Annotated in this window: 53 protein-coding genes, 2 tRNA genes and 3 pseudogenes (2 of these 58 running past the window's edge); 40 read left to right on the top strand and 18 right to left on the bottom strand. The window is 56.3% G+C overall.

The genetic code is table 11. The features are described from left to right. Positions 1–319, top strand: the 3' portion of a protein-coding gene (locus DW58_RS09595; RefSeq protein WP_024548418.1) for a class I SAM-dependent methyltransferase. 398 nt of this gene lie to the left of the window's left edge; only the last 319 of its 717 coding nucleotides appear in the window; its start codon lies beyond the left edge, outside the window; its stop codon occupies positions 317–319. Here the strand turns inward: DW58_RS09595 and rnhA are convergent. After that, the gene (gene rnhA / locus DW58_RS09590; protein ID WP_024548419.1) at positions 316–786 is read right to left on the bottom strand and encodes a ribonuclease HI; all 471 of its coding nucleotides are present in this window, start codon (positions 784–786) and stop codon (positions 316–318) included. The genes DW58_RS09595 and rnhA overlap by 4 nt on opposite strands. A 52-nt stretch (positions 787–838) precedes the next feature. Between rnhA and dnaQ the strand changes: the two genes are divergently transcribed. Next, positions 839–1,570: a DNA polymerase III subunit epsilon gene (dnaQ, locus tag DW58_RS09585; RefSeq protein ID WP_024548420.1), complete on the top strand. Its 732-nt coding sequence runs from the start codon at positions 839–841 to the stop codon at positions 1,568–1,570. A gap of 132 nt (positions 1,571–1,702) precedes the next feature. Further along, positions 1,703–1,779, top strand: a tRNA-Asp gene (locus DW58_RS09580). Positions 1,780–1,864: 85 nt separating this feature from the next. Here the strand turns inward: DW58_RS09580 and DW58_RS09575 are convergent. Both DW58_RS09575 and fadE read right to left on the bottom strand, forming a co-directional pair. Next, positions 1,865–2,635 (bottom strand): amidohydrolase, encoded by a 771-nt coding sequence (locus DW58_RS09575; protein ID WP_024548421.1) that lies wholly within the window; start codon positions 2,633–2,635, stop codon positions 1,865–1,867. 109 nt (positions 2,636–2,744) lie between these two features. Then, a complete protein-coding gene (gene fadE, locus DW58_RS09570; RefSeq protein WP_024548422.1) occupies positions 2,745–5,189 on the bottom strand; it encodes an acyl-CoA dehydrogenase FadE in 2,445 nt (814 codons plus the stop codon). Between the two features lie 228 nt (positions 5,190–5,417). Here fadE and lpcA point away from each other — a divergent pair, with 228 nt between their 5' ends. Both lpcA and DW58_RS09560 read left to right on the top strand, forming a co-directional pair. Further along, positions 5,418–5,999 carry a D-sedoheptulose 7-phosphate isomerase gene (gene lpcA, locus DW58_RS09565; protein ID WP_024548423.1) on the top strand — a complete coding sequence of 194 codons (582 nt, stop codon included), beginning with the start codon at positions 5,418–5,420 and terminating at the stop codon, positions 5,997–5,999. A gap of 137 nt (positions 6,000–6,136) precedes the next feature. Next, positions 6,137–6,904: a class II glutamine amidotransferase gene (locus tag DW58_RS09560; RefSeq protein ID WP_024548424.1), complete on the top strand. Its 768-nt coding sequence runs from the start codon at positions 6,137–6,139 to the stop codon at positions 6,902–6,904. Here DW58_RS09560 and dpaA read toward each other — a convergent pair. Further along, positions 6,875–7,618 (bottom strand): peptidoglycan meso-diaminopimelic acid protein amidase, encoded by a 744-nt coding sequence (gene dpaA, locus DW58_RS09555; protein WP_024548425.1) that lies wholly within the window; start codon positions 7,616–7,618, stop codon positions 6,875–6,877. The genes DW58_RS09560 and dpaA overlap by 30 nt on opposite strands. Before the next feature lie 370 nt (positions 7,619–7,988). Between dpaA and dinB the strand changes: the two genes are divergently transcribed. Continuing rightward, a complete protein-coding gene (dinB, locus tag DW58_RS09550) occupies positions 7,989–9,047 on the top strand; it encodes a DNA polymerase IV (RefSeq protein ID WP_024548426.1) in 1,059 nt (352 codons plus the stop codon). Between the two features lie 78 nt (positions 9,048–9,125). Here dinB and pepD read toward each other — a convergent pair whose 3' ends face one another. Next, positions 9,126–10,583 (bottom strand): cytosol nonspecific dipeptidase, encoded by a 1,458-nt coding sequence (pepD, locus tag DW58_RS09545; protein WP_024548427.1) that lies wholly within the window; start codon positions 10,581–10,583, stop codon positions 9,126–9,128. Positions 10,584–10,840: 257 nt separating this feature from the next. Here pepD and gpt point away from each other — a divergent pair, with 257 nt between their 5' ends. From gpt to crl, 3 genes are all read left to right on the top strand, one after another. After that, positions 10,841–11,299: a xanthine phosphoribosyltransferase gene (gene gpt, locus DW58_RS09540; RefSeq protein WP_024548428.1), complete on the top strand. Its 459-nt coding sequence runs from the start codon at positions 10,841–10,843 to the stop codon at positions 11,297–11,299. A gap of 106 nt (positions 11,300–11,405) precedes the next feature. Further along, the gene (frsA, locus tag DW58_RS09535; RefSeq protein ID WP_024548429.1) at positions 11,406–12,653 is read left to right on the top strand and encodes an esterase FrsA; all 1,248 of its coding nucleotides are present in this window, start codon (positions 11,406–11,408) and stop codon (positions 12,651–12,653) included. Between the two features lie 57 nt (positions 12,654–12,710). Continuing rightward, positions 12,711–13,112, top strand: coding sequence for a sigma factor-binding protein Crl (gene crl, locus DW58_RS09530; RefSeq protein ID WP_024548430.1), 402 nt, complete (start codon positions 12,711–12,713; stop codon positions 13,110–13,112). 80 nt (positions 13,113–13,192) lie between these two features. On the opposite strand, the gene phoE is transcribed toward crl, so the two are convergent. Then, positions 13,193–14,260 (bottom strand): phosphoporin PhoE, encoded by a 1,068-nt coding sequence (gene phoE, locus DW58_RS09525; RefSeq protein ID WP_024548431.1) that lies wholly within the window; start codon positions 14,258–14,260, stop codon positions 13,193–13,195. Positions 14,261–14,551: 291 nt separating this feature from the next. On the opposite strand from phoE, the gene proB reads away from it, so the two are divergent. From proB to DW58_RS09505, 4 genes and pseudogenes are all read left to right on the top strand, one after another. After that, the gene (proB, locus tag DW58_RS09520; protein WP_024548432.1) at positions 14,552–15,655 is read left to right on the top strand and encodes a glutamate 5-kinase; all 1,104 of its coding nucleotides are present in this window, start codon (positions 14,552–14,554) and stop codon (positions 15,653–15,655) included. A 10-nt stretch (positions 15,656–15,665) separates the two neighbouring features. Further along, a complete protein-coding gene (proA, locus tag DW58_RS09515) occupies positions 15,666–16,919 on the top strand; it encodes a glutamate-5-semialdehyde dehydrogenase (RefSeq protein ID WP_024548433.1) in 1,254 nt (417 codons plus the stop codon). Positions 16,920–17,031: 112 nt separating this feature from the next. Next, positions 17,032–17,107: transfer RNA gene (locus DW58_RS09510), tRNA-Thr, on the top strand. Between the two features lie 162 nt (positions 17,108–17,269). Next, positions 17,270–18,507, top strand: a pseudogene (locus tag DW58_RS09505) (tyrosine-type recombinase/integrase). Between the two features lie 10 nt (positions 18,508–18,517). Here DW58_RS09505 and DW58_RS09500 read toward each other — a convergent pair. From DW58_RS09500 to DW58_RS09490, 3 genes are all read right to left on the bottom strand, one after another. Then, positions 18,518–19,012 (bottom strand): hypothetical protein, encoded by a 495-nt coding sequence (locus DW58_RS09500; protein ID WP_235047726.1) that lies wholly within the window; start codon positions 19,010–19,012, stop codon positions 18,518–18,520. Positions 19,013–19,531: 519 nt separating this feature from the next. Then, on the bottom strand, positions 19,532–20,818 hold the full coding sequence (locus DW58_RS09495) for a hypothetical protein (protein WP_024548435.1): 1,287 nt from the start codon (positions 20,816–20,818) through the stop codon (positions 19,532–19,534). Positions 20,819–20,820: 2 nt separating this feature from the next. Then, entirely contained in the window at positions 20,821–21,906 is a 1,086-nt protein-coding gene (locus tag DW58_RS09490; RefSeq protein WP_024548436.1) for a nucleoid-associated protein, read from the bottom strand. Positions 21,907–22,252: 346 nt separating this feature from the next. Here DW58_RS09490 and arsR point away from each other — a divergent pair, with 346 nt between their 5' ends. The 15 genes and pseudogenes from arsR (at position 22,253) to DW58_RS09415 (ending at position 37,716) form a co-directional block, all read left to right on the top strand. Continuing rightward, a complete protein-coding gene (gene arsR, locus DW58_RS09485) occupies positions 22,253–22,600 on the top strand; it encodes an As(III)-sensing metalloregulatory transcriptional repressor ArsR (protein ID WP_004129393.1) in 348 nt (115 codons plus the stop codon). 47 nt (positions 22,601–22,647) lie between these two features. After that, positions 22,648–23,010: pseudogene (arsD, locus tag DW58_RS09480) on the top strand (arsenite efflux transporter metallochaperone ArsD). A 17-nt stretch (positions 23,011–23,027) separates the two neighbouring features. Beyond that, positions 23,028–24,779: an arsenite efflux transporter ATPase subunit ArsA gene (arsA, locus tag DW58_RS09475; RefSeq protein ID WP_024548437.1), complete on the top strand. Its 1,752-nt coding sequence runs from the start codon at positions 23,028–23,030 to the stop codon at positions 24,777–24,779. A gap of 47 nt (positions 24,780–24,826) precedes the next feature. Continuing rightward, positions 24,827–26,116 (top strand): arsenite efflux transporter membrane subunit ArsB, encoded by a 1,290-nt coding sequence (gene arsB, locus DW58_RS09470; RefSeq protein ID WP_023305191.1) that lies wholly within the window; start codon positions 24,827–24,829, stop codon positions 26,114–26,116. A 12-nt stretch (positions 26,117–26,128) separates the two neighbouring features. After that, positions 26,129–26,554, top strand: a complete 426-nt coding sequence (gene arsC, locus DW58_RS09465; protein ID WP_024548438.1) for a glutaredoxin-dependent arsenate reductase — start codon at positions 26,129–26,131, stop codon at positions 26,552–26,554. A gap of 230 nt (positions 26,555–26,784) precedes the next feature. Beyond that, the gene (gene chrA / locus DW58_RS09460) at positions 26,785–27,990 is read left to right on the top strand and encodes a chromate efflux transporter (RefSeq protein ID WP_024548439.1); all 1,206 of its coding nucleotides are present in this window, start codon (positions 26,785–26,787) and stop codon (positions 27,988–27,990) included. A gap of 459 nt (positions 27,991–28,449) precedes the next feature. Then, positions 28,450–29,597 (top strand): annotated as a pseudogene (locus tag DW58_RS09450) (IS3 family transposase). Positions 29,598–29,775: 178 nt separating this feature from the next. Next, positions 29,776–30,291 (top strand): DUF2778 domain-containing protein, encoded by a 516-nt coding sequence (locus tag DW58_RS20045; RefSeq protein ID WP_071789238.1) that lies wholly within the window; start codon positions 29,776–29,778, stop codon positions 30,289–30,291. Next, positions 30,272–30,790 (top strand): hypothetical protein, encoded by a 519-nt coding sequence (locus tag DW58_RS09445; RefSeq protein WP_024548440.1) that lies wholly within the window; start codon positions 30,272–30,274, stop codon positions 30,788–30,790. The genes DW58_RS20045 and DW58_RS09445 overlap by 20 nt, the downstream gene beginning before the upstream one ends. A 1-nt stretch (position 30,791) precedes the next feature. Further along, the gene (locus DW58_RS09440; RefSeq protein WP_024548441.1) at positions 30,792–31,277 is read left to right on the top strand and encodes an Hcp family type VI secretion system effector; all 486 of its coding nucleotides are present in this window, start codon (positions 30,792–30,794) and stop codon (positions 31,275–31,277) included. A gap of 346 nt (positions 31,278–31,623) precedes the next feature. Beyond that, positions 31,624–33,462: a hypothetical protein gene (locus DW58_RS09435; RefSeq protein ID WP_024548442.1), complete on the top strand. Its 1,839-nt coding sequence runs from the start codon at positions 31,624–31,626 to the stop codon at positions 33,460–33,462. Between the two features lie 261 nt (positions 33,463–33,723). After that, positions 33,724–34,845, top strand: coding sequence for a ribosomal protein uL16 3-hydroxylase (locus tag DW58_RS09430; protein WP_024548443.1), 1,122 nt, complete (start codon positions 33,724–33,726; stop codon positions 34,843–34,845). A 197-nt stretch (positions 34,846–35,042) separates the two neighbouring features. After that, positions 35,043–35,468, top strand: coding sequence for a DUF2231 domain-containing protein (locus DW58_RS09425; protein ID WP_024548444.1), 426 nt, complete (start codon positions 35,043–35,045; stop codon positions 35,466–35,468). 11 nt (positions 35,469–35,479) lie between these two features. Next, positions 35,480–36,778, top strand: coding sequence for a PQQ-dependent sugar dehydrogenase (locus DW58_RS09420; RefSeq protein ID WP_024548445.1), 1,299 nt, complete (start codon positions 35,480–35,482; stop codon positions 36,776–36,778). Between the two features lie 356 nt (positions 36,779–37,134). Then, positions 37,135–37,716 (top strand): hypothetical protein, encoded by a 582-nt coding sequence (locus tag DW58_RS09415; protein ID WP_024548446.1) that lies wholly within the window; start codon positions 37,135–37,137, stop codon positions 37,714–37,716. Between the two features lie 45 nt (positions 37,717–37,761). On the opposite strand, the gene DW58_RS09410 is transcribed toward DW58_RS09415, so the two are convergent. Both DW58_RS09410 and norR read right to left on the bottom strand, forming a co-directional pair. After that, the gene (locus tag DW58_RS09410; protein WP_024548447.1) at positions 37,762–38,340 is read right to left on the bottom strand and encodes a DJ-1/PfpI family protein; all 579 of its coding nucleotides are present in this window, start codon (positions 38,338–38,340) and stop codon (positions 37,762–37,764) included. Positions 38,341–38,505: 165 nt separating this feature from the next. Further along, positions 38,506–40,020, bottom strand: a complete 1,515-nt coding sequence (gene norR / locus DW58_RS09405) for a nitric oxide reductase transcriptional regulator NorR (RefSeq protein ID WP_024548448.1) — start codon at positions 40,018–40,020, stop codon at positions 38,506–38,508. Between the two features lie 179 nt (positions 40,021–40,199). Here norR and norV point away from each other — a divergent pair, with 179 nt between their 5' ends. Together norV and norW are read left to right on the top strand one after the other, a co-directional pair. Beyond that, positions 40,200–41,648 (top strand): anaerobic nitric oxide reductase flavorubredoxin, encoded by a 1,449-nt coding sequence (gene norV, locus DW58_RS09400; RefSeq protein WP_024548449.1) that lies wholly within the window; start codon positions 40,200–40,202, stop codon positions 41,646–41,648. After that, the gene (gene norW / locus DW58_RS09395; protein ID WP_024562451.1) at positions 41,645–42,778 is read left to right on the top strand and encodes an NADH:flavorubredoxin reductase NorW; all 1,134 of its coding nucleotides are present in this window, start codon (positions 41,645–41,647) and stop codon (positions 42,776–42,778) included. The genes norV and norW overlap by 4 nt, the downstream gene beginning before the upstream one ends. Positions 42,779–42,814: 36 nt before the next feature. Here the strand turns inward: norW and DW58_RS09390 are convergent, their stop codons facing one another. After that, positions 42,815–43,213 (bottom strand): rhodanese-like domain-containing protein, encoded by a 399-nt coding sequence (locus tag DW58_RS09390; protein WP_024549989.1) that lies wholly within the window; start codon positions 43,211–43,213, stop codon positions 42,815–42,817. A 210-nt stretch (positions 43,214–43,423) separates the two neighbouring features. Here DW58_RS09390 and DW58_RS09385 point away from each other — a divergent pair, with 210 nt between their 5' ends. From DW58_RS09385 to tauD, 6 genes are all read left to right on the top strand, one after another. After that, entirely contained in the window at positions 43,424–44,272 is an 849-nt protein-coding gene (locus DW58_RS09385; RefSeq protein WP_024549990.1) for a LysR family transcriptional regulator, read from the top strand. A 76-nt stretch (positions 44,273–44,348) separates the two neighbouring features. Continuing rightward, on the top strand, positions 44,349–44,471 hold the full coding sequence (locus DW58_RS21515) for a hypothetical protein (RefSeq protein ID WP_268873219.1): 123 nt from the start codon (positions 44,349–44,351) through the stop codon (positions 44,469–44,471). A 163-nt stretch (positions 44,472–44,634) separates the two neighbouring features. Then, positions 44,635–45,606, top strand: coding sequence for a taurine ABC transporter substrate-binding protein (tauA, locus tag DW58_RS09380; protein ID WP_024549991.1), 972 nt, complete (start codon positions 44,635–44,637; stop codon positions 45,604–45,606). Between the two features lie 12 nt (positions 45,607–45,618). Next, positions 45,619–46,386, top strand: coding sequence for a taurine ABC transporter ATP-binding subunit (gene tauB / locus DW58_RS09375; RefSeq protein ID WP_024549992.1), 768 nt, complete (start codon positions 45,619–45,621; stop codon positions 46,384–46,386). Continuing rightward, positions 46,383–47,210, top strand: coding sequence for a taurine ABC transporter permease TauC (gene tauC, locus DW58_RS09370; protein ID WP_024549993.1), 828 nt, complete (start codon positions 46,383–46,385; stop codon positions 47,208–47,210). Before tauB ends, tauC begins: the two co-directional genes overlap by 4 nt. Further along, entirely contained in the window at positions 47,207–48,055 is an 849-nt protein-coding gene (gene tauD, locus DW58_RS09365; protein ID WP_024549994.1) for a taurine dioxygenase, read from the top strand. The genes tauC and tauD overlap by 4 nt, the downstream gene beginning before the upstream one ends. Before the next feature lie 32 nt (positions 48,056–48,087). Here tauD and olsF read toward each other — a convergent pair whose 3' ends face one another. From olsF to ampH, 4 genes are all read right to left on the bottom strand, one after another. After that, a complete protein-coding gene (olsF, locus tag DW58_RS09360) occupies positions 48,088–49,803 on the bottom strand; it encodes a bifunctional ornithine lipid synthase OlsF (RefSeq protein ID WP_024549995.1) in 1,716 nt (571 codons plus the stop codon). Positions 49,804–49,974: 171 nt separating this feature from the next. Beyond that, positions 49,975–50,949 (bottom strand): porphobilinogen synthase, encoded by a 975-nt coding sequence (gene hemB / locus DW58_RS09355; protein WP_024549996.1) that lies wholly within the window; start codon positions 50,947–50,949, stop codon positions 49,975–49,977. A gap of 95 nt (positions 50,950–51,044) precedes the next feature. Next, a complete protein-coding gene (locus tag DW58_RS09350; RefSeq protein WP_024549997.1) occupies positions 51,045–51,539 on the bottom strand; it encodes a CinA family protein in 495 nt (164 codons plus the stop codon). A gap of 99 nt (positions 51,540–51,638) precedes the next feature. Beyond that, positions 51,639–52,796, bottom strand: coding sequence for a D-alanyl-D-alanine-carboxypeptidase/endopeptidase AmpH (ampH, locus tag DW58_RS09345; RefSeq protein ID WP_024549998.1), 1,158 nt, complete (start codon positions 52,794–52,796; stop codon positions 51,639–51,641). A gap of 400 nt (positions 52,797–53,196) precedes the next feature. On the opposite strand from ampH, the gene sbmA reads away from it, so the two are divergent. Both sbmA and DW58_RS09335 read left to right on the top strand, forming a co-directional pair. Then, entirely contained in the window at positions 53,197–54,420 is a 1,224-nt protein-coding gene (gene sbmA, locus DW58_RS09340) for a peptide antibiotic transporter SbmA (protein ID WP_024549999.1), read from the top strand. 38 nt (positions 54,421–54,458) lie between these two features. After that, the gene (locus DW58_RS09335) at positions 54,459–55,562 is read left to right on the top strand and encodes a DUF1615 domain-containing protein (protein WP_024550000.1); all 1,104 of its coding nucleotides are present in this window, start codon (positions 54,459–54,461) and stop codon (positions 55,560–55,562) included. On the opposite strand, the gene DW58_RS09330 is transcribed toward DW58_RS09335, so the two are convergent. Then, positions 55,559–55,867, bottom strand: coding sequence for a DUF2755 family protein (locus tag DW58_RS09330; protein WP_024550001.1), 309 nt, complete (start codon positions 55,865–55,867; stop codon positions 55,559–55,561). The two genes, DW58_RS09335 and DW58_RS09330, sit on opposite strands and share 4 nt — an antisense overlap. 270 nt (positions 55,868–56,137) lie before the next feature. On the opposite strand from DW58_RS09330, the gene DW58_RS09325 reads away from it, so the two are divergent. Further along, the gene (locus DW58_RS09325) at positions 56,138–56,356 is read left to right on the top strand and encodes a DUF2754 family protein (protein ID WP_024550002.1); all 219 of its coding nucleotides are present in this window, start codon (positions 56,138–56,140) and stop codon (positions 56,354–56,356) included. Between the two features lies 1 nt (position 56,357). Here the strand turns inward: DW58_RS09325 and ddlA are convergent, their stop codons facing one another. Next, positions 56,358–57,458, bottom strand: coding sequence for a D-alanine--D-alanine ligase (gene ddlA, locus DW58_RS09320; RefSeq protein ID WP_024550003.1), 1,101 nt, complete (start codon positions 57,456–57,458; stop codon positions 56,358–56,360). Between the two features lie 142 nt (positions 57,459–57,600). Between ddlA and DW58_RS09315 the strand changes: the two genes are divergently transcribed. Beyond that, positions 57,601–57,671, top strand: the start of a protein-coding gene (locus DW58_RS09315) for an extensin-like domain-containing protein (RefSeq protein WP_024550004.1). Its footprint extends 628 nt past the window's final position; only the first 71 of its 699 coding nucleotides appear in the window; the start codon lies at positions 57,601–57,603; its stop codon lies beyond the right edge, outside the window.

The following is a 57,671-nucleotide window of genomic DNA, read 5'->3' as shown; positions in this document are numbered from 1 at the left end:
GGCGGGGTTAATGAAGCTGGTGCCGGTTAAGCGTAAGCGAGTACCTTACAACAGCCGGATGTTCAGCATGATGCGCCAGCTCGACTGGCTGTCGCTGCTGAATTTTGAAGTGATGCACCGCGAGCGTTTTATGGTGCTGCCGTGGAGCAAGCAGGGCGGGAAAATGCTCAGTACCCATCTTCCCGCGCTGGGCTGTATGCAGCTTATCGTGGCGCGTAAGCGTACCATTCCGCTGACGCTCAATCCGATGAAAGCGCGTAAAGCCAAAGCCTCGCTGCGCCAGACCGTGGGCGCCACGCGGCAGTATCGTAAGCCTTAACTTGCCTGCGGCAGGTAGCCGACGTCTTCCTGGGTCGGATTCTCGGCGGCACGGCGCGCCAGTTCATCGCAGCGTTCGTTTTCCGGGTGACCGGCGTGGCCTTTTACCCATTCCCACTCGATTTTATGCTGGCTTAAGGCCGCATCGAGGCGCTGCCACAGGTCGACGTTCTTTACCGGTTTCTTCTCGGCGGTTTTCCAGCCGCGTTTCTTCCAGTTGTGGATCCACTGTGTGATCCCCTGGCGCACGTACTGGCTGTCGGTGCTCAGCACGACGTCGCAGTGCTCGCGCAGACCTTCCAGCGCCACGATAGCCGCCATCAGCTCCATGCGGTTGTTGGTAGTCAGGCGATAGCCGGCGCTGAACTCTTTTTCATGCTCTTTGTAACGCAGAATTGCCCCGTAGCCACCCGGCCCTGGATTGCCAAGGCAGGAGCCATCGGTGAAAATTTCTACCTGTTTACGCATCTCTGGTAGACTTCCTGTGATTAAAACGCCAAGTCTGACATAAACGAACGCTATGAGCACAGCAATTACACGACAGATCGTCCTCGATACCGAGACCACGGGTATGAACCAGCTCGGTGTGCATTACGAGGGACACCGGATTATCGAAATCGGCGCCGTTGAGGTGATTAACCGCCGCCTGACCGGGAACAACTTCCACGTCTACCTGAAGCCCGACCGGCTGGTGGACCCGGAAGCGTTCAACGTTCACGGTATCGCCGACGAGTTCCTGATGGACAAACCGCAGTTTGGCGATGTGGTCGATGACTTTATCGATTACATTCGCGGGGCCGAGCTGGTCATCCATAACGCCTCGTTCGATATCGGCTTTATGGATTATGAATTCAGCAAGCTCAACCGCGGTATCCCCAAAACCGAGACCTTCTGTAAGGTAACGGATAGCCTGGCGCTGGCGCGCAAGATGTTCCCCGGCAAGCGTAACAGCCTCGATGCGCTCTGCTCGCGTTACGAAATCGACAACACCAAGCGTACGTTGCACGGGGCGCTGCTCGACTCCCAAATCCTGGCCGACGTCTATCTGGCGATGACCGGTGGGCAGACCATCATGTCGTTTGCGCTGGAGAGCGAATCGCAGCAGCAGCAGGGCGAAGCGACCATTCAACGCGTTGCGCGTAAAGCGTCGCGTCTGCGGGTGATTTCTGCCACCGATGAAGAGCTGGCGGCCCATGAATCGCGTCTCGACATCGTTGAGAAAAAAGGCGGAAGCTGCCTGTGGCGGGCCTGAGGGCCAGCAAGATGTGCGGAAAGTGAGCGCGCGGGCGATTTTTACAGCAAACGATTAAATTTGTGAGAAAAACCGTTGACGCCGATCGGGGCAAACCGTAATATTCGCCTCGTTCCAGCAATGGAACAATGCGGAGCGGTAGTTCAGTTGGTTAGAATACCTGCCTGTCACGCAGGGGGTCGCGGGTTCGAGCCCCGTCCGTTCCGCCACTATTCAGAAGGCCTGAATCAGCAATGATTCAGGCCTTCGTCGTTTCTGCCGTCCGTTCGCCTCCCGTTTAACGAGGCGAGGGGATTAGTCCAGGCTAAACGGGTCGGCGTCCTGCCAGGCCGGAAACGCGTCACGCCAGGCGTTCAGTGCCTCCAGCGACAGCGCAGCATCGATGCGTCCGGAAACATAGGGCGTTGCTGCCGCCAGCGCTTCACCCTGCGGGCTGATGATCGCGCTGTCACCGCTGTAGCGATGTCCGTTGCCGTCCCGCCCCGTCCGGTTACATCCCGCCACGTAAGCCTGATTCTCAATCGCCCGCGCTGCCAGCAGCGTTTTCCAGTGGTGCGCGCGCGGCGCAGGCCAGTTGGCGACGTAGAGCGCCAGATCGTAGTCGTTCTGATTGCGTGACCACACCGGGAAGCGCAGGTCGTAACACACCTGCGGCAGAATACGGAATCCGCGCCAGGGAATAATCACCCGCCGATCGCCCGCCTGATAATACTGATGTTCATCGGCCATGCGGAACAGATGACGTTTATCGTAGAAGTGCAGCGTGCCGTCCGGCTCCACCAGCAGGAAACGGTTCACCGGCCCACGCTCGGTCTGGAGCGCCGCGCTTCCGGCAATCATGGCGTCGGTCTGCCTGGCCCAGTCGTGCATCCAGGCCACCACTTCGCGCTGGGGCAGTGACCGTTGCGCGGCTTCCATGGCAAAGCCGGTGGTAAACATTTCCGGGAGCAGGATCAGATCCCGTCCGGGCAGCTCCGCCAGCAGCGTATCGAAATGGCGAAGATTAGCCGGACCGTCCATCCAGACGAGGGGCTGTTGCAGCACAGTAAGTTGTAAGCCGGGCACGTGAGACGCTCCGTAGTGAACACATTTTTCCACTCTACCATGAGAAGCGCGTTACGTGACGCCAATAAAAAACCCCGCACCAGGCGGGGTTTATGGGGTAACGCGACGATCAGGCGGCTTCGATGGTGCGCACCTTAGTGGTCTGCTTTACCGGCTGGGTCGCCAGGGCATCAAATTCGAACTCATCCACGTTGATGCTGCGAAGGCGGCTCTCCTCTGCCTTGATAAGCAGGCTGGCTTCATCCTGAGTGATAAAACCTTTCGCCAGCGCGTCGGCGGCCAGCGCATCCAGACGGGTAAACGGCAGGTTTTTGCCCAGCTCTTTACAGATACGCACGTGGATCGGCTCCGCGGCCATTACATCTGCCAGCGCGGCTTCCAGCAGCCCGGCGGCATTATGCTCGCTCGGCGTCAGGTACTGACCCCGCCCAATACGCGAGCGGGTGGCGCACGGCGTCTGAATGATCTTCGCCAACTGGTGGTCGAGCTTGTCCGACGGTGCCGTGAAGCGACGCCCTGCCGGGAAGATAACCAGACGCATCAGGCCCGCCACACCCGCATTCGGGAAGTTGCGCAGCAGATCGTCGATGGCCTGCTCGGCCTGATGCAGCGCATCCTGCACGCCCCAGTGCACCAGCGGCAGATCCGCTTCGTGACGGCCCTCATCCTCGTAGCGTTTCAGCGCCGCGGTGGCGAGATAGAGCTGGCTCAGCACATCGCCAAGGCGCGCCGAAATGCGCTCCCGACGTTTCAGGCTGCCGCCCAGCACGGCCATAGAGATATCCGACAGCAGCGCCAGGTTGGCACTTACCCGGTTGATGTGCTGATAGTAACGGCGCGTGGCGTCCCGGGTCGGCGACGGGCTGGTCAGGCCGTTCGTCAGGCCGAGCCAGAAGCTGCGCATCATGTTGCTGCCCACGTGACCGATATGGCTGAACAGCAGCTGGTCGAAGGCGTTGAGATCGTTGTTCTGCGCCGCCGCCATCTCTTCAAGCACATACGGGTGGCAGCGAATCGCCCCCTGGCCGAAGATCATCATGGTGCGGGTAAGAATGTTGGCCCCTTCCACCGTAATAGCGATCGGTGCGCCCTGGTAGGCGCGCGCCAGGAAGTTTGACTCGCCGAGCATGATGCCTTTCCCGCCGGCAATATCCATGGCGTCAATGATTGACTGCTGGCCGCGGTGGGTACAGTGGTACTTAACGATAGCGGACAGCACCGCCGGTTTTTCCCCGAGCATAATGCCGTAGGTGATCAGCGACGCCGCGGCGTCCATCACGTAGGCGTTGCCGGCGATACGCGCCAGCGGCTCTTCGATCCCTTCCATCTTACCGATGGAGACTTTGAACTGACGGCGAATATGGGCGTAGGCACCGGTGGCCAGCGCAATCGACTTCAGGCTGCCGGTCGAGTTAGACGGCAGGGTGATGCCGCGTCCAACGGACAGGCACTCCACCAGCATCCGCCAGCCCTGACCGGCCATTTTCGGGCCGCCGATGATGTAGTCGATCGGCACAAAGATATCGTTGCCACGGGTCGGGCCGTTCTGGAACGGCACGTTAAGCGGGAAGTGACGATTACCGATCTCAACGCCCGGGGTGTTGGTCGGGATCAGGGCGCAGGTAATGCCCGGCTCGGCGTCGTCGCCCAGCAGATGATCGGGGTCCGACAGCTTAAACGCCAGGCCCAGCACCGTGGCGATCGGCGCGAGGGTGATGTAGCGCTTGTTCCAGGTCAGGCGCATACCCAGCACCTGCTGGCCCTGCCATTCGCCCATGCAGACCACACCGGTATCCGGGATGGCGCCCGCATCGGAGCCCGCTTCCGGGCTGGTCAGTGCGAAGCAGGGGATCTCCTGCCCACGCGCCAGGCGCGGGAGATAGTGGTCCTTCTGCTCTTCGGTACCGTAGTGCTGAAGCAGTTCACCCGGCCCTAACGAGTTGGGCACCCCGACGGTAATAGCCAGAATGCCGGAGACGCCGGCCAGCTTCTGCAGCACGCGCGCCTGAGCGTAAGCGGAAAACTCCAGACCGCCGTACTCTTTTTTGATGATCATGGCAAAGAAGCGATGCTCTTTCAGATAGGCCCACAGCTCCGGCGGCAGATCCGCCATCTCGTGGGTGATCTGGAAATCGTTCGCCATGCGGCAGGCTTCTTCTACCGGGCCGTCAATAAAGGCCTGCTCTTCCGCCGTGAGCGTAGGCTGCGGGTAGTTGTGCAGCTTCTGCCAGTCCGGGTTGCCGCGGAACAGATCGCCTTCCCACCAGGTGGTACCGGCGTCGATGGCCTCTTTTTCCGTACGCGACATCGGCGGCATCACCTTGCGGAAGCTGCGAAACGCCGGGGCGGAGAACAGCGACTTACGAACAGGCGTGAGGTTGAACGGCAGCAGGATAAGCGCCACCGGCACCAGCATCCACAGCGACCAGATGCCAACCGCGCCGAGCACGGCGGTCCAGGCCAGCAGAATCAGGCTGCTGAGATGCAGATTAACGCGATGGTAGAAGAGCGCACCGAGCAGCACGACGGTGGCAACGATACTCAGAATCATCATAACGAAAAGCTCCCTTGCTTGTAGGAGGTCTGACCACTTGTGATGATATGGTTGTAGTGGATGTTATGTTTTTTAGCAATGCGTTCACAAAATAATTACAACCTGGTTCACAATGTTGCCGCACGGAATGGCAAAACATCCATGCCCCGACGGGCGTAGCGCTTCTCGCCCCGGACGCTATCCGGTACACTGCTCGGGTCTATTTTTCTCATGCTGAAGGATATCCTCATGTACCAGGATCTTATTCGTAACGAGCTGAATGAAGCGGCAGAGACGCTGGCTAATTTCCTCAAAGATGAAGCCAATATCCACGCTATCCAGCGCGCTGCGGTGCTACTGGCTGACAGCTTTAAAGCGGGTGGCAAAGTGCTCTCCTGCGGCAACGGCGGTTCACACTGCGATGCCATGCACTTCGCCGAAGAGCTGACCGGTCGCTACCGCGAAAACCGTCCGGGATATCCGGCGATCGCTATCTCTGACGTCAGCCACATCTCCTGCGTGAGCAACGACTTCGGCTACGACTACATCTTCTCCCGCTACGTGGAAGCGGTAGGGCGCGAGGGCGATGTGCTGCTGGGGATCTCCACCTCCGGCAACTCAGCCAACGTGATCAAAGCGATTGAAGCCGCGCGCGCCAAAGGCATGAAGGTCATTACCCTGACCGGGAAAGACGGTGGCAAAATGGCCGGCAGCGCCGACATCGAAATTCGTGTGCCACACTTCGGCTATGCGGATCGCATTCAGGAGATCCACATCAAAGTGATCCACATCCTGATTCAGCTGATCGAAAAAGAGATGGTAAAAGCCTGATAAGGCTGGCGGGTTTATCATTCTGGCCCCGGACAGTGCCTGAAACCCGGCGACCCCTGGTTCGCCCCGGTTTTAGCGCACTGGCCGCTTCCGGACATCAACCAGACCGGGCCTGACGGGCGTGTTATGAGGTGACTATGTGCGAACTGCTCGGGATGAGCGCGAATGTGCCCACCGATATCTGCTTTAGCTTTACCGGCCTCGTCCAGCGCGGTGGCGGCACCGGGCCGCATAAAGACGGCTGGGGCATTACCTTCTACGAAGGAAAGGGCTGCCGGACGTTCAAAGACCCCCAACCCAGTTTTAACTCGCCCATCGCCAGGCTGGTGCAGGAGTATCCCATCAAGTCCTGCTCGGTGATCGCCCATATTCGCCAGGCGAATCGCGGTGAAGTCGCGCTGGAAAACACCCATCCGTTTACCCGAGAGCTGTGGGGCCGCAACTGGACCTACGCGCACAACGGGCAGCTGAACGGCTATCGCACGCTGCATACCGGCCAGTTTCGTCCGGTAGGGGAGACCGACAGCGAGAAAGCCTTCTGCTGGCTACTGCATGAGCTAAGCCAGCGTTATCCGCGCACCCCCGCCAAAATGGACAGCGTGTTCCGCTTTATTGCCACGCTCGCCGCGCAGCTACGCGAAAAAGGGGTGTTTAACATGCTGCTGTCCGACGGCCGGTATGTGATGGCGTTCTGCTCTACCAATCTGTTCTGGATAACCCGCCGCGCGCCGTTTGGCGTGGCGAAGCTGCTGGATCAGGATGTGGAAATTGATTTTGTGCAGGAGACCACACCAGACGATGTGGTCACGGTCATTGCGACGCAGCCCCTGACGGGCAACGAAGCCTGGCAAAAGATTATGCCAGGCGAGTGGGCGTTATTCTGCCTTGGGGAGCGCGTAGTTTGACACCAGCTGCGGATGGACCGGCGTGCTGGCAAGCGGCTTGCTGACTACGTAACGGCCTTCCGGGGAGACGGACACTACCGGCGGCTGACGGGTCTGGACAAAATAGTCGTAGCCCGGCTTGAGCTGCTTCCAGAACTCGTTGTAGTACGAGTACTTGTGACGCGCCATGTTGGCGTCGGTCATGCGGAACGGATAGATGCTGACCTGCACCTGCGGCTGACCAAAAATCAGCGCGGCGGTCACGTACTGGAAAATCTCATCGATGCCGGTATCGGTCATGGCGTAGCAGCCAACAGACACGCAGGCGCCGTGGATCATCAGGTACTTCCCTTCATAGCCGTGCGCGCGGTCATAGGCATTCGGGAAACCGATGTTAATCGCTTTATAGAAACGGCTGTCGGGTTTGAGCTGGCTGCGCTGAACGCTGTAGAAGCCTTCCGGGCTTTTGAAGTCGCCCTGGCGCTGTTTCGGGCCAAGACCGCCGGAGTAATTGCAGATGCGGAAACTGTCCAGCAGCTGATACTGCTCGCCCATCTTCACGTACAGCTCGAGCGTGCGCTCTTCCTTGAAGATTTGAACATACACCGGGGAGCCCATAAGCTGCTGCTTGTTTTCTTTGCTGAGGGACAACGCGGAACTATTGCCACCCGTCAGCGCAGCAAACGAGACGCACGGGATCAGAAGCATCGCAATGAATAATGCGATTTTGCGCATTCTACTTATTTCCTTGATAAAGCGTAAACCACTGCCGGGACGGCAAGAGAGACCCAGAATCAGACTATTCTGTAATGGAGCGCTCACATTAGCAGCAATTAAGATTTTCGCAACAGTCCAAAGGGATGTTTTCACTGCCGCCCAACGTTATACCGGATCCGTGTGACGTTTTCAGCGTGGCGAAGATATTTTTATGCGGCCAAAAAACAATGCGTTATTTCTTATTGGCCGCTATTCCTGCGCTGCGTAGGACCGCAGCGGCTATTCCATTTCTGGACGATATTATCTGAAGCGATAGTGGCCGCGAAGCCGCGCTTCTTATTTTTTAAGGTTTTCCTGTATACTTATCCAGTAAAGATGAGGGCGGGGTATGCGTAAAATCATTCACGTGGATATGGACTGCTTTTTCGCGGCGGTAGAGATGCGCGATAATCCTGCCCTGCGCGATATTCCCCTGGCAATTGGCGGCAGCCGTGAGCGGCGCGGTGTGATCAGTACCGCTAACTATCCGGCGCGGAAATTCGGGGTGCGCAGCGCGATGCCCACCGCCACCGCGCTCAAGCTCTGTCCCCATCTCACTCTGCTGCCGGGCCGCTTCGATGCCTATAAAGAGGCCTCGGCGCATATCCGCGAGATTTTCTCGCGCTACACCGCCCTGATTGAACCGCTCTCGCTGGATGAAGCCTATCTCGATGTGTCGGACAGCCCGCACTGCCACGGCTCCGCAACCCTGATGGCCCAGGAGATCCGCGCCACCATCTACCGCGAAACTGGCCTCACCGCCTCGGCGGGTATCGCGCCGATAAAGTTCCTCGCCAAAATTGCGTCGGATCTCAACAAACCCAACGGGCAGTACGTGATTACGCCCGAGGCGGTGCCTGAGTTTCTGAAGACGCTGCCGCTGAGCAAGATTCCCGGCGTCGGCAAAGTGTCCGCCGGCAAGCTTGAGGAGATGGGGTTGCGCACCTGCGCCGATGTGCAGAACAGCGATCTCGCCCAGCTCCTTAAGCGCTTCGGCAAGTTTGGCCGGGTGCTGTGGGAGCGCAGCCAGGGCATCGACGAGCGTGAGATAAGCAGCGAGCGGCAGCGTAAGTCGGTGGGGGTGGAGCGCACCCTGGCTGAGGATATTCACGACTGGGCGCAGTGCGAGGCGATCATCGAGCAGCAGCTCTATCCCGAACTGGAACGGCGGCTCACCAGCGTGAAGCCCGACCTGCTCATTGCCCGCCAGGGCGTAAAGCTCAAGTTCAACGATTTCCAGCTCACCACCCAGGAGCACGTCTGGCCGAAGCTCAATAAAGAGGATCTTATCGCCACCGCCCGGAAAACCTGGGATGAGCGACGCGGAGGACGCGGCGTGCGGCTGGTGGGCCTGCACGTGACGCTGCTCGATCCGCAAATCGAGAGGCAGCTGCTGCTGGGGCTGTAAGCGGGCGAGGGTGAAAGGCGGACGGCAGACAATAAAAAAGGGCGGGGATTTCCCCGCCCTGACTATTTTTACTGCGACTTACTTCGCCGGGATCGCCTTCAGCAGGGCGGTCAGCAGCGTCCAGTAGTGGCCGACGCTTTCGATGTGCACCTGCTCATCCGGGGAGTGCGGACCGGTAATGGTCGGCCCGATGGATACCATATCCATCTCCGGGTACGGCTTCTTGAACAGACCGCACTCCAGACCCGCGTGGATCACCTGAATGTTCGGCGTTTTGTCGAACAGACGCTGATAGGTTTCACGCACCAGCGCCATTACCGGTGAACTGGCGTCCGGCTGCCAGCCAGGGTAGCTGCCTTTGGCATCGGTGTGGGCACCGGCCAGCGCGCCGAGGGACTCCAGCATGCTCACCACGTACTCTTTGCCGCTGTCGATCAGCGAACGGATAAGGCAGATAATCTGCGCGTTCTGCTCATCCATGGTCACCACGCCCACGTTGAGGGAGGTTTCCACCACGCCTTTCGCCACGTCAGAATTACGGATCACGCCGTTCGGGGTGGCGTTCAGCAGCTGAACAAACGCATCGCGGGAGGCGGTCGTCAGCGCGGCGCGATCGCTCTGCGCGCTTTCCAGCACCAGCGTCAGGTTCTTCTCTTTTTCCGCCAGCTCGTTTTTCAGGATCGCCAGGTACTCGTCCGCCAGCGCTTTCAGGCTCTGGGCTTTATCGGCAGGCACGGCCACGGTGGCAAACGCCTCGCGTGGAATCGCGTTGCGCAGGGTACCGCCGTTGAAATCCACCAGACGCAGATCCAGCGCCGCCGCATGGCCCGCCAGGAAACGTGCCAGCAGCTTGTTGGCGTTGCCGAGACCAAGGTGAATATCGCCGCCGGAGTGGCCGCCTTTCAGGCCCTTGAGCGTCAGCTTAAAGGTCTGGAAACCTGCCGGTACGGCTTCACGCGTCAGGGCGAGGGTAGAGATAAAATCAATCCCGCCGGCGCAGCCCATGTAGATCTCGCCTTCTTCTTCTGAGTCGGTGTTGATCAGAATATCGGCCTGCAGCCAGTTGGCCTGAAGGCCGAACGCCCCGTCCATGCCCGCTTCTTCGGTCATGGTGAGCAGCACCTCCAGCGGACCGTGCTCAACGCGCTCGTCGGCCAGTACCGCCAGCGCGGACGCCATACCGATACCGTTATCGGCGCCAAGCGTGGTGCCGCGCGCCTTCACCCACTCGCCGTCGATCCACGGCTGGATCGGGTCTTTGGTGAAGTCGTGAACGGTGTCGTTATTTTTCTGCGGCACCATATCCAGGTGCGCCTGGAGGGCCACCGGTTTACGGTTTTCCATGCCCGCGGTAGCCGGCTTGCGGATCAGGATGTTGCCAACCTGGTCGCGCTCTGCGTGCAGACCTTTTTCCTTCGCCCAGCCCATGATGTGGTTTGCGAGTTCTTCTTCATGGTAGGACGGGTGCGGAATGGAACAGATTTTGGCAAAAATATCCCACAGCGGCTGTGGCGATAGCTGAGACAGTTCAGACACGTTAAGTCTCCTTGAGGTAGACCGGGCAAATTAGCGACGGGTCACAGGTTTAGCAGATGAACACAGGCTTTATTCAGCCCAGGATGGTGACGTCGAGAATACCATTTTCTGCTGCGAGGGGTAGTGCCGCAGGCGTAAAATCCATAGCCTGAACCGCGCAGCACTGGTTTTTAGCGCGTCAGATCTCTATAATCTCGCGCAACCAATTCCCCCTCGAACAATTTTTACGCCGTTTTTTACAGGCCGGGACACTTCACATGAGCGAAAAATACGTCGTCACCTGGGACATGTTGCAGATCCATGCCCGCAAACTGGCAAGCCGCCTGATGCCCTCCGAGCAGTGGAAAGGCATTATTGCCGTGAGCCGCGGTGGCCTGGTGCCGGCCGCGCTGCTGGCGCGTGAACTGGGTATTCGCCACGTCGATACCGTCTGCATCTCCAGCTACGACCACGATAACCAGCGCGAGCTGAAAGTGCTCAAGCGCGCGGAAGGCGACGGTGAAGGCTTTATCGTTATTGACGATCTGGTTGATACCGGCGGCACCGCGGTAGCGATTCGCGACATGTACCCGAAAGCGCACTTCGTCACCATCTTCGCCAAACCGGCCGGTCGCCCGCTGGTGGACGATTACGTTATCGACATCCCGCAGGACACCTGGATTGAGCAGCCGTGGGACATGGGCGTGGTCTTTGTACCGCCGCTGTCAGGCCGTTAATCGTATAAAGATGTAAATAACGCCCGGCTTTGTCCGGGCGTTTGTTTTATTTAGCGCCGGTAAAGTTACAATAAGGGTTCGTGAGCGTGTAATGGAGTAAAGCACGATGACCCAGGCTAACCTCAGCGAAACCCTGTTCAAACCGCGTTTCAAGCATCCTGAAACCTCAACCCTGGTGCGCCGCGTTCAGCATCATCAGGGGCCAGCCGTTCAGTCGGCGCTGGACGGTAAAAACGCCCCGCACTGGTACCGCATGATCAACCGCCTGATGTGGGTATGGCGTGGCGTGGATGCGCGTGAAATTCTCGAAGTGATGGCGCGGATCGCCGCAAGCCAGACCGAACGTACCGATGACGAGCTCTACGACACCGTCGTGGGCTACCGCAGCGGGAACTGGATCTACGAATGGTCGAAGCAGGCCATGCTCTGGCAGCAGCGCGCCGGTAATGCCCAGGATGAGCAGGAGAAAGGACGCCACTGGCTGATGGCCGCCAACCTTTACAGCATTGCGGCCTATCCGCATCTGAAAGGGGACGATCTGGCCGAACAGGCGCAGGTGCTGGCCAACAAAGCCTATGAAGAAGCGGCTCCGCGGCTGTCGGGCGAACTGCGCGAGCTGGAGTTCCCCATTCCCGGCGGCAGCCCGGTCTCGGGCTTCCTGCATCTGCCTAAAGGCGTCGACGGTCCTTGCCCTACGGTGCTGGTGTGCGGTGGCCTCGATGCCCTGCAAAGCGACTACTATACTCTTTTCGAGCACTATCTGGCCCCGGCGGGCATCGCCATGCTGACGGTGGATATGCCCTCGGTCGGCTTCTCCTCGAAGTGGAAACTGACCCAGGATTCCAGCCTGCTGCACCAGCACGTGCTTCACGCGCTGCCCGGCATTCCCTGGGTTGACCATACCCGCGTGGCGGCATTTGGTTTCCGCTTTGGCGCCAATGTCGCGGTACGGCTGGCGTATCTGGAGTCGCCGCGCCTGAAAGCGGTCGCCTGCCTGGGTCCGGTGGTACACCACCTGTTAAACGAGCCGGCGCGTCAGGATCAGGTCCCGGAGATGTATATGGACGTGCTCGCCAGCCGCCTTGGCATGTATGACGCTGCCGACAGCGCGCTGCGCGTCGAGCTCAACCGCTACTCGCTTAAAACCCAGGGGCTGCTCGGCCGCCGCTGCCCGACGCCGATGCTCTCCGGCTTCTGGAAAAACGATCCCTTCAGTCCACCGGAAGAGTCGCGTTTAATCACCTCGTCATCCGCCGACGGCAAACTGATGGAGATTCCCTTCAGCCCGGTCTATCGCAACTTTGACCGCGCGCTGCAGGAAATTACCGACTGGATCGGCGATAGATTGCGTTAATGGATTGATAAATTTCATTGGTCTGGTAAAACAGTTGCTTCATTAAAGGAGATCGCAATGACGTTACCGAGTGGACACCCAAAAAGCAGGCTGATTAAGAAATTCACTGCGCTTGGCCCGTATATTCGGGAGGAGCAGTGTGAAGGTACGCGCTTCTTTTTCGATTGCCTGGCGGTTTGTGTAAACGTGAAGCCAGCACCCGAAAAGCGTGAGTTCTGGGGATGGTGGATGGAGCTGGAAGCGCAGGAAAAACGCTTTACCTACACGTACCACTTTGGCCTGTTTGACAAAGAAGGCGTCTGGCAGCCAACGGCGATCAAAGATAACGAAGTCAATGACAAGCTGGAGCAGACGCTGCGCGATTTCCATAAGCGCCTGCATGCCCTGCTGACCACGCTTGAGCTGGGTCTGGAACCCGCCGACGATTTTGCCGAGAAGCCGGTAAAACTCTCTGCCTGACCCACTAACCGTCCGGCCACGCACCGTGCGGTTCGAATAAAAAAAGCCCTGCATTGCAGGGCTTTTTTGTTGGGGCGAACTTAGAACTGGTAGGTTACGCCAACTGCGACCACGTCGTCGTCGTTGATGCCCAGTTTGTTGTCGCTGTCGATCTGGTTGATTTTGTAATCCACCATCGCCGACATGTTCTTGTTGAAGTAGTAGGTCATGCCCACGTCGATGTAGTTGACCAGATCTTCGTTGCCGATACCGTCTTCCATGTCTTTGCCTTTGGACAGCACGTAGCCAAGAGACGGACGCAGACCGAAGTCGAACTGATACTGAATCACGGCTTCAAAGTTTTCCGCTTTGTTGGCGAAACCACGTGACGACGACACCGGCGTCATGTTTTGTGATACGCCATACATCGCAGCCATATACAGGTTGTTGGCGTCATATTTCACACCGGTAACCCAGGCTTCCGCGTTGTCGCCACGGCCCAGATCCATTGCGTTCTGATCGTCGGTACGGTCAGATTTCGCATAGGCACCGCTGATGGCGAAATCGCTGCCGCCGAAGTCATAGGAGAGAGAGGTACCGAAGCCGTCGCCATTCTGACGAATCGCCGAGCGGTTTTCGTTTTTGCCCTGGTATTGCAGGGTCAGGTCCAGACCGTCAATCATGCCGAAGAAATCGGTGTTACGGTAGGTTGCCAGACCGGTAGAGCGCTTGGTCATGAAGTTATCGGTACGGGCCAGCGAGTCGCCGCCGAACTCCGGGAACATATCGGTCCAGGCGGCAACGTCGTACAGCGCGCCGAGGTTACGACCGTAATCGAGAGAGCCAAACTGTGACCACTTCAGACCGGCGAAGGCCAGACGGGTTTTCTGCGTCTGCGCATCGGTGGATTCAGCATCTTTGCCGGAGAACTCTGCTTCCCAGCGACCGTAGCCGGTCAGTTCGCTGTTAATCTGGGTTTCGCCCTTGAAACCAAAACGCACATAGGTGTTATCGCCATCGACGCTGTCGTTGTCGCTGATATAACGCTGAGCTTTGACTTTGCCGTATACGTCCAGCTTGTTGCCGTTTTTATTATAAACTTCTGCCGCTGAAACAGAGGCTGAAGCGACAATGCTCATTACCACTAATGCCAGAGTGCTCTTTTTCATTTTCAATCCCAATTGATAGAACGCGCTTAATATTCTCAGGACGTTAGGTCCCGTGAAAAAACATGGAGGGTTTTATCGTTTTGGGATGAAGGTTTTATTACAAAATAAGATAAATTTTAAATAATCGTGTTTATTTACTTCTGTCATATCACTGTCAACAAGTAACGCTAGTTTTGCCGATCCAGCACAACAATTCTGAGCCTTTTCAAAGCGCCTGTTGGCAAGAGCCACGACTCCTGTTACAACGTTCACTGGTATAACTTTTTCTTTTCGTTGAACGGCATAAACATCATGAGTGACAGCCAGACGCTGGTGGTAAAACTCGGCACCAGCGTATTAACCGGGGGATCCCGCAGACTTAATCGCGCCCATATCGTGGAGCTGGTACGCCAGTGCGCGCAGCTCCATGCCGCCGGGCACCGTATCGTTATCGTGACCTCTGGCGCCATCGCCGCCGGGCGCGAACACCTGGGCTACCCTGAACTGCCGGCTACTATCGCCTCCAAGCAGCTGCTGGCCGCGGTAGGGCAGAGCCGTCTGATTCAGCTCTGGGAGCAGCTTTTCTCCATCTACGGCATCCACATTGGGCAGATGCTGCTGACCCGTGCCGACATGGAAGATCGCGAGCGCTTCCTCAACGCCCGGGACACGCTGCGCGCCCTGCTGGATAATCATATCGTGCCGGTGATTAACGAAAATGACGCGGTCGCCACCGCGGAGATTAAGGTCGGCGATAACGATAACCTGTCGGCGCTGGCCGCCATCCTCGCGGGTGCCGACAAACTGCTGCTGCTTACCGATCAGCAGGGGCTGTTCACCGCCGATCCGCGCACTAACCCGCAGGCGGAACTGATTACCGACGTGCGCGGGATCGACGATGCGCTGCGCGCCATCGCCGGCGACAGCGTGTCCGGCCTGGGAACGGGCGGCATGGGCACCAAGCTGCAGGCCGCCGACGTCGCCTGCCGCGCCGGCATCGACACCATCATCGCCGCGGGCAGCAGGCCTGGCGTGATTGGCGCCGTGATGAACGGCACCCCGGTTGGCACCCGCTTCCACGCCCTTCAGACGCCGCTGGAAAACCGCAAGCGCTGGATTTTCGGCGCTCCGCCGGCAGGCGAACTCAGTGTGGATGAGGGCGCCTGCGCCGCCATCCTTGAGAAGGGCAGCTCGCTGCTGCCAAAAGGCATCAAAGACGTCACCGGAAACTTCTCCCGCGGCGAGGTTATCCGCATTCGCAGCCTTGATGGCCGCGACATCGCCCACGGCGTCAGCCGCTACAACAGCGATGCGCTGCGGCGTATCGCCGGTCAGCATTCGCAGGATATCGGAACCGTGCTGGGCTATGAATATGGCCCGGTTGCCGTTCACCGCGACGACATGATTACCCGCTAAGGAGCCGGCCATGCTTGAACAAATGGGCAAAGCGGCGAAAGCCGCCTCGTATCAGCTCGCACTGCTCTCCAGCCGCGAAAAAAACCGCGTACTGGAAAAGATTGCCGACTATCTGGAAGCGCAGTCAGAGACCATTCTCGCGGCCAACGCGCAGGACGTTAGTGAAGCCCGTGATAACGGCCTGAGCGACGCGCTGCTCGACCGCCTGCAGCTCACCCCGGCCCGGCTAAGCGCCATCGCCGCCGACGTGCGCCAGGTGTGCCACCTCACCGACCCGGTAGGGCAGGTGATTGACGGCGGCCTGCTCGACAGCGGCCTGCGTCTGGAGCGCCGCCGCGTACCGCTCGGCGTGATTGGCGTGATCTATGAAGCGCGCCCCAACGTCACCGTCGACGTCGCCTCGCTGTGCCTGAAAACCGGCAACGCCGCGATCCTGCGCGGCGGAAAAGAGACCTGGCGCACCAACGCCGCCACGGTGCGGGTGATCCAGCAGGCGCTGGTGGAGTGCGGCCTGCCCGCCGCCGCCGTGCAGGCGATCGAGAGCCCGGATCGGGCGCTGGTCAACGAACTGCTGCGTATGGATAACTACATCGACATGCTGATCCCGCGCGGCGGAGCGGGGCTGCACAAGCTGTGCCGCGAGCAGTCTACCATCCCGGTGATTACCGGCGGGATTGGCGTCTGCCATATCTTCGTTGACGACAGCGCCGAGTTCGCCCCGGCCATTAATATTATCGTTAACGCCAAAACCCAGCGCCCCAGCACCTGCAACACGGTTGAAACCCTGCTGGTGCATCAGGGTGTGGCGGCGCGTTTTCTGCCAGCGCTGAGTAACGCGATGGCGGAGAAAGGCGTAACGCTGCATGCCGATAGCCAGGCGTTGAGCCTGCTGCAGGATGGCCCGGCGACTGCCGTGGCGGTGAAACCGGAAAAGTACGACGACGAGTTTTTATCGCTCGATCTGAACGTGAAGATCGTCGCCGATCTCGATGCGGCGATCGATCACATCCGCGCTCACGGCACCCAGCATTCGGATGCGATCCTGACGCGCACGCTGCGCAACGCCAACCGCTTTGTCAATGAAGTGGATTCGTCTGCGGTGTACGTTAACGCCTCCACCCGCTTCACCGACGGCGCGCAGTTCGGCCTCGGCGCGGAAGTGGCGGTCAGCACCCAGAAGCTGCACGCCCGCGGCCCGATGGGCCTTGAAGCGCTGACTACCTACAAATGGATTGGTTTTGGCGACGATACAATTCGTGCGTAACTGACCAACGGGTGATGCAAAAATGGCCGCTTAAACACAAAGGGCATTGACGCATCACCCACTTTTTTCTACCCTTTTCACCGTTGTTCATCTCCGTGATACTCATCACAACGCCGATATAGCTCAGTTGGTAGAGCAGCGCATTCGTAATGCGAAGGTCGTAGGTTCGACTCCTATTATCGGCACCACTTCAAACTCTTCCCAAGTCTACCGAAATCAACTTAAAGCCATATGCTGCGGTTTATAGCCCGTATTTTATCTCCTGTTATCAACTGGACTCAGCCGAAATCAAGTTACAGTTGGGGGCATAAGTGGGGGCATTCTGTGTTCGGTCCAGGGAGATGCCCCCAATGAAGCTAAATGCGCGACAGGTAGATGCAGCTAAACCCAGAGAAAAAGCCTACAAGGTGGCAGATGGTGCTGGTTTGTATCTTGAGGTTGTTCCCTCTGGTTCCAGATACTGGCGAATGAAATATCGCTTCAATGGAAAAGAGAAGCGTATCGCTTTTGGGGTCTATCCGGCAGTGTCCCTTGCAAAAGCGAGGGCACTGCGTGATGAAGCCAAGAAAAAGCTGGCCGAGGGCATCGATCCGTCTTTCGCCAAGAAAGAAGAAAGCTGGTTCGCGATGCGCAGCTCAACAACATGTTTCAGGCAGTCGCGCTTGAATGGCACGGAACGAAAGTGAGTCGATGGTCAGAAGTTTATGCTTCGGACATTATTGAAGCCTTCAATAAAGATATTTTCCCCTATATTGGCCAGCAACCGGTGAATGAAATCAAACCTTTGGTTCTGCTGAATGTGCTGCGTCGAATGGAAAGCCGTGGCGCGACAGAGAAGGCCAAGAAGGTTCGCCAGCGCTGCAGCGAAGTTTTTCGTTATGCCATCGTTACCGGCCGCGCGGAATACAATCCTGCGGCAGATCTAACCAGCGCGATGTCAGGGCATGAATCAAAGCATTATCCCTTCCTGACTGTTGAGGAGTTACCAGATTTCTTTAAAGCCCTCGCAGGCTACACAGGAAGCCCGTTAGTTGTTCTTGCAGCACGTCTGCTGATCCTTACGGGAGTTCGCACTGGCGAGCTCCGAGGTGCTTCCTGGAGTGAGTTTGATCTTGAAAAAGCGGTGTGGGAAATACCTGCAGAGCGTATGAAGATGAAAGGGCCTCATCTGGTGCCCCTCTCTACCCAAGCGCTGGAAATCGTAAAGCAGCTCAAAGTGATGTCAGGGCAATATCCGCTGGTGTTCCCAGGGCGTAATGATCCCCGCAAGACGATGAGTGAAGCGAGCATTAATCAAGTATTCAAACGGATTGGGTATACGGGAAAGGTTACTGGACATGGTTTTAGGCACACTATGAGTACAATTTTGCATGAGGAAGGATTCAATACGGCATGGATTGAGACACAGCTTGCGCATGTCGATAAGAATGCGATTCGTGGGACGTACAACCATGCGTTGTATCTGGAAGGGCGGAGGGAGATGATGCAGTGGTATGCAAACTATATGGCTGAGTTGCAAAAAGGGGAGACACTAAAAAGGAATATTCTCGAAACATATAAAATAGCTAAAAGACATCTAGATCTCTAGGAGGCTATTTTCATTCGGAGTATCTTAGATACCTCTTTTGTTGATAGTTAGTTTTGCACCAAAAACAGACATTCTGATTGCAAAGTAATTTAGCAATTTTAATAGAATTAGATTCGTAATTTTTTATAGGGGAATATTGGCTGCCATCCTGAAGAACAGTGACGTCGCCTGTTGGTCTGCACCAATAAAGAAAACCACCGTAGAAGGTGATAAAGACAGTATCTTCCTGAGCAGTATAAAACACTTTTATCTGGTTAAGGTCACTAGTAGCTGTACCCGTTTTACTTCCCCTGATGATTTTCCATATTTCATGAACCTCAGCCCATTTACCATCTATACAGAGTTGATTTGGTGTCTCGTGGTAGCCAAATTTTATGATACCAGTATCAATACATTCGGCTTCCCATTTCCCACCGGGACCTAGTTTTATATATTTCACATCGGAAGGACTGATTTTTTTCACAACTAGCCTTAAATCCCAAAGGTTATATGACTTTTTTATCACTAAAACCCTCCTGAATCAATGAATCAATGAATCAATGAATCAATGAATCAATGAATCAAACGGATACCATTTTGTGTGTCAAGGCATTGAGTTAATCACAGGAAACTATATATCACGTTTATGATAAACACCCATAAATCGGTATTTGTGCCATACTTAATCCACTTCTCGCTCAAAGCAGACTAAGCAAGCAATGACCGCCATATTCAAGTTCCGGTTGAGATGATATTTTACATAGGGGAGTTTCTACTTCAGTTGCATTCTCCTAATAACCTGATTGGAATATCGGACTGGCTATGTTTGTAAGATGCATTTGCGTTGCGAAACTAGTTATGGGGTATGGGCAATTCTGTATTCAATTGTATGAAGGTTTTTGTTAAATATTATTTATAATCATAGCGTTAAGTTAATAATGTCATGCTGTCATATTCATTGCCATTGCCATTGCCATTGCCATTGCCATTGCCATTGCCATTGTTAGCTAGCTAAATTTTATTTTTAAGTGGGCTTTTTTTAAAATTAAGATAGTAATTGCTTCATGAATATTGATATATACTCATCGAATTTAATAACAATGGTTGGTTCAAATTTCGATAAATAAACTAATAATGAGAGGATGAATGGTGTGACTGATAAAATTAAAAAGATAACCATAACTGAGTTAAGTTTATCAGCCTGAGAAAAAAGATCTCTTTTATGGGAGGCTATAAGTTCTGACAGTTCACCAGATTTAGCCGATTTTGTATGGCTAAACAAAGCATCTATGGACGCCCTTATAGAATAAAGGACCTTTCTCTGATCTTGAATGGTAAATAATATTAACAGTGATGTGATTGCGACACCAATTAATGTGAGAATACTTTCAAATTTTTCTGATGATTTTAATATAGCAAGAGCAACACCTATGGAAATGGGAAGGCCGAAAAGTTTCCCTGAAATAGAGGATAGAGTATTTGATATTTTACTTGATACTGACATATAATTTTCGGCAGCTTCTTTTTTTTGTTTCAGAAATGAAAAGTTCGTCAAATAGCATTCAAAATTACCGTAATATGTCTCTTTCAGGAGCTCCCAATGTTTAATTAATTTATTAAAATTGTCTTCCTCCCCATCTACTTCTCGTAGCACTTCGATTACTGAAACTCTAAACATTGATTGTTTTTCTTGAACATGAGCATTATCATTCTCATGATTATTGATATTATTAAAGACTGATAAATCTACGGCAGGGTAAGAAGCATTATCTATCGATATCTTTGGCTCAAATACAATTGGAGGTGTTTTTTTAGAACTTCCGGTATCAATAAATACAATCTTAAGGCGGCCATTGTCATCAATTCGATCAATATAGTTTGCTAATTTGCTGAGTTCATTTATAAAATGAGAAAGTATTAATGTATTTTTAATTGTTAGGTTGTCAGTATTTTCTCCAAAAATATAATCTTCTTGAACAAGATATACATTCTCGACATCTAACCCCATGTTTAATTTGTTATCAAATGATAAAAAGACATCAAGTGAATCTACAAATTGAAAATCCCCACCCGGTAAAGAGACCTTCAGTGTTACATCTGTATCATGATCAATATTGATGGGGAAGATATCACCGAAATAAGTCCCGGCATTTGAATCACTAAATAATATTTCAAAATCTGAGAGCATTGGATTATGTTCATCCCATAGCTCTTTTAGCTGCGTAAGGTTATCGCTAAGTTTTCCCTTGAAAACAAATTGAGAATCAGTCATGGCAGGTCTACCGAGCCCACGATATAAATTGACTAATTTTTCAAATTGTTGAGCGGACATAATTACCCTCTCTCTTTAAGAACAGCTTCTAATTTTTGTATGATATTTTCGTCTAGCTTCGATATTATCAGTTTTTTATCTGCACGATTATACTGGATTACTGATCCTGGAGCTGTACCAAAAAATCGTCTTTCAAAGTTTAACTCCCACCCATTTGACTTGGCTTTTACTTTCGCACGTCTACCGAGCACAGCTCTGTTAATAGAAAACTCTAACGGTAGTCCAATTTCCTCACTATTAAGATAGGTTATAAAGTTATCCATATGTTCATACTTATCTGCAGGAACTGTACTTCTAACTGCATGGTCGATTTCGGTAAGAGATGCTAATTTACCATCTTCTTTTAATGTTAAATAATTGAGTACAGCATCATATGCTTGATTTTTATACGCAGTTAATTCTTTATTCGCTTCGAAGTATTGTTTAACCCCATTAAGTGCGCCATCAGTGGCTTTAGCAGAGGGAACACTATCTGAACATCCTAAGGCTGCTACAAAATAACCCGAAGCATCTTGATTTATTTTAGGACTGACGAAAGCGAGATACGTAGGTTTTTCTTCTTCCGGTAATGTTTCATATTGATAATATCTATCAAAATTTACCCTTGCAGCCTGATGTATCTTGGCCATGTCTATTTGAACGATCCCGACGGGCTTTAAATTTTCATCTAGCCGTAAAGCTTCCTTTTGCTTAACCATTGTAATAAGCATGAAGTTTGAGGTGCCACTTGTGTAATGAGCAAATACTATTGCTCCACCGGATGCGGCAACTCTCGAAGGGTCTTTTGCTTGCCGAGTAAGCTCGTTCATACACACAGTTGAAAATGTATGAAATGAATCAGGCTCTGCCTTACCGCTGTAATAGTCTTGGAAAGCATTAGGTACCCTGTAAGTAGGATCCTCAATGTCAAAAGTACCTCTTGCTGCTTGGTTTTCTTTTTTTCCAATTAAGTCATTCAGAGATTTTACTAATTCCTGCACATATTTGTCATCTGTAGGTAGAACCTGCTTAATAATAGCCTCAACGCGCTGTTTTCCACTTTCTTTTACTAGTTCGTGTATAACACAATGCCTTAACTGAAATGCCATTTTTATACCTATCATCAATATATCACTATAGTGATCAACCTAACCTCATAAAAAAGCTGAAAAAATCTCTTTCAGCTCCGAAGGTTGCCTGTTTCAGATAGTGTAATGTTTACGATTAAGCGTAAAAAGGTTTTTTTCTTGCATATATGAACAAAACGACAGTTTTTAGGGGAGAAGTTTGATTTTTTATACATGGTTTCAAAAGCTTCGTTAAGTAACGTAACTAAATCTGTACAGTTGCATGAAACTAGGCACTTAGATATCATGCATATGATAAAACGTATGTATTAATTTATATAATCCTAATTTGGAGTATGCTCACGGCAGGCATGATGGAGCGAATAAGATGTTTACTTCCCTACAACTCTTCAAAAACCTCTCCGATGAAACCCGTCTAGGCATCGTGCTGCTGCTCAGAGAGATGGGAGAGCTGTGCGTGTGCGATCTCTGTACAGCGCTGGAGCAGTCGCAGCCCAAGATCTCCCGTCATCTGGCAATGCTCCGGGAAAGTGGACTATTGCTGGATCGCAAACAGGGCAAATGGGTCCACTACCGCCTGTCTCCGCATATTCCTTCCTGGGCCGCTCAGGTGATTGAGCAGGCCTGGTTAAGCCAACAGGACGACGTACAGGCCATCGCCCGTAAGCTGGCATCGGCAAACTGCTCTGGTAGCGGTAAAGCTGTTTGCATCTAAAAAATTTGCCTGAACATATATGATTTTACGAATGTGAGGTATTCAGAATGAAGACGTTAACGGTGTTTGACCCGGCAATGTGCTGCAGTACCGGCGTATGTGGCTCAGATGTCGATCAGGTTCTGGTTGATTTTTCTGCTGATGTGCAGTGGCTGAAAGGACGTGGCGTACAGGTTGAACGTTACAACCTGGCGCAGCAGCCCATGAGCTTTGTTCAGAATTAGAAAGCGAAAGCATTCCTCGAAGCATCTGGAACAGAAGGGCTTCCGCTACTGCTGTTGGACGGTGAAACTGTGATGGCAGGGCGATACCCAAAACGTGCTGAGCTGGCTCGCTGGTTCGGTATTCCGCTGGAGAAGGTAGGGTTAGCTCCCACCAGTTGCTGTGGTGGTAATACTTCCTGTTGCTGAGTATGTCAGGAGGACATATGAAATTCTTACAGAATATCCCGCCTTACCTGTTTTTTACCGGTAAGGGAGGTGTAGGAAAAACTTCTATTTCCTGCGCGACGGCAATCCGCCTTGCTGAACAGGGTAAGCGGGTTTTGCTGGTCAGTACCGATCCAGCCTCCAATGTCGGCCAGGTATTCGATCAGGCTATCGGTAACACCATTCGCCCTGTGGCAGCAGTTCATGGACTTTCCGCTCTGGAAATCGACCCGCAGGAAGCCGCCAAACAATACCGCTCCAGAATCGTTGATCCTATCAAAGGTCTTTTGCCTGATGACGTTGTTAACAGTATCAGCGAGCAGCTTTCAGGAGCCTGTACCACTGAGATTGCGGCGTTTGATGAGTTCACCAGCTTATTGACAGACGCTTCCCTGCTGACCCGCTTCGATCACATCATTTTTGATACAGCGCCGACGGGCCACACGATTCGCCTTCTCCAGCTTCCCGGTGCCTGGAGTAGCTTCATTGAAAGTAATCCAGATGGTGCTTCCTGTCTTGGCCCAATGGCCGGGCTGGAAAAGCAGCGTGAGCAGTATGCTCATGCGGTAGAGGCGTTATCCGATCCTGAACGTACCCGCCTGGTTCTGGTTGCGCGACTGCAAAAATCTACGCTGCAGGAAGTCGCCCGCACCCATGAAGAAGTCGCCGCAATTGGCCTGAAAAACCAGTATCTGGTGATTAATGGTGTGCTGCCTAAAGCCGAAACTGAATATGACGCCCTGGCCGCTGCGATATGGCAACGTGAGCAGGAGGCACTGGCAAATCTTCCTGCCGGTTTATCTGAGCTACCGACAGATACCCTATTACTACAGCCAGTCAATATGGTTGGTGTTTCAGCATTGAAGGGACTGCTGGATACCCGTTCTGAGGCATTACCGCTCCCGGTAACGAACGTCCTGTACACGCCTGAAAACTTATCGCTCTCTGGCCTGGTCGATGATATCGCTCGCAGTGAACACGGCCTGATTATGCTGATGGGCAAAGGTGGCGTAGGGAAAACCACGATGGCTGCTGCCATCGGCGTCAGGCTGGCAGACATGGGATTTGACGTGCATCTCACGACTTCTGATCCTGCTGCGCACCTGAGTACAACGCTGAACGGCAGCCTCAAAAATCTGCAGGTCAGCCGCATCAACCCTCACGATGAAACCGAGCGCTATCGCCAGCATGTTCTTGAGACGAAGGGAAGAGATCTGGACGAAGCAGGGAAACGGCTACTGGAAGAGGATTTACGCTCTCCCTGTACTGAAGAAATTGCCGTGTTTCAGGCCTTCTCCCGCGTGATTCGTGAAGCGGGTAAGCGCTTTGTTGTTATGGATACCGCCCCTACCGGACACACGCTGTTGCTGCTGGATGCGACCGGGGCTTACCACCGAGAGATTGCCAAAAAAATGGGGAGTAAAGGTCATTTTACTACCCCCATGATGCAGCTTCAGGACCCGGAACGAACCAAAGTTCTGCTGGTTACGCTTCCTGAAACCACACCGGTGCTGGAAGCGGCAAACCTGCAGGCTGATCTTGAAAGAGCGGGAATTCATCCGTGGGGCTGGATTATCAATAACAGCCTTTCCATTGCGGATACGCGTTCTCCGTTGCTTTGCCAGCGCGCTCATCAGGAACAGCCTCAGATTGAGGCTGTTAAGAATCAGTACGCTAACCGTATAGCGCTTGTTCCGGTGCTGGCGTCAGAGCCCGCTGGTATTGAAAAGCTCAGAGAGTTGATGAGTTAATTTTTTTGCATATACAGGGCGGCAAAGTCGCCCTGTCAGGAGGTTTTATGTTACTGGCAGGCGCTATTTTTGTCCTGACCATTGTTTTGGTTATCTGGCAACCAAAGGGATTAGGGATCGGCTGGAGTGCAATGCTGGGCGCGGGCCTGGCTCTGATATCTGGCGTTGTGCATGTGGGCGATATTCCGGTGGTGTGGAATATCGTCTGGAACGCGACGGCGACCTTTATTGCCGTAATTATTATCAGCCTGCTGCTTGATGAGTCCGGCTTTTTCGAATGGGCAGCGCTGCACGTTTCCCGCTGGGGTAACGGTCGTGGACGTTTGCTCTTTACGTATATCGTTCTGCTCGGTGCGGCGGTGGCGGCACTGTTTGCCAACGATGGTGCGGCACTTATTCTGACGCCGATAGTCATCGCCATGCTGCTGGCATTAGGGTTCAGCAAAGGCACCACGCTGGCATTCGTCATGGCTGCCGGTTTTATTGCCGATACGGCCAGCCTGCCGCTTATCGTGTCGAACCTGGTGAATATAGTCTCGGCGGACTTCTTTGGACTGGGCTTCACTGAGTATGCGTCGGTAATGGTGCCGGTGGATATTGCCGCTATTATCGCCACGCTGGTGATGCTGCATCTGTTCTTCCGCAAAGATATTCCACCGACTTACGACCTGGCTCTCCTGAAAGCACCGGCAAAGGCGATTAAAGATCTGGCAACCTTCAGAACCGGCTGGATAGTTTTAATTCTTCTGCTGGTTGGGTTCTTTGTGCTTGAGCCGCTCGGTATTCCCGTTAGCGCGATTGCGGCTGTTGGAGCTGTGATCCTGTTTGCAGTAGCTAAACGAGGCCATGCCATTAATACCGGTAAAGTGCTGCGTGGGGCACCCTGGCAGATCGTTATTTTCTCGCTGGGGATGTATCTGGTGGTCTACGGTCTGCGCAACGCCGGGCTAACCGAATACCTTTCCGGTGTGCTGAACGTACTGGCGGATAAAGGACTCTGGGCTGCGACGCTGGGTACTGGCTTCCTGACGGCTTTCCTGTCTTCCATCATGAACAACATGCCTACCGTGCTGGTTGGCGCTCTTTCTATTGATGGAAGCACCGCAACAGGCGTTATCAAAGAAGCGATGATCTACGCCAACGTGATTGGCTGCGATCTGGGCCCAAAAATTACACCTATTGGTAGCCTGGCAACGCTGCTTTGGCTGCATGTCCTTTCACAGAAGAATATGACCATCACCTGGGGATACTATTTCCGCACCGGGATTGTCATGACTCTGCCTGTGCTGTTTGTAACGCTGGCAGCACTGGCGCTACGTCTCTCTTTCACGTTGTAATGAGATACTGATATGAGCAACATCACCATTTATCACAACCCGGCCTGCGGCACGTCTCGTAATACGCTGGAGATGATCCGCAACAGCGGTAATGAGCCGACCGTTATTCTTTACCTTGAGACTCCACCCTCACGAGATGAGCTGGTCAAACTCATTGCAGATATGGGCATTTCCGTCCGTGCTTTGTTGCGTAAGAACGTCGAACCGTTTGAGGCACTGGGTCTTGCAGAAGATAAATTTACTGACGACCAGTTAATCGATTTTATGCTGCAACATCCGATTCTGATTAACCGTCCGATTGTAGTGACGCCACTGGGAACTAAACTTTGCCGTCCTTCGGAGTTGGTTCTGGATATCATTCCGGAACGTCAGAAAGGAGCATTTACCAAAGAGGATGGTGAGAAAGTCATTGGCGAAACGGGGAAGCGTGTTAAGTAATCTGCCCACTTTAAAATATCGGACGCCTGTTAACGCTATGCGGGCGTCCACCTTTCGCTCATAGCAGACCTCGCAACGCTTCAGGCGGTCCGCTTTATGCCAACAGCAGACGTTTTAAAAATACGAAGCGTAAATCAACGTATGAAGGTAATGGCTTAGTTTGGTTATCATGTTTCGTAATCTGTAACCGATTATGATAAATGGACTAAACCAAAAATCTGGATACAACGATGACTGATATTACCAGGACTGACAGCAGCCCATGGGATGTATTTCTGATCTTCCTCCGACTGGGCCTGACCTCTTTTGGTGGCCCGATTGCCCATCTGGGTTACTTCCGCGATGAGTTTGTTACGCGACGACAGTGGCTGACAGAGCGCAGCTATGCAGATTTGGTCGCTCTGTGCCAGTTTCTTCCTGGCCCAGCAAGTAGTCAGGTCGGTATTGCGCTAGGCTTGTCCCGGTCCGGTTATACCGGTGCACTTGCAGCATGGGCCGGTTTTACTATGCCTTCAGCCGTTGCGCTAATACTTTTTGCGTTGGGGATTACCAGTTACGGTGATGCGATCCCGACTGGTGTGCTGCACGGACTCAAGGTTGTGGCTGTTGCGGTGGTCGCGCAAGCTGTATGGGGTATGGCTCGCAATCTCTGTCCGGATGTACCTCGTATTACTGTCATGGCGGCGGCGACCTGCTTTGTGCTTCTTGTTCCTTCCGCCTGGGGGCAGGTTGGGGTCATCGTTATCGCGGCTGTCATTGGCTTATTATTGTTCAAACCACAACAAATTATGGAGCATGACCCGCTGCCTGTATCCATACGACGTCACGTCGGGTTGTGCTGGCTCATGCTGTTTTTTGTCCTGTTGACAGGTCTGCCATTGCTGACAGCGATATTCCCAAACCAGACGCTGTTAATTGTGGAAACTTTCTACCGGACTGGAGCACTGGTTTTTGGCGGTGGGCATGTCGTTCTGCCATTGCTGCAAGCTGAAGTGGTGCCTTCCGGCTGGGTTAGCAATGACACATTTCTTTCAGGCTATGGTGCTGCCCAGGCGGTTCCCGGCCCTTTGTTCACATTTGCAGCTTTTCTCGGAGCCTCAATGAGCCAGTTCCCTTATGGCTGGTTGGGGGGGCTGGTCTGCCTGCTGGCAATCTTCGCTCCGTCCTTTCTGCTGATTGTGGGGGCGTTGCCGTTTTGGGAAAGTGTGCGTAGTAATACCCGTACGCAGGCGGCCTTAATGGGTATTAATGCGGCTGTGGTTGGCCTGCTGCTGGCAGCTCTTTATCAGCCGGTATGGACTAGTGCGATTCAAACACCGCAAGACTTTGGCCTTGCTCTCGTGGCTCTGATCGCTCTGATGTTCTGGAAGATACCGCCGTGGCTCATTGTAGTGAGTAGTGGTTTTGCGGGCTGGTTGTTAAGTTGGATGTTATAAAGTTCCGAAACGACAGACAGGTTGACGGAAAAGTACTGAGCTTTAGTGATGGTGGCGCAACTTTTTCATATCGGCTAATAACTGACTTAATATCGCACAAACCAGAAGGTCCACAATTTTAACCCTGAAAACCAAAGTTCCTCAGTATAACGTCTGCACCTCGCTCAAAGCGGACGAGCTAACCGAGCTTTAGGTCCACTGTGAACGAGGATCTGACTCCTCAGGCAATCCACTGCTGCCAGATACGGATGTGACCTGCTCCAGCACCCTGAACCGAAGTAAAAAGGTTATCCACATTAAATTGTGGATGAAGTGGTCAACTAAAACTGACCACCGCTAGAGTTTTTCCATTATCGGTTTTCCGATTCGTTTGGGGGTAACCCACTGTTATATTCATGAATCGCCACGGGTTTAACAGACACCCCGGAGTCATTTAAGATGACTTAAAGAGAGGTGCTCATGAGCGGTAAACGTTATCCCGAAGAGTTTAAAATTGAAGCAGTCAAACAGGTTATTGATCGCGGTCATTCTGTTTCCAGCGTTGCAACACGTCTCGATATCACCACCCACAGCCTTTACGCCTGGATAAAGAAGTACGGTCCGGACTCATCCACTAATAAAGAACAGTCAGATGCTCAGGCCGAGATCCGCCGACTCCAGAAGGAGTTGAAGCGGGTTACTGACGAACGGGACATATTAAAAAAAGCGGCGGCGTACTTCGCAAAGCTGTCCGACTGAGGTACGCCTTTATTCGTGACAACTCCCGTTGCTGGCCTGTTCGTCTGCTCTGCAGGGTGCTGGATGTTCATCCCAGTGGCTTTTACGCCTGGTTTAAGCAACCGTATTCTCAGCGCCACCAGGTAGATCTGAGACTGACGGGACAGATCAAACAGTTCTGGCTTGAGTCTGGCTGCGTCTATGGTTATCGCAAGATCCATCTCGATCTGCGTGATACCGGACAGCAGTGCGGAGTGAACCGGGTCTGGCGACTGATGAATCGTGCCGGGATAACGGCTTAGGTCGGGTACCGGAGCCCGCGGGCACGCAAAGGCGAGGCCAGTATCGTATCGCCCAACAGGCTCCAGCGACAGTTCAGTCCGGATGCTCCGGATAAGCGTTGGGTAACGGACATAACCTACATCAGGACCCACGAAGGCTGGCTGTATCTTGCCGTGGTGGTTGATCTGTTCTCACGCAAAATTATCGGCTGGTCAATGCAATCCCGGATGACAAAGGGCATTGTCCTGAACGCACTGCTGATGGCTGTATGGCGGCGTAATCTCCAAAAACAGGTGCTGGTTCACTCGGACCAGGGCAGTCAGTACACAAGCCATGAGTGGCAGTCGTTCCTGAAATCACACGGCCTGGAGGGCTGCATGAGCGGTCGCGGTAACTGCCATGATAATGCGGTTGCAGAAAGCTTTATCCAGTTGTTGAAACGCGAACGGATAAAGAAAAAGATCTACGGAACGCGGGAAGAAGCCCGCAGCGATATTTTTGATTACATCGAAATGTTTTATAACCGTAAGCGTCGGCATGTTTCTAGCGATCAGGTGTCACCGACAGAGTATGAAAACCAGTATTATCAACGGCTCGGAAGTGTCTAGATTATCCTTGGCGATTCAATGCCTTGAGATTGCTACGCTCCGCTTTTCTCCTTGCCACTAACGGAGCTGTATAGCTTCTATCCTTAAAATCAGAGTCTTCGCGTATGGAATCTCTCCTTTGACCAATTTCATGGGTGTACGATTAACGATTAATACCTGCGTAATCTAAAGGGTTAATATGGCTCTACATGGAAAGTTTGTCATCAACGATGCTTACTACTCCCCGTTGTCGTTTCCAGGGGTTGGCACATTCTTAGCGTTTTCTGGTAATGGCGCTTACCGTAACCGTGGAGCATGTGGAATGATCCCCAAAGAGGGGCCAGTACCAGCGGGTAGATACTGGATTGTTGACCGCCCTCAAGGTGGACTCAAGTCACAGATGAACGCAGGTGTGAGAGACCTTTACAACCATTTCGCCAGCGGCGCTACATTCAAACATTCCGAATGGTTTGCATTATGGCGTGACGACTGGGGTATCGACGATTACACATGGATTGAAAGCGTTAAGCGTGGCAATTTCCGTTTGCATCCAGGCGTATTATCAGAGGGATGTATCACTCTTCCACATGATTCTGATTTTGCCATGTTACGCAATGCCCTAATCAGGACGCAGCAGATTGCTGTTCCCTGCATGAGAAAACTAAAGGCATACGGTACGATTGAGGTGATCGCCAATGGCAAAATATGCCCTTAGCTTGTTAATCAAGATAGTGCTGTTCGCTGTAGTTATGCTGATCGTAGCTAAGATGGTTCCGTATGAAGGGTTGGTTAATTCTATTACCGGGCTTTTTGATTTCCAGAGTGCTAACAAGTTTACCCGCTTTATTTTGGGTGAGCCTGATCAAGAAGTTTGGGAATCGTTAGGCGATTATTTCAGCATTCTGATCAACACATTAATCAGCATACCTGCCATGAGCGTTATCATCACGGCGTACAGTGTCGTGATACACAACGTTAGCCCAGCAGGTATTACAAGAGAATGGGCCAGTTCTACAGTGCGGCGCTTCGTTAAAATCTTCGGGTTTACCTTCCTTTTTTGGGCGCTGTTCCGCTTGCTGCCTTACCAGTCTGTATTCCCCGATCAAACATATTCGAATTTTACTATGGCGGCGATCGTTGGCTTTCATTTGCTGTTAACGATTGTTTGCTACGGGTTCATTACGAAGAAGATCACAACCAAAAGGAGTTTGTAAAATGCCCATTCCGGCTTACATGTGGCTTAAAGACGATGGCGGCGCAGATATTAAAGGATCTGTAGACGTTCAGGATCGTGAAGGGAGTATAGAGATTGTTGGCTTTAGTCACGGTCTGAACATTCCGGTAGACGGTGCTAATGGTAAGATCACTGGCAAGCGATCACATTCTCCGATGATGATTGAAAAGGAGTTTGATAGCTCCAGTCCGTATCTCTACAAAGCTGTAGCCTCTGGTCAGACGTTGAAAAGTGCGGAGATTCGCTGGTATCGCATCAACCACGCAGGGCAGGAGGAATGCTACTTCGTTATGATCATTGAGGGCGTGAAAGTGACAGGCATCAACCCTGGGATGCCAAACGCTAAAATGGTGGGGAACTCGCAAATCAATCATATGGAGTCTGTTTCCCTGATGTATGACAAAATTACCTGGCGTTATGTTGATGGCAATGTCCAGTATACGGACGAGTGGAATATGAGAGCGTAACCAGGAGAAAGGGGGTGTTGCGCCCCCTTGATTATTTAAGAGCCCATACGTTTTGCATATTTTATTCCGGTCCTGATCCCTGCCTGAATGATCGGGTTATCCTTATATAACGAAGCCTTACCCCCCTTCGCCATACCCTGGTTCACCCATACCGGCCTTTATCTGATCCCATGCAGCGAGGCAGTAATTCTATTTCTTCCCGGGATAAAACCGCATAACCGGCAGCGCCATAAGCAAGGTTTCAGAATAAGCGTCGTATTTAAGAACGATATTACCTCTCATGGAACCAACATGACGGAACCGCCACATAACTAAATCATTTACTTATGTGGAGCAAACGGACGCCATGCAGGTATTCAACCGTAAATACGTTATCCCAAATCCTTCTTCCGGTAATTCCCCTGCGAAAAATAAGCCCGCAGATAAAAAGGCCCAGCTGTCCGGAGCGACCTCTGCCGGAAAGCGGCAAACGGTAAAGTCGCAAACGGCTCAGGCCACCCCGGACCATGATGACGTAAATGCGCCACAACAGGGAGAGGGAAAGGGAAAAGCACTCGTAGGGTACAAAGATGCGTTATCAAGAAGCCTGGTTGAGGGAGACGATAAGCACCTTACAAAATTTCAAAACAGCTTCCGACCCACCGCCGATACCCTGCAACGAGCAAGCTCATCGCCGCGCGTATTTCAGTATGCGGATATTCTGAATGATTTTCGTCAGCAGGCGGCAGATAACGGCAGACTTTACGGTGCCAGTGAAAAAGAGGTCAGTGAAAATCAGGCAGCCTGGATCGATAAAAAAACCGGTAAAGGGATACTCAGTGGAACGCTCTGGCCTCATGATGAAGCGGTCTGGAACAGAATATCTGATATCAAAACACAGCCTTCCAGTGTCTTTATGCCGGGCTATGCCGTGGGTGATCGGTATTCCGCGATTCTGACAATGCTGCTTTATCCGCAAATGAAGCTCACCATCGGCTTTAGCGAGAAGCAGCCGGTACTACCGGCGGAGAAAAAATACGCGATGGAGGCGTTTGAAATTATCACCGATGCCTTAAAGAAATCCGGCGTCAGCCAGGGTGATATCGATAAACGCCTTTCCGTGGTGCGCTATGACGGTGACACACCGCTGAATACCCTCAGCGGCAGCTTCAATAATCCGGAAAATCGACAAAACTTCACCACCGTGCTGGGTGAAAAGTCCGCTATTTGTGAACCTCAGAATGAAGCCCCTGAGAGTCATCTGTTTCATATCTCAGCGACCACGGTCATGATGGCAAAACACTGGGAAGATAATGATGACCCTGTGCGTTCCGGTGGAGAAATCAGAAAGCTGGTTTACGGTCTGGTCAATCCCGCGGCCCGTGCGGAGCTTGACCAGCTTGTTGACAAAACCATTGCCGAAACAGGCCTGAAAGACAACTCTGTTTTTCTGTGGAAAACCAATAAGCCCTTTGAAAATCCGGTTCGCGATGCGGCATCCGCTCGCCAGAAAGAGGCGTTCGCCAATCCTCGCATGTTTGAATTGATTCAGTCTGAACTGGAAAAGCAGGGTAAGCCGGTCGCCTTTATCGGGGATGGTTTCAGAAATGATTATAAAAACCGCGTTGAAGACAGACACCCCTGGGAGAACCGTACCGTACCCGACCTCAGTAAATTCTGGCAAAAATCGGGCCTGCTGAAAGAGCGCGTTAACCAGTGGTATTTCCTCGATCAAATAATGAATAAAACAAAGGGTAAGGCTTTTATCGGGGTGCGCAGCGGTGCCCTGGAACCCTTGAGTTTGCTGGGGCATAACGTGGTTTACCTTGAGCCGAAAACGCTGTTTACCCCCGAACGCCATGCCCCGTGGCAAGGACGTATTCCTTATAATCGGCTTATTACTCAGGCATCAGCCGGATATATCAATAATGACACGGAAGTGGAATTGAAAAATCTGCGTAAGGAAATCGTCGCCGACAATATTAAGGCCCGGCTTTCGCTCGGCCCGGGCGACGGTAATGAAAAGGCCCTGATTAAAAGCCTGTCAGATACCCATCTTGCCGGCCGGGATAAAACAGACCGTCATGAAACAATTGCCAATAACATCGCCAGCGGCATCCTTTCACCCGCCGAACTGGACCTGATGATGAAAATGATTGATACCGGTAAGCCTGCGCATGCTCTGACAAACGCTGAAAACAGCTGAAGTCGTTTCACAGTAAAACGTCTGCGGCCGTCAAGGCCGCATTGCAACGTACCGCTTCCCTGACGGCCGATCTCTTTACCGACCATGACTGATAGTGGCTACAGAAATGGGAGCAGGGCGTAAACAACCTCAGGCATCTGCACGTGACCCTTCTTGCAACGCCCCCCCACCATCCTCACCCCCTCCCTTGACCCACAGCAAAACCCCGAGGCGTCAGCCTCCCTATAATCCACCGCATTTCCCCCTCACTGGTAACCACCCATGGCGTATCAACTCAACCTGAACTGGCCCGAATTTCTGGAAAAATACTGGCAAAAACGGCCGGTAGTATTAAAAAACGCGTTTCCCGATTTTATCGACCCGATAACGCCGGATGAGCTGGCAGGACTGGCGATGGAGCCGGAAGTGGACAGCCGAATGGTCAGCCATCACAACGGGCAGTGGCAGGCCAGCAACGGGCCGTTCGAGCATTTTGATGGCCTCGGTGAAACCGGCTGGTCGCTGCTGGCTCAGGCGGTAAACCACTGGCACGCGCCGTCGGCGGAGCTGGTGCGACCGTTTCGCGCGCTGCCGGACTGGCGCCTTGATGACCTGATGATCTCTTTCTCGGTGCCGGGCGGTGGCGTCGGGCCGCATATCGATCAGTACGACGTGTTCATCATTCAGGGGATGGGCAGCCGTCGCTGGCGCGTTGGTGACAAGCTGCCGATGCGCCAGTTCTGTCCGCACCCGGCGCTGCTGCACGTCGACCCCTTTACGCCGATTATTGATGAAGATCTTGAGCCGGGCGATATCCTTTACATCCCGCCGGGATTCCCGCACGACGGCTTTACCCATGAGACCGCGCTGAACTACTCGGTGGGCTTCCGCGGGCCGAACGGACGCGATCTGATCAGCAGCTTCGCCGACTACGCGCTGGAAAACGATCTTGGCGGCGAGCACTACAGCGATCCGGATCTCACCTGCCGCGAGCATCCGGGCCGGGTCGAAGCCTATGAGCTGGATCGTCTGCGCGAGATGATGTTCGACATGATCCGTCAGCCCGACGACTTTACCCAGTGGTTTGGTCGCTTCGTTACCACGCCGCGCCACGAGCTGGATATCGCGCCCGCGGAGCCGCCGTATCAGCCCGAAGAAGTACGTGATGCGCTGCTGGATGGCGAAACGCTGCTGCGTCTCGACGGCCTGCGGGTGCTTAACGTCAGCGATAACGTATTTATCAACAGCGAACCGCTGGCACCGGTCGACCTCCGCGCTACCGATGCGCTGTGCCGTTATACCCGCCTCGGCCGGCAGGAGTTCGGGGACGCGCTCGATAATCCCGCGTTTGTCGCCCAGCTTACCGATCTTATCAATCAGGGTTACTGGTTCTTCGACGAATAAACGTCTTCACAGCGGCTCGCCGATCGGTGAGCCGCGTTATATCCCCCTGTTCTGCTCGCTGTTCCCGCCTTTTTGCATTGGTTTCCAGAATTATCCCGTCGCCATTCTTCATATTTACTAATCTTTTACTGGCACGTTGACGATCGGATGGCGCGTGGCCGATCGCGGCTGACTTTGGATGACCTCAGGAGACGGAAATGCATACTCACCCTACTTCAGGGCGCTCGGCGATTGCCGTGGCGCTGTACGAGCTATTTAACCCGATTCCGCTCGGCTTTTTCGTTGCGGCCTGGATCTTCGACATTCTGTATATGAAAACCTACGAGCTGATGTGGACCCATGCGGCCAGCTGGCTTATCGCCATCGGGCTGATTATCGCCATTATCCCGCGTCTGATTAACCTGGTGCAGGTCTGGGTAGGCCACCGCTATTCGCAGACATCGCCGCTGAAAGTGCATTTCTGGCTCAACCTGGTGGCGATTGTGCTTGCCATCATCAACGCCTTCATCCACAGCCGTGACGCCTGGGCCGTGGTGCCTGGGGGGGTGATCCTCTCCACGCTGGTAGTGCTTTTGCTGCTGCTGGGCAATGTTCAACTCGCGTTACGTCAACGCACCGCCTGAGGAGAGCCGCCATGAAAAACTACCAACGCGCTTTACTCGCCGTAAGCCTTGCGGCGCTGCTCAGCAGCTGTGACAACGGTGCTACTCTCGATCCGCAAAAGCAGATGGGGCCGAACCCGGAACTGCCTGACTCGCAAAACTTCCTGTTGCCGCCGATGCAGGTGCCGGAGGGCGTGGCCTGGAAAGCGGGCGAAATGCCCACCGTGGCCGAAGGGCTGAAGATTGAAAAGATCGCGGATGGCCTGATGCATCCGCGTCAGGTCTACGTTCTGCCCAATAACGATGTGCTGGTGGCGGAGTCCAACGGCGGGCCGAAACCGATTACGCGCCCCAAACAGCTCATTATGGGCCTGGTGCAGCAGGCGTCCGGGAAAGGCGGGCCGGGTGGCAACCGTATCACGCTGCTGCGTAACGTTAACGGCACCTGGGAAAAACACGTCTTTATCGAGAACCTTAACGCGCCGTTCGGCATCCAGCTAACCGGCAACACGCTGTGGGTCGCCAATGCCGACAGCCTGATGAAGTTCCCGTATGAAGAGGGTCAGACCCGCATCAGCGCACCGGGTGAGGTGGTGACCGAACTCCCCGGCGGCCCGATCAACCACCACTGGACCAAAGCGCTGCTGGCCAGCCCGGATGGCAGCAAACTCTATGTCGGCGTCGGCTCCAACAGCAACGTGAGCGAGAATGGCATCGGCGCGGAGTATCGCCGTGCCGCGGTACTGGAAGTGGATGCCGCAAGCGGTGCCAGCCGCATCTTCGCCAGCGGACTGCGCAATCCTACCGGCCTGCAATGGGAGCCGGAAAGCGGAAAGCTGTGGGCTATCGTCAACGAACGCGACGAGATCGGCTCCGATCTGGTGCCGGATTATATGACCTCGGTTCAGGAAAACGGCTTCTACGGCTGGCCATACAGCTATTTTGGTCAGCATGTGGACGAGCGCGCCAAGCCGCCGCGTCCGGATCTGGTCGAGAAAGCCATCAAGCCGGATTACGCCATCAGCTCGCACGTCGCACCGCTGGGCCTGCTGTTCTACACCGCAGATAACATGCCGCAGTACAAGGGTGGGGCGTTTGTCAGCGAACACGGGAGCTGGAACCGCTCACCGCTCAATGGCTACCAGGTAATGTGGGTGAAATTTGAAAACGGTCAGCCGGTGGGGCTGCCGCAGCCGGTGGTCACCGGCTTTTTGACCGAGGATCAGAAACAGGTGCGCGGCTTACCGGTCGGGCTGGCGATGGATCGGGACGGCGGCGTGCTGATTGCCGACGATGCCGGCAACACCATCTGGCGCGTCAGCACACGCTAGCCGCGAGTCCAGCGTAGCGGGCGCGACAATCCGGTCGTGCCCCGCTATTAGCCGGATATCAGCTGGCAGAGGGAGAACGGGGCGCAGGGGAAGAGCTGGTGCCGCTCGGCAGACGGGAAGCGCGACGGAAAAGACCGGTACCGCCAGACTTTCTCGATCGGCTTTCCATTTTTTCTGCAACGTACATTTTCGATGAAGTTTTCTCCCGAGCCGCCTCGGATTTATATCCTTGCTGGCTGGCCTCTTTCCCCGTCCCTCTATACTGTATTTTTATCCAGTTATTTTTCTCTGGATAAGCGAAGCCCGGCGATGCGAAGACAACGCCGGGCCTCTGACCATCACGTGGGAGTAACGCTATGGCTGTAGAAGATGTTAACACAGGGCAAAACCCGGCCATCACCCGTGCGGTGCCGGAGTTGCGTAGCGCCTCGAAGTATTTAGCGTCTATCGGCGGTAAGTACGACCCCGGTTCCGGTTTTTCTAAAGAGGTAATTCTGGAGATCGCCGTGACGAAAGAAATGGACTTCATCGAACTGGCTGCGCTGTCTGAAGTGCTGGTATGTGAACTGATTGAGTGCAGTAGTCCGGTCGCGCGGCTGGCGCTGCTTGGCAAGCTGAGCGCGACGCTGGAGCGGCTGCACGCGGCGCTGCTTGCCCCGGTTCCGGCGCACTGCATGGAACAGCTCAGCGCGCCCTCGCTTCCGAAAGAGGAGCCGTTTTGTATCGGAAGCGATGCCCTGATGCTCACCAACTACTGCCAGCACCTGGTGCGCATACTCCTGACCGGCATCCTGGCGCCAGTAGATCAGCAGGGGCTTACCGGGTTGACGTTCGATCTGCTGCATCATCTGGGCGACGTGCTGCGCACCCCGTCGTTTACGCTCTCCGCCGCCGGGTATCGCGACCGCGGGGGCGGCATCGTGGAGCCGGGGCTGTAACCACCCGGCATGGCGCAGGGCAGCATCGGGCGTCGTGAGCGCAGGCTACTGTGCCTCAGTCCGGTCCTGCCAGGGGTAGTAGATATGGTCGGCATGATCCTCCGCCGGGAAGCTGTCGCCCAGCAGCCGGGCGGCGACGGTAAAGGCGAAATCGAACACGCGGCCAAGCCCCTTGCCGCTAATAAGATTGCCGTCCTCAACCACGCTGCGATCGACGTACTGCCCATCGTTCACGCCCTGCCACAGGTCACCGGAACAGACGTAGCGTCGGCCTTTCAGCAGGCCGTTGCCGCCCAGCACGCGCGCGGCCGCCGAGCAGATCGGGCAGATGAGTTTACCCAGCTCGTCGTGGCGGCGCACAAAGTCGATAACCTCAGCGCTCTGGGCCAGAAACACGCTGCCGGCAGGGCCACCGGGCAGCACCACGGCATCATAGGTGGCGTCGAACGCCTCTTTCAGCGTGCTGTCGGCCACCATCGGGATCGCGTGGTAGCTTTCCACCGCGCGGGTCGCCACGCAGGAGAGCGTCTCCACCTCGATATTCAGGCGGCGTAAAATATCAATCGTGACAATGGCTTCGCCTTCTTCGAAGCCGGGGGCGAGCAGGACCGCAACCCTTTTCATTTTCTACTCCTGTAAGTGGTGCGCATAAGCGGGAATAACGGAAACCGGCCCAGAGTAGCGGCAACGAAAGGGCGGGCGTCGTTAACAGGGTCACAGAAAATGAAATGGTAGTTCATTTTTAGGGTTGCTGCCCGGCATGCTCCGGGCAGGAGGGCCACGCTGGGGTCAGGCTTTCATCCCCAGCCGCTTTGCCAGGCGATGCAGGTTCGCTACGTCCATGCCCAGCGCACGGGCGCTGGCGGCCCAGTTATGCTGATGCTGATCCAGCGCCGCGGCTATCTGGCGACGTTGAAACGCCTCGGTGGCGTCGCGCAGCGGTTGCAGCGGCGCGGTGGGAAGGACCGGTTCGACGTGCGGAGCAGGCGCTGCCTCAAGGTTAAAATGCTGGGGTTCAAGCACCACGTCATCACCGGCAGCGGCGGCATGGGCCAGAACCACGGCACGATAAATCGCATGCTCCAGCTCGCGCACGTTACCGGGCCAGGCGTAAGAGAGCAGGCGCGCCCTGGCGGCGGCGTTGAGCACCACCCGGGAGAGGCCAAGGCGCAGGCGGCACTGTTCGCAGTAGTAGCCCGCCAGCAGGATGACATCATCGCCGCGCTCGCGCAGCGGTGGAACGTGAAGCGGGAAGACGCTCAGGCGGTGAAACAGATCGGCGCGGAAGCGGCCGGCAATCACCTCTTCACGCAGATCGCGGTTGGTGGCTGCCAGCACGCGCACGTCGACGCGAATGCTGCGATCGTCACCCACGCGCTGGATGTCGCCATACTGCAGTACGCGCAGCAGCTTGGCCTGTAGCGCCAGCGAGAGCTCGCCAATCTCGTCCAGCAGCAGCGTCCCGTTATCGGCGGCCTCGAACTTCCCGCTGCGGTGGCTGATGGCCCCGGTAAACGCGCCCTTAACGTGCCCGAACAGCTCACTTTCCGCTACGCTCTCCGGGAGCGCGGCGCAGTTGAGGTAGACCAGCGGGTTAGCCGCGCGCGGCGATCCTTCATGGATGGCTTTTGCCACCAGCTCTTTGCCGGTGCCGGTTTCGCCGTCGATCAGCACGTTCAGATCTGACGCGGCGACGATCTCAATCTCTTTTTTGAGCTGTACCATGCCGGCGGAGAGGCCGATCATCTGCGTGCGGGTCACAGGCTCAAAGGTGGTCGACGGGCCGGGCAGCAGGTTCTGGCGCTCGAGCTTCTCAATCAGCAGGGCGTTATCAAGCGCCCCCGCCGCGAGGGCGGCGATAAGGCGCAGGGATTCATCGCTGAAGGCATCAAACTGGTGCGGGTCCATGCCATCCAGCGTGAGAGCGCCGATCAGCGTTTGCCCGGCAAACAGCGGCAGACCAACGCAGGCGTGGACGTGCAGATCCTCCTGGCCGGGGATCAGCCCGTCGTAAGGATCCGGCAGATCGCTGTCGGCGGGAAAACGCACCACGTCCCCGGCGCGGGCGATGGCTTCCAGCCGGGGATGTCCCTCCAGAGTGAAGCGGCGTCCCAGCACGTCGTGCGCCAGGCCGTCGATAGCCAGAGGGATGAACTGCCGCGCCTCGTAGCGCAGCAGGGCGGAGGCGTCGCACCCCAGCACCTGGCGCAGTGTGGTGATAAGCCGCTGAAAGCGGTCCTGGTGCCCGATGCCGCTTTGCAGTTCAAGGGCGATTTTTGCCAGTGCGTTAACCGAAAAACTCATGTCAGCCTCATTGTCAATTCGACAACCTATGATGTCATATTGACAATTTAATGGGTAGTCATTATGACAATTTCGTTTGCAGCTAAAATTTTATTACTAATAAAATCAATAATATAAAAACTGGCACGGAAAATGATTATAGCCATGCATCTTTCGATACTGATTGTGCAGAGGAAACTATGGCTATTCACGTAAAAAACAATATTCACTGGGTTGGACAGCGCGACTGGGAAGTGCGGGATTTCCACGGCACCGAATACAAAACCCTGAAGGGCAGCAGCTACAACAGCTACCTGATCCGCGAAGAGAAAAACGTCCTGATCGACACGGTGGATCATAAGTTCAGCCGGGAGTTCGTGCAGAACCTGCGCGCAGAGATCGATCTGACGGATATCGACTACATCGTGATCAACCACGCGGAGGAGGATCACGCCGGCGCCCTGACCGAACTGATGGCCTGCATCCCGGATACGCCGATCTACTGCACGGCAAACGCCATCGACTCCATCAACGGTCACCACCACCATCCGGAGTGGAATTTTCAGGTGGTGAAAACCGGCGATACGCTGGATATCGGCAATGGCAAGCAGCTTATTTTCGTTGAAACGCCAATGCTGCACTGGCCGGACAGCATGATGACCTACCTGACCGGCGATGCGGTGCTGTTCAGCAACGATGCCTTCGGTCAGCACTACTGCGATGAGCGCCTGTTTAACGATGAGGTGGATCAGGCCGAGCTGTTCGAGCAGTGCCAGCGCTACTACGCCAACATTCTGACGCCGTTCAGCCGCCTGGTGACGCCAAAAATCAACGAGATTCTGGGCTTCAACCTGCCGGTGGATATGATCGCCACCTCCCACGGCGTGGTATGGCGCGATAACCCGGCGCAGATCGTCGAGCTCTACCTGAAGTGGGCGGCAGACTATCAGGAAGACCGCATCACCATTGTCTACGACACCATGTCCAACAACACGCGCATGATGGCCGACGCCATTGCGCAGGGCATCAACGAAGTGGACCCGAACGTGGCGGTAAAAATCTTCAACGTCGCGCGCAGCGATAAGAATGAGATCCTGACCAACGTGTTCCGCTCCAAAGGTGTGCTGGTCGGCACCTCGACCATGAACAACGTGATGATGCCGAAAATCGCCGGGCTGGTGGAGGAGATGACCGGCCTGCGTTTTCGCAACAAACGCGCCAGCGCGTTCGGCTCCCACGGCTGGAGCGGTGGGGCGGTAGACCGGCTCTCCACCCGTCTGCAGGATGCCGGCTTTGAGATGTTCCTCAGCCTGAAAGCGAAATGGCGCCCGGACAGCGACGCGCTGGAACTGTGCCGCCAGCATGGCCGCGACATCGCGCGTCAGTGGGCGCTTGCCCCGCTGCCGACCCGCGAGGCAGCGGTAGCGGCATCCACCGCCGTCGAGGCTGCCCCCGCGCAGGAAAGCATGGATACCGGCCCCTACATGCAGTGCAGCGTCTGCCAGTGGATCTACGACCCGGCGCTCGGCGAGCCGATGCAGAACGTGGCCCCCGGTACACCGTGGAGCGAGGTACCGGACGATTTCCTGTGCCCGGAATGTTCGCTTGGCAAAGAGGTGTTTGACGAACTGGCAACGGAGGCAAAATGAACCACGGCATTGTGATTATCGGTTCGGGCTTTGCGGCCCGTCAGCTGGTGAAAAACATCCGCAAGCAGGACAGCGACGTGCCGTTGACGCTTATCGCCGCCGACAGCATGGACGAGTACAACAAGCCGGATCTCAGTCACGTCATCAGCCTTGCGCAACGCGCCGAGGATCTTACCCGCCAGACGGCGGGTGAGTTCGCCGAGGAGTACCGTCTGCAACTCTTTCCCGATACCTGGATTACGGATATTGATGCTGCGGCGCACCGCGTGAAAAACCATGAACGCACGTGGCACTACGACAAACTGGTGCTGGCAACCGGGGCCAGCGCGGCGATACCACCGGTTCCGGGGCACGAACTGATGCTGACGCTCAACAGCCAGCGGGAGTATCAGGCGTGTGAAACCACGCTGCGCGATGCGCAGCGCGTGCTGATTGTCGGCGCCGGGCTGATAGGCTGTGAACTGGCGATGGACTTTTGCCGCGCCGGAAAAGCGGTAACGCTGCTGGATAACCGCGCCAGCATTCTGGCCTCGCTGATGCCGCCGGAGGTGAGCAGCCGCCTGCAGCATCGCCTCACCGGCATGGGCGTTCACCTGCTGCTCAACGCTCAGCTACAGTCCCTGACGCGGTGCAGCGAGGGAATTGCGGTGGCGCTGGCAGACGGTCGTTCGGTGAGGGTCGATGCGGCCATTGCCGCCACCGGTCTGCGCCCGGAAACCGCTCTGGCGCGCCGCGCCGGACTCAACGTGGCGCGTGGAGTGGTGGTCGACCGCTACCTGCAAACCAGCGATGCGGATATTTATGCCCTGGGCGACTGCGCGGAAATCGAAGGGCGACTGCTGCCGTTCCTGCAACCCATCCAGCTGAGCGCGATGGTGCTGGCGAAAAACCTGCTGGGTGCTGCGGTACCGCTGCGCCTGCCCCCGGCGCTCATCAAAGTGAAGACGCCCGATCTTCCCCTGCATCTGGCGGGCGACACCCAGCGCGGCGATCTCTCCTGGCAGATTGCGCTGGGTCCTGAAGGAATGCTGGCCACCGGCACGGACGAAAGCGGCGCGCTGCGCGGCTTCGTGGTCAGCGAAGACCGTATGAAGGAAGCCTTTGCCCTCCTTAAAACCCTCGCCGCATAGGCGGTGTATCCGCGCGCAGGGACGCGCACGGGAGAATCAGCACCCGCAGCTTACCGGCGTGCCGTCGCGGCCCTGATGCCCTTCGGTGGCATAGCCATCGCGCTTCCACCAGTCCAACCCACCGATCAGCTCTTTGACGCGAAAGCCGAGCGTCAACAGCTTGAGGGCGGTCTGGGTGGAGGCGTTGCAGCCGATGCCGTCGCAGTAGCAGACGTAAAGCAGCGTCGGGTCGAGATGGTGGGTGGTGTCCATGCACAGCGCGCGGTGCGGCAGGCTGAGCGCCCCCGGAATGTGCTCCTGTTGCCAGGCCGCCTGGCTGCGGCCATCCACCACCACAATCTTCTCCTCGGCCTTGAGCGCCAGCCAGAGATCGGCCGGGTCCATTTCGAAGGCCAGTTTCTGCTGGTAGTACGCCAGCTGTTCTGCGTGCGACATAGTCTCTCCTTAATGAGGTTGTGAAGTCCGGTATCTCATCCGGTGTCACCGCGACCTTAACAGTCCCGGAAAAAAGCGAAATGCAATGTTTTTTCAGGCGTGTAAAGCAGGCGTTGAGGCCGCCATGCGCGAGGCCCACCGGCGTCGCAGGAAAATTGATAAGCGGCAGGCGCGCTGATATAAGTGGTAGCCGGGCAATGGGGGGAGCGTATGGACAGCAAAATACTCAGGAACTTTCTCAAGACCGCGCAGCTTGGGTCGCTGACCTCTGCGGCGCAGGACGCGAACGTCACCGTGCAGGCGCTGGCTGCCCAGTTGAATAAGCTTGAGGAGCAGTTCGGATTTAAGCTGCTGGAGCGAACCAATAAGGGCGTGACCCTCACCGCCGCCGGGCGCGATATTCTGCCCTGGGTGACGGACGTAGTGAAAAGCGCCGCCGAATTACAGCAGCGCGTCGCGCAGATTAAACAGCGCGGCACGCCGACGCTGCATATTGCCCTGAATAATACCTTTTCCGAACCGGTGAACCAGGCGCTGATGCACTTTCTGCGCAGCGCGCTCAGCGGCTATCCGGTGCTGTTCAGCAGTTCAGAATCACCGGAGAACCTCACCAAGCTGGCGAGCGGCGCGGCGGATATGGCGATTGTCATCGGCAATACCGTTCCGGCAGGAGTATATGCGGTCGAACTGGCGGGGATGAAAATAGAGGTGGTGGCCGCCTCGGCGAGCGGCGTGTGGAATGACGACACGGCGTTAATTAAACCGATGCCAGAATGTGCCTATTCGGACTGCTTAACGCGGTTTATCAGCCGTTATAAAGGGCGCGTGGCAACCATGCCGGTGCTCTATTCCGGCAGCGAGCAAATCAGTGTCTCCATGATTAAAAGCAGCAACAGCATCGGCATTATTTCGCGGCGCGTTGCGCTGCAGCATCATTTTATTGCAGTGCCGGAGTTTAACGATGCGCTGAGCGTTTATTTGCTGATGAAAACGCCGCTGCTTACCGCGCGCGATATTGAACCCTTTTACGCCGCGGCGCTTCCCTCACTCAGCGCCTGAAATCATCCCTTTATCTTAGAGCCGCCGCCTTCATCGCAGGCTACGCTCAGGGTAAGCAACCCTGTGCGGAGGCGTTATGAGCTGGCGACCGATTTTATACGTTATTACCACCGCGTACCCGCTACCGCATCCGCGCCGCTATACGCCCGCGCCGGTGCTGGTCTGGGTGAATCCGCATTTACCGCCGCGCCGTCGGTAAACGTGAGCGCGGGATAATATCCGTGTGCTGTTTCCCGCCCGATAACTATCGATCCGCGTTTTTTATCTAAGCACCAATCTGCATTAAAAATAATTTTTAATTCCTTTATCAAAATACGCCTGCCGGAAATACTGCCGCCATCACCTGAGCGGAGAACACCCTTATGTCGGCAATAAAAACAGGCATCCTTGCATTATTTACCGCGCTGGCTTTTCAGGCGCACGCCGTAGACGTCACCGTGGCGTACCAGACCTCCGCCGAACCGGCGAAGGTCGCGCAGGCGGACAACACCTTTGAACACCAGAGCGGGGCGACGGTTAACTGGCGCAAATTCGACAGCGGCGCCAGCGTGGTGCGCGCTCTGGCGTCGGGGGATGTGCAGATTGGCAACATCGGCTCCAGCCCGCTTGCGGTGGCGGCCAGCCAGCAGGTACCGATCGAAGTCTTCCTGCTTGCGTCGCAGCTGGGCAACTCCGAGGCGCTGGTGGTGAAGAAGGCCATTACCCGGCCTGAGGATCTGATCGGCAAACGCATCGCCGTACCGTTTATCTCCACCACCCACTACAGCCTGCTGGCCGCGCTCAAGCACTGGGGCATCAAGCCGGGGCAGGTGCAGATCGTTAACCTGCAGCCGCCGGCGATCATCGCGGCCTGGCAGCGGGGCGACATCGACGGTGCCTACGTCTGGGCCCCGGCGGTTAACGAGCTGGCAAAAACCGGCACCGTACTGACCGACTCGGCAAAGGTCGGGGAGTGGGGCGCGCCGACGCTTGACGTCTGGGTGGTGCGCAAAGACTTCGCGCAGCAGCATCCGGAGGTGGTGGCAGCCTTCGCCCGCAGCGCGTTACAGGCGCAGCAGGGGTATCTCGCCAATCCGGACGACTGGCTGAAGCAGCCGCAGAATCTGGAAAAGCTCTCGCGTCTGAGCGGCGTTCCGCAGAGTGACGTGCCGGGGCTGGTGAAAGGCAATACCTACCTCACGCCGGATCAGCAGATCGCACAGCTCTCGGGGCCGGTGAACAAAGCGATTGTCGATACCGCGCAGTTCCTGAAAGCGCAGGGCAAAGTGCCGACGGTCGCCAGCGACTACAGCGCGTTTGTTACCGATCGCTTTATCAAACCCGTCGCCCAGTAACGCGGAGGCATCATGCTGCATATCGCCCATCTCAACGCGGACTACGCGGGTAAGCCTGCGCTGTCGGATATCAACCTGACCCTCGACAGCGGGGAGCTGCTGGTGGTACTCGGCCCGTCGGGCTGCGGCAAAACCACGCTGCTGAATCTGGTGGCCGGTTTTCTGCCCTGGCGCAGCGGGTCCATCACCCTCAACGGCCAGCCGGTGCGCGGGCCGGGCGCGGAGCGCGGCGTGGTCTTTCAGAACGAAGGCCTGCTGCCGTGGCGTAACGTCGAGGACAACGTGGCGCTGGGGTTGCAGCTTGCCGGGGTGGATAAACCCACGCGCCGGGCGCGGGCGCGCACCATGCTGCGCAATGTCGGGCTGGAGGGCGCGGAGCAGCGCTATATCTGGCAGCTCTCCGGCGGTCAGCGTCAGCGGGTTGGGATTGCCCGGGCGCTGGCAACCGACCCGCAGCTGTTGCTGCTGGATGAACCCTTCGGCGCGCTCGATGCCTTCACCCGCGAGCAGATGCAAACCTTGCTGCTGCGGCTGTGGCACGCCAGCGGTAAGCAGGTGCTGTTGATTACCCACGACATTGAAGAAGCGGTGTTTCTGGCCACCGATCTGGTGCTGCTCTCGCCGGGGCCGGGGCGGGTGATCGAGCGCCTGCGGCTCGACTTTGGCCGCCGGTTTACCGCCGGAGAGTCCTGCCGCAGCATCAAGTCCGACCCGGCGTTTATCGAGCGGCGCGAGTATGTTCTGAGCCGGGTGTTCGACGAGCGGGAGGCCTTCTCATGAGCGTACTGGCAACCGATAAACCGCAGCGTCACCGGCGCGGCCTGCGCTGGCCGCTGTCGCGCCAGCTGACCCTGAGCATTGCCACGCTGCTGGTGCTGCTGCTGGTGTGGTGGCTGGTCGCGGCGCAGCAGTGGGTCAGCCCGCTGTTCTTGCCGCCGCCCGGCCAGGTGCTGGCGAAGCTGGTGAGCATCGCAGGCCAGGATGGCTTTATGGACGCCACGCTGTGGCAGCACCTGGCGGCGAGTCTCGGGCGCATCGCGCTGGCGCTGGCCGCGGCGGTGCTGATTGGCGTGCCGGTGGGGATCGCGATGGGGCTCAGCACCACGGTGCGCGGTATTCTTGACCCGCTGATTGAGCTCTACCGTCCGGTGCCGCCGCTGGCGTATCTGCCGCTGATGGTGATCTGGTTCGGCATCGGCGAAACGTCGAAGGTGCTGCTTATCTGGCTGGCAATTTTCGCGCCGGTCACGATGTCGGCCCTCGCCGGGGTGAAGAGCGCGCAGCAGGTGCGGCTTCGCGCCGCGCAGGCGCTGGGTGCCTCGAAACGCCAGCTGCTGTGGTACGTCATCCTCCCCGGCGCGCTGCCGGACATTCTTACCGGGCTGCGTATCGGGCTTGGCGTCGGCTGGTCGACGCTGGTGGCGGCGGAGCTGATTGCCGCCACCCGTGGACTGGGCTTTATGGTGCAGTCCGCCGGGGAGTTTCTCGCCACCGACGTAGTGCTGGCGGGGATCGGCGTTATCGCGGCGATCGCCTTTATTTTAGAACTGGGCCTGCGGGCGCTGACGCGTCGCCTCACGCCCTGGCATGGAGAAGTGCAATGAGTGAACGTATTTCGATTACCGCGCTGGGGCCGTACATTGGCGCGCAGGTGTCCGGCATCGACCTGACGAAGCCGCTGAGCGACAACCAGTTCGAGCAGCTCTATCACGCGCTGCTGCGCCATCAGGTGCTGTTCCTGCGCGATCAGCCGATTACGCCGCAGCAGCAGCGCGGCCTGGCGCTGCGGTTTGGCGATCTGCACATTCACCCCGTTTACCCGCATGCCGACGGGGTGGAGGAGATTATCGTGCTGGACACTCACAACGATAATCCGCCGGATAACGATAACTGGCACACCGATGTCACCTTTATCGAAACGCCACCCGCCGGGGCGATACTGGCGGCAAAGCAGCTGCCCACCACCGGGGGCGATACCCTCTGGACCAGCGGCATCGCGGCGTTCGAGGCGCTTTCTGTCCCGCTTCAGCGGCTGCTGAGTGGCCTGCAGGCCGAGCATGATTTCCGCAAATCCTTCCCGGAGTGGAAGCATCGCCGCAGCGACGCGGAACACCAGCGCTGGCAGCAGGCGGCAGAGAAAAACCCGCCGCTGCTGCATCCGGTGGTGCGCACCCATCCGGTCAGCGGGCGGCAGGCGCTGTTTGTTAACGAAGGCTTCACTACGCGGATTGTCGATGTCACGCCAAAAGAGAGCGAGGCGCTGCTGGGATTCCTGTTTGCCCACGTCACGAAGCCGGAGTTTCAGGTGCGCTGGCGCTGGCAGGAGAACGATCTGGCGATCTGGGATAACCGGGTGACGCAGCACTATGCCAACGCCGATTACCTGCCGCAGCGGCGAATTATGCACCGCGCGACCATTCTGGGGGATAAGCCGTTCTGGCGGGGATAACACGCCCTCTCCCGCAGGAGAGGGCTGCGTGACTAGCCGTCGGTCGGGGCGACGTGCGTTCCGATATAGCGCTGGTAGCGGGCGGGTTTGATGCGGGTCAGGTCCACCAGCACCAGACCATCCACGCAGTTATTGAAGTCGGGATCGCTGCCGAAATCGATAAACTGCACGCCGCCCGGCTCGCACAGCTCCGAATACTGCTTATAAAGCGGTGGAATGCCGCAGCCCATGTTGCCGAGCAGGTGCTTGAGCCGCGTCAGGTCTTCGGTGTAGTCGCTGCCGCCAAACTGCGCCAGCACGTCCGGCAGCGTGGCCGGATAGGGGCGGCGTGAGGCGGCCAGCGGGTGTCCGGCCGGGAACCAGAGGCGGTAGAAGGCCACCAGCAGATCCCGGGCCGGGGCGGGCAAACCGCCGGAGATCGACACCGGTCCGAACAGGTAGCGATACTGCGGATAGCGCGCCAGGTAGGCCCCAATGCCGGTCCAGAGATAGTCCAGCCCGCGGCGTCCCCAGTAGCGCGGCTGAATAAAGCTGCGCCCCAGCTCAATGCCCTGCTCAAGGATATCCGCCATCTTTTCGTCGTAGTGGAACAGGCTGTGGCTGTAGAGCCCCTCCACGCCGCGCAGGCGTATCTGCCCGGCGGTGGGAATAAACCGGTAGGCACCGACCATCTCCAGCGCGTCGTCATCCCACAGGATCAGGTGCCAGTAGTCGTCGTCGTAGCCGTCGATATCGCGTCGTTTACCGCTGCCTTCGCCGACGGCGCGAAACGCAATCTCGCGTAGCCGGCCCAGCTCCCGCAGCAGCGGGGCATCTTCCTGACCCTGACGCCGCCACAGATAAATAAACTTGCCGTCCGGCGCCTGTCCCAGACACTCGGTTTTCGCCAGTTCGCGCTTGAGGGTGGCGCGATCTTCCGGCGGGGCGATGCCGCATTCGGTCTTGAAGCAGCCCGGCATCCCTTTTCCGAGACGGATAACGTGCTTGCGGAAGGTCTGTGCCAGCTCGCGGGAGGGGATATTCGGGCTGTGCCAGTGGGCAAAGCTGATGCGCTCCCCAACCTTCACCGGCAGTACGCCGCCGCGCAGGCGAAACATCTGCTTAATCAGCAGCAGCATCGCCAGCATGGGCGACACCATGCTGCTCAGGTAGAACAGCGGGCCGTTACGCCCGCGGATCGCCATTGGCAGGATGGTGGCCTGGTATTTGCTCGCCAGCTTAATAAAACCGTGGTTCCACGGCTTATCGCGCAGCCCTTTGCGGGTCAGGCGTGACACTTCTCCCGCCGGGAAGAAAATCAGCACGCCGCCCTGCTGGAGCTGGTTTTCCATCTGTACCAGCGAGGCTTTGCGGGTTTTGCTGCCGATGTTGTCGACGGGGATAAACAGGGAAGAGAGCGGTTGAAGGTGGGTAAGCATGCGGTTGGCAACAACTTTGACGTCGCGCCTGACGCGGGAGACGGCGTAGAGCAACGCGAGGCCGTCGGCGGTGCCGGTGGGGTGGTTGGCGACGATCACCAGCGGCCCCTGGGCCGGGATCTGCTCCAGATCGCGTGCGGTGATATCGCAGCGCAGTTGCAGATGGTCAAGCACCTGCTCCACCATATCGAGTCCCTTCAGGTGGCGGTGACGGGTGGCGAACTGCTGAAACTCTTCCTCGCACAGCAGACGTTTAAGCAAACCCTTTTGCCAGGGCGCGGGTTGCGCCTGCGGCCAGAGGTCATCCAGAACGGTATCGATGCTAAACACGGTCATTCCTCCTGCTACCTGTGCGAGACAGTAGCGCCGCAAGATGACGGTGACATGGCAGAAAAATGACGAACAGGTCACATTATGACAGGGGAAAAACGCGGGGGGTGAGCGGGTGTTAACGGTGCAGAAGACCCGGAGGCGGGAGGCCGTCTCCGGGTAAGATCGCAATCAGGAGAGGATTTTTTTCTCGGCCAGATCGAGCGCGAAATAGGTGAAGATCAGATCCGCACCGGCGCGCTTGATGGCCCCGAGGCTTTCCAGCGTCACGTTATGCTCGTCGATAGCCCCGGCCTGGGCAGCAAACTTGATCATCGCGTATTCACCGCTGACCTGGTAGGCGCCCAGCGGCAGCTCGGTACGCTCGCGGATATCGCGCAGGATATCCAGGTAGGCACCGGCCGGTTTCACCATCAGGCAGTCGGCGCCCTGGGCCGCGTCGAGCAGCGATTCACGGATCGCTTCCCGGCGGTTCATCGGGTTCATCTGGTAGGTCTTGCGATCGCCTTTCAGCGCGGTACCTGCCGCTTCACGGAACGGGCCGTAGAAGGAGGAGGCGAACTTGGTGGAGTAGGACATGATCGCGGTGTCGGTAAAGCCTGCCGCGTCGAGCGCGCTACGGATCGCCTGTACCTGACCGTCCATTGCTGCGGACGGCGCAATAAAGTCGGCCCCGGCCTGAGCGGCAACCACCGCCTGCTTGCCGAGGTTCGCCAGGGTCACGTCGTTATCCACGCCGTGATCGCACAGCACGCCACAGTGGCCGTGGGAGGTATATTCGCAGAAGCAGGTGTCGGACATCACCACCATTTCCGGTACTGCGTCTTTACAGATGCGTGACATACGCGCCACCAGACCGTTCGGGTTCCAGGCGTCGCTGCCGGTGTCGTCGGTGTGGTGCGAAATGCCAAAAGTCATCACCGAGCGGATACCGGCGTTTGCGATACGCTCGATCTCACGCGCCAGATGCTTCTCGGGAATACGCATCACGCCCGGCATGGCGTTAATCGGTTTGTAATCGTCGATCTCTTCTTCAACAAAGATGGGCAACACCAGATCGTTTAAGGTCAGGGTTGTCTCTTCGAACATCGCACGCAGAGCCGGGGATCGGCGCAGACGGCGTGGGCGGGTAATTAAATCGGTCATGGTAGCTGTCTCTTTGTGTCGTCGAGAAAGCACTATGTTAACGCGAAATGCCGGGGATGTTTTATCAATATCGGGCACTTACCCGCCGACGTGCGCTAGCGGTGCGTCTCCAGCAGACGGGTTAACTCGGTCAGTGCCCAGGTGGCGGCGTCTTCAATCACCTGGGTGTTTTCGCCGGAAAACTGCTTTTTCCGGGAGATGACGTCGCCATCCGGCAGCGCCCAGCCAAACCAGACGGTGCCCGCCGGGGTGCCATCTTCACCGCCGTCCGGGCCGGCATAGCCGCTTATCGACAGGCCGATATCCTGACCAGCGCGCTCCTTTGCGCCACGCGCCATCTCTTCTACCGTCTGCGCGCTGACCGCCGTGTAGCGCTCCAGCGTTTCAGGTTTTACGCCCAGCAGACGAGTTTTGGCGTAGTTGCTGTAGGTCACAAAGCCGCAGGAGTGGAAGTCGGCGGTGCTTTCGGTGGCGCAGAGCGTTTTCGTCACCAGCCCGCCGGTGCAGGACTCCGCGGTGGTAACGGTGAGGTCATGCGCGGTTAACGTTTCGGCCAGCGTTTTTGCGGCGCGTTGTAAGGCAGTATCCATTATTCACGATCTCCACAGTGAGCATAGTGCTACTCAGTATAGAAGACCGAACGCAAAGGCGGGGGAACCCGGCAGGCGTGAAGGCCCGCCGGGCAAGGGTTACGAGGCGGGAATAATGCGCGGCTTGTTGCCGGACAGCTCGGCGACCAGGTTGTTTACGCCGTCGCTCATGTTGACGAAGCGCGTCTGCGGGCTGCGGGTCACGACGATAAATACCCCGACGTTTTGCTGCGGCACCATCGCCATGTAGGTGATGAATCCGCCGCCGCCACCGGTTTTCTGAATGATGCCAGGACGCCCCTCTTTCGGTGCCAGATAGACCCAGCCAAGGCCGAGCGCGTCGGCTTTGCCCGGCACGTCCATGCCGATAACCCGCGTGAGCTGGTGGCGCTGGTAGATCAGCGTCTGCATCCGGTCGGCCTGGGTGCTGCGCTCGTGGAAATCGGAGGCCAGGAACTGCTGCATCCAGCGCATCATATCGGCGGGCGTGGAGTAGACGCCGCCGCTGCCGATGGCGGCCAGGGTGTTATTGCACGGGCTGGCGCCTTTCTCGGCGACCATCAGGCGCTTGCACTGATCCGGCGACGGCGTAAAGGTGGTGTCTTTCATCCCCAGCGGCCGGGTGATTTTCTCTTCGAACAGCTGCGGATACGGCTTCCCGGCGGCGCGCGACAGCGCATCGGCCAGCAGATCGAACGCCAGGTTAGAGTAGGAGGCCATCGAGCCTGGCGCGCTTTTCAGCGTCGCGGTGGAGAGCCAGTTCCAGCGCTGTTCCCGGGTCGGCCAGACGAAAACCGGACGGTGCGGTGCGCCGCCGGGCTGTTCGCGCGGCAGGGCGCTGGTATGGGTGGCGAGATTCACCAGCGTGATCGGCGCCCCCTGATAGGTCGGTACGCGCGCGCCGGGCGGGGCATATTTGCTCAGCGGATCGTTAAGCTGCACCACGCCCTGATCGAGCAGCTTCACCAGCATTTCGCTGGTCATCAGCTTGCTGAGCGAGGCGATACGCACCACCGAATCCAGCTGCGGGCGCACGTTGCTGCCGGGGCGCGTTTCACCGAAGCTGCGGAAAATGCGCTGGTTGCCGTCGATCGCCACCATCGCCATGCCGGTTGCGTTGCTGCCGTAATAGATAAGATTGGCGTAGCGATCGACGATATCCGAGGCAAAAACCGGGTCCGGGGAGGTCTGGCTATAGCCGGCTACCGGGAGGAGGGCAGTGACCAGCAGAGACAATGAGAGCAAACAACGTTTCAAGGAGTGGATCCATACTGTAAACAAGAGGAATAGTGGCTATTTATACCACTCCGCCGGTGCGTGCAACGGGCTAACCGGACATTCCGGCGCAGAAAAAACGTAACTCACCATAACCGCTGCATTTTTTTCTTTTTGCTGTAGGGTAGTCGCAGCGCAAAAACCGACTCATCGTTCCAGGCAAAGCCCTGTGGAGGTTGCGGGCGGGCTCCGCGTGCGTCGTGAATGAAACTCCTGACGCCGTTATCTGTCTGAGTAGCCGCGCGTTTGCCGGAGGCGTAATTTCATGTTTTGATACACGATTGCCGTTTCTGTGCGATCCATCACAGATCCGATACGCGTACTATAAGCAGCAGCGATGCACAGCAGTGCAATAAATATAAGAAATCGCAGGAGAAATGTGATGTTTAAGTCTTTTTTTCCCATGCCAGGACCGTTTTTCATCTCGGCACTGGTCTGGGCAATTCTGTCCGTCCTGTTCTGGCAGGCAGGGGGCGGTGACTGGCTGACCCGGCTTGCCGGTAGCAACGGCGATGTGCCCATTAGCGCCGCGCGCTTCTGGTCGGGCGCCTATCTGGTGTTTTACGCCTACTACGCCGTGTGCGTTGGCGCATTCGCCCTGTTCTGGTTTATCTACCGCCCGCACCGCTGGCAGTACTGGTCGATTCTCGGCACCGCACTTATCGTCTTCGGCACCTGGTTCCAGGTAGAAGTGGGCGTGGCGATTAACGCCTGGTATGCGCCGTTCTACGACCTGATTCAGGCCGCTCTCAGCGCGCCGCACAAGGTCAAAATCGAGCAGTTCTACCACGAGCTGATGATCTTCCTCGGTATCGCCCTCATCGCCGTCGTGGTCGGGGTACTGAACTACTTCTTTATCAGCCACTACGTGTTCCGCTGGCGTACCGCGATGAACGAATATTACATGGCGCACTGGCAGCGTCTGCGCCACATCGAAGGGGCCGCGCAGCGTGTGCAGGAAGACACCATGCGTTTTGCCGCCACCCTTGAGAGCGTGGGCGTCGGGATGCTTAACGCGGTACTGACGCTGCTGGCGTTTCTGCCGGTGCTGGTGGCGCTGTCGCCGCACGTCAAAGAGCTGCCGATTATTGGTAGCGTGCCGTATGGCCTGGTGTGGGCGGCCATCGTCTGGTCGGTGCTGGGAACCGGGCTGCTGGCGGCGGTGGGTATCCGGCTGCCGGGGCTGGAGTTTAATAATCAGCGCGTCGAAGCGGCGTACCGTAAAGAACTGGTCTATGGTGAGGATGACCCGGAACGTGCTGACCCGGTAAGCGTGCGCGAGCTGTTTGCCAACGTGCGTAAGAACTACTTCCGGCTCTACTTCCACTACATGTACTTTAACGTGGCGCGCATCCTCTACCTGCAGGTGGATGCGGTGATCGGGCTGTTTTTACTGTTCCCGTCCATCGTCGCCGGGGCATTAACCCTCGGCCTGATGCAGCAAATTAACAACGTCTTCGGCGAGGTTCGCGGCGCGTTCCAGTATCTTATCAGCTCCTGGACCACGCTGGTCGAGCTGCTGTCAATCTATAAACGTCTGCGCAGCTTTGAGCAGACCCTGAACGATGAACCGGTTCAGGAGGACGCGTCGGGCAGCGTGGCATAGCCCGTCGGCGTATACACCATGGAGATAATGCCGTGACGATGTCTGGTTTACCGCGCCGCGGCGTGCTGTCGCTGAGCCTGCTGGCCTCACTGATGCTGGCGGGCTGCAGCAGCGAAAAACGCGCAACCGCGCCTGATGTGCCGACCGTCGATGTTCGTCAGGTGGTAAAGCAGAAGATGCCGTCACGCATCAAGGATCGTGACGGCTGGGCGCAGGATATTGCCACGGCGTTTGAGAGCCAGAAGCTGCCGGCGACGCTGGAGAACGTCTGTTCAGTGCTGGCGGTGACCGAGCAGGAGTCGGGCTATACCGCCGATCCCGTGGTGCCGGGGCTGAGTAAAATCGCCTGGCAGGAGATTGACCGTCGGGCGGCGCAGCTGCACATCCCGGCCTTCCTGGTGCGCACCGCGCTCAAAATCCCTTCCTCGACCGGGAAAAGTTACAGCGAACGGCTGGACAGCGTCACCACCGAAAAACAGCTCAGCGCCATTTTTGATGATGTGCTCAATCGCGTGCCGCTTGGGCAGCGCCTGTTCGGTTCGCTGAACCCGGTTCACACCGGTGGGCCGATGCAGGTCAGCATTGCGTTCGCCGAAGCCCACACCGACGGCTACCCCTGGAAGCGTGAGGGCAGCGTGCGTGAAGAGGTGTTTAGCCGCCGGGGCGGGATGTGGTTTGGCATCTACCACCTGCTTAACTATCCGGCCGACTATTCGCGCTCACTCTACCGCTTTGCCGACTTTAACGCCGGCTGGTACGCCAGTCGTAACGCGGCGTTCCAGAACGCGGTCAGCAAAGCGAGCGGCGTGAAGCTGGCGCTGGACGGGGATCTTATTCGCTACGACAGCGACGAGCCGGGCAAAACCGAGCTGGCGGTGCGTAAGCTCGCGGCACAGCTTGATATGAGCGAGAGCGCGATCCACAGCGCGCTGCGTAAAGGCGATACGCTGGAGTTTGACCAGACCTCGCTCTACGAACGCACCTTTGCGCTGGCGGAGAAGAAAACCGGGAAAGCGTTACCGCGAGAAGTATTGCCGGGGATCCAGCTGGAGAGTCCTAAGATCACCCGTCAGCTCACCACGGCGTGGTTCGCTAAACGGGTGGACGAGCGTCGGGCCCGTTGCGTGGGCCGCACAAACTAGAAGCGTCGGCGAATTTTAAGCCAGACAGCGATGCCGCCAAACAGCAGGCAGCCGAGAATAAACGGGATCAGACCAAAAACGGTACCGACCGCGAGCTCCATCTCAATGCGGGGACGATTGTTGTCTTGCATCTGCATCAGATGCTCAAACACACCTGGCGCATGCATCAGCGCGTTCAGCAGCTGGGAACCCACCCAGAAGCAGAACAGCACAAACACAGCGTAGGCAACATTGCCAAGGGTGGTTGATTTGTCACGCTTTTTCCCGGCGATGATGGGTTTCGACGATATTGTAAAATCAGCCATTATGACCTCCCGGGGAACTCACTTTTGCAGGCGTTACGCCAGCAATACAGGCTAAGTCTGACAGGTCATAAGGATTGTCAATATCAGATTGATGGTAATTTCCGCTGCGGATTACTCCTGGATGTCAGTTTTATGTAATCACTCACATTTTTGTTACTTTTTTGATCCATCTATAACATTTAAGACTTTCCCCACCTCCGGACGCGCGACCTGGCGCGCAGACAGTCCGCACCGGATATGCGAAGATGCGCTTTTTACTCTGGAGCAATCATGAAGCTGCCTGACAACATTCGCCGTGACTGGCACTACTACGCGGTCGCCATCGGCCTGACCTTTATTATCTATGGTGTCGTGGGGTTGCTGGGCTTTGAAGCCAAAGGCTGGCAAACCTGGGCCGTCGGTCTGGTAGCCTGGGTTATGAGCCTGTGGCTGGCGGGGCGGGTGATACGCCGTCGTCCGGAAGAAAATCCGGACGAGGCCAGTCGGTAACTTACTGGACGAGGGAGCTTTTCAGCGCGACGTCGCTTTCGTGCCGCTCCAGCGCCAGCTCGATCAGGCGGGTGATCAGCGTCTGGTAATCCAGCCCGCTCGCCTGCCACAGTTTCGGGTACATACTGATGTTGGTAAAGCCGGGCAGGGTGTTGATCTCATTGATGATCACCTCGTTGTCCGGCGTCAGGAACACGTCCACGCGCGCCATACCGGCGCACTCCAGCGCTTGATAGGCCGCCACCGCAATCGCGCGGATGCGATCGTTCACCTCCGGGTCGATCGCCGCCGGCACCACGACCTGCGCGCCCTTGTCATCGATGTACTTGGTGTCATAGGAGTAGAAGGTGTCGTTTACTACGATCTCACCGCAGGTGCTGGCCTCGGGGAAGGCGTTCCCCAGCACGGCGCACTCGATTTCACGTCCGACGATACCCTTTTCAATCAGCACCTTGTGGTCAAACTCGAACGCCAGCGCGATTGCCACGTCGAACTCCGCTTCGCGGGTTACTTTGCTGACGCCCACTGAGGAGCCCTGATTAGCTGGCTTCACGAACAGCGGCAGGCCGAGGCGCGCCGTGACGTCGGCAAAGGTGAAGCGCGCACGGTTGGCGCGGGTCAGAGTCACAAACGGCGCCACGTTCAGGCCGGCATCCCGCAGCAGTCGCTTCGCCACGTCCTTATCCATGCTCACCGCCGAGCCAAGCACCCCGGAGCCGACGAACGGCAGGTTTGCCATGCGCAGCAGGCCCTGCATCGACCCGTCTTCCCCCAGCGTGCCGTGAACGATAGGGAAAATGACGTCAACCTGCGGGAGCGCGCTGCCCTGACGGGACTCAATCAGCTGCGCGTCGGCGATGCCCGGCACCAGCGCCACGGTGTTCTCCGGGCGGTTGAGCGCAATATGGGCGGGATCGTTGGCATGCAGCAGGTAGTCAGCGGCATCGTTGAGATGCCATTCACCTTGCTTATCGATGCCAAGCAGCAGCACCTCAAACTTTGTTTTGTCGATGGCGTCGACGATATTTTTCGCTGATTGCAGCGACACTTCGTGCTCTGCCGACTTCCCACCAAAGACAATGCCTACCCGCAGTTTTGCCATGACCTGATTATCCCCAACAGTAAGAAAGGCCATACCATAGCACGCGTATTTCCGGGTTTCATGCGCTTCATAGCCGCTGCGATCGGTTATCCGGGTGACGCCGTCTATACTGTCTGTTCAGTGCGCAACGCAGGGAGGGGAAATGAAAACATCAGGAGGTCTGGTGATGGGAATACTGCTCGTTGCCCTCGCAGGGTACTGGCTCTACGACTA

It is taken from the genome of Siccibacter turicensis LMG 23730 (assembly GCF_000463155.2).
GTDB classification, from domain to species: Bacteria; Pseudomonadota; Gammaproteobacteria; order Enterobacterales; family Enterobacteriaceae; genus Siccibacter; species Siccibacter turicensis.
The sequence above is the reverse complement of the archived record's forward strand: the minus strand, read 5'-3'. Positions and strand labels throughout refer to the sequence as shown.

Bases quoted from the DNA above. Each gene is read 5' to 3' on its own strand.
- rnhA (WP_024548419.1), bottom strand. From the start codon at position 786: ATGCGTAAACAGGTAGAAATTTTCACCGATGGCTCCTGCCTTGGCAAT.
- dnaQ (WP_024548420.1), top strand. From the start codon at position 839: ATGAGCACAGCAATTACACGACAGATCGTCCTCGATACCGAGACCACG.
- fadE (WP_024548422.1), bottom strand. From the start codon at position 5,189: ATGATGATTCTGAGTATCGTTGCCACCGTCGTGCTGCTCGGTGCGCTC.
- lpcA (WP_024548423.1), top strand. From the start codon at position 5,418: ATGTACCAGGATCTTATTCGTAACGAGCTGAATGAAGCGGCAGAGACG.
- DW58_RS09560 (WP_024548424.1), top strand. From the start codon at position 6,137: ATGTGCGAACTGCTCGGGATGAGCGCGAATGTGCCCACCGATATCTGC.
- dpaA (WP_024548425.1), bottom strand. From the start codon at position 7,618: ATGCGCAAAATCGCATTATTCATTGCGATGCTTCTGATCCCGTGCGTC.
- dinB (WP_024548426.1), top strand. From the start codon at position 7,989: ATGCGTAAAATCATTCACGTGGATATGGACTGCTTTTTCGCGGCGGTA.
- gpt (WP_024548428.1), top strand. From the start codon at position 10,841: ATGAGCGAAAAATACGTCGTCACCTGGGACATGTTGCAGATCCATGCC.
- frsA (WP_024548429.1), top strand. From the start codon at position 11,406: ATGACCCAGGCTAACCTCAGCGAAACCCTGTTCAAACCGCGTTTCAAG.
- crl (WP_024548430.1), top strand. From the start codon at position 12,711: ATGACGTTACCGAGTGGACACCCAAAAAGCAGGCTGATTAAGAAATTC.
- phoE (WP_024548431.1), bottom strand. From the start codon at position 14,260: ATGAAAAAGAGCACTCTGGCATTAGTGGTAATGAGCATTGTCGCTTCA.
- proB (WP_024548432.1), top strand. From the start codon at position 14,552: ATGAGTGACAGCCAGACGCTGGTGGTAAAACTCGGCACCAGCGTATTA.
- proA (WP_024548433.1), top strand. From the start codon at position 15,666: ATGCTTGAACAAATGGGCAAAGCGGCGAAAGCCGCCTCGTATCAGCTC.
- DW58_RS09495 (WP_024548435.1), bottom strand. From the start codon at position 20,818: ATGTCCGCTCAACAATTTGAAAAATTAGTCAATTTATATCGTGGGCTC.
- DW58_RS09490 (WP_024548436.1), bottom strand. From the start codon at position 21,906: ATGGCATTTCAGTTAAGGCATTGTGTTATACACGAACTAGTAAAAGAA.
- arsR (WP_004129393.1), top strand. From the start codon at position 22,253: ATGTTTACTTCCCTACAACTCTTCAAAAACCTCTCCGATGAAACCCGT.
- arsA (WP_024548437.1), top strand. From the start codon at position 23,028: ATGAAATTCTTACAGAATATCCCGCCTTACCTGTTTTTTACCGGTAAG.
- arsB (WP_023305191.1), top strand. From the start codon at position 24,827: ATGTTACTGGCAGGCGCTATTTTTGTCCTGACCATTGTTTTGGTTATC.
- arsC (WP_024548438.1), top strand. From the start codon at position 26,129: ATGAGCAACATCACCATTTATCACAACCCGGCCTGCGGCACGTCTCGT.
- chrA (WP_024548439.1), top strand. From the start codon at position 26,785: ATGACTGATATTACCAGGACTGACAGCAGCCCATGGGATGTATTTCTG.
- DW58_RS20045 (WP_071789238.1), top strand. From the start codon at position 29,776: ATGGCTCTACATGGAAAGTTTGTCATCAACGATGCTTACTACTCCCCG.
- DW58_RS09445 (WP_024548440.1), top strand. From the start codon at position 30,272: ATGGCAAAATATGCCCTTAGCTTGTTAATCAAGATAGTGCTGTTCGCT.
- DW58_RS09440 (WP_024548441.1), top strand. From the start codon at position 30,792: ATGCCCATTCCGGCTTACATGTGGCTTAAAGACGATGGCGGCGCAGAT.
- DW58_RS09435 (WP_024548442.1), top strand. From the start codon at position 31,624: ATGCAGGTATTCAACCGTAAATACGTTATCCCAAATCCTTCTTCCGGT.
- DW58_RS09430 (WP_024548443.1), top strand. From the start codon at position 33,724: ATGGCGTATCAACTCAACCTGAACTGGCCCGAATTTCTGGAAAAATAC.
- DW58_RS09425 (WP_024548444.1), top strand. From the start codon at position 35,043: ATGCATACTCACCCTACTTCAGGGCGCTCGGCGATTGCCGTGGCGCTG.
- DW58_RS09420 (WP_024548445.1), top strand. From the start codon at position 35,480: ATGAAAAACTACCAACGCGCTTTACTCGCCGTAAGCCTTGCGGCGCTG.
- DW58_RS09415 (WP_024548446.1), top strand. From the start codon at position 37,135: ATGGCTGTAGAAGATGTTAACACAGGGCAAAACCCGGCCATCACCCGT.
- DW58_RS09410 (WP_024548447.1), bottom strand. From the start codon at position 38,340: ATGAAAAGGGTTGCGGTCCTGCTCGCCCCCGGCTTCGAAGAAGGCGAA.
- norR (WP_024548448.1), bottom strand. From the start codon at position 40,020: ATGAGTTTTTCGGTTAACGCACTGGCAAAAATCGCCCTTGAACTGCAA.
- norV (WP_024548449.1), top strand. From the start codon at position 40,200: ATGGCTATTCACGTAAAAAACAATATTCACTGGGTTGGACAGCGCGAC.
- norW (WP_024562451.1), top strand. From the start codon at position 41,645: ATGAACCACGGCATTGTGATTATCGGTTCGGGCTTTGCGGCCCGTCAG.
- DW58_RS09390 (WP_024549989.1), bottom strand. From the start codon at position 43,213: ATGTCGCACGCAGAACAGCTGGCGTACTACCAGCAGAAACTGGCCTTC.
- DW58_RS09385 (WP_024549990.1), top strand. From the start codon at position 43,424: ATGGACAGCAAAATACTCAGGAACTTTCTCAAGACCGCGCAGCTTGGG.
- DW58_RS21515 (WP_268873219.1), top strand. From the start codon at position 44,349: ATGAGCTGGCGACCGATTTTATACGTTATTACCACCGCGTACCCGCTA.
- tauA (WP_024549991.1), top strand. From the start codon at position 44,635: ATGTCGGCAATAAAAACAGGCATCCTTGCATTATTTACCGCGCTGGCT.
- tauB (WP_024549992.1), top strand. From the start codon at position 45,619: ATGCTGCATATCGCCCATCTCAACGCGGACTACGCGGGTAAGCCTGCG.
- tauC (WP_024549993.1), top strand. From the start codon at position 46,383: ATGAGCGTACTGGCAACCGATAAACCGCAGCGTCACCGGCGCGGCCTG.
- tauD (WP_024549994.1), top strand. From the start codon at position 47,207: ATGAGTGAACGTATTTCGATTACCGCGCTGGGGCCGTACATTGGCGCG.
- hemB (WP_024549996.1), bottom strand. From the start codon at position 50,949: ATGACCGATTTAATTACCCGCCCACGCCGTCTGCGCCGATCCCCGGCT.
- DW58_RS09350 (WP_024549997.1), bottom strand. From the start codon at position 51,539: ATGGATACTGCCTTACAACGCGCCGCAAAAACGCTGGCCGAAACGTTA.
- sbmA (WP_024549999.1), top strand. From the start codon at position 53,197: ATGTTTAAGTCTTTTTTTCCCATGCCAGGACCGTTTTTCATCTCGGCA.
- DW58_RS09335 (WP_024550000.1), top strand. From the start codon at position 54,459: ATGTCTGGTTTACCGCGCCGCGGCGTGCTGTCGCTGAGCCTGCTGGCC.
- DW58_RS09330 (WP_024550001.1), bottom strand. From the start codon at position 55,867: ATGGCTGATTTTACAATATCGTCGAAACCCATCATCGCCGGGAAAAAG.
- DW58_RS09325 (WP_024550002.1), top strand. From the start codon at position 56,138: ATGAAGCTGCCTGACAACATTCGCCGTGACTGGCACTACTACGCGGTC.
- ddlA (WP_024550003.1), bottom strand. From the start codon at position 57,458: ATGGCAAAACTGCGGGTAGGCATTGTCTTTGGTGGGAAGTCGGCAGAG.